The sequence below is a fragment of the Polyangiaceae bacterium genome, assembly GCA_016715885.1.
In the GTDB taxonomy this organism is placed as follows: domain Bacteria; phylum Myxococcota_A; class Polyangia; order Polyangiales; family Polyangiaceae; genus Polyangium.
Window position 1 is genome coordinate 173,015 of record JADJXL010000021.1, and the last position, 57,671, is coordinate 230,685.

Annotated in this window: 52 protein-coding genes, 1 tRNA gene and 3 pseudogenes (2 of these 56 running past the window's edge); 35 read left to right on the top strand and 21 right to left on the bottom strand. The window is 60.2% G+C overall.

What is annotated here, in order from left to right:
• On the top strand, positions 1-821 hold the 3' end of the coding sequence (locus IPM54_31675) for a proprotein convertase P-domain-containing protein (protein MBK9264349.1). Its footprint begins 892 nt before the window's first position; 821 of the gene's 1,713 nt are visible here — the last part of the coding sequence; its start codon lies beyond the left edge, outside the window; it ends in the stop codon at positions 819-821.
• Between the two features lie 15 nt (positions 822-836).
• Here IPM54_31675 and IPM54_31680 read toward each other — a convergent pair whose 3' ends face one another.
• Both IPM54_31680 and selB read right to left on the bottom strand, forming a co-directional pair.
• Positions 837-2,369, bottom strand: coding sequence for a hypothetical protein (locus IPM54_31680; protein MBK9264350.1), 1,533 nt, complete (start codon positions 2,367-2,369; stop codon positions 837-839).
• 107 nt (positions 2,370-2,476) lie between these two features.
• Positions 2,477-4,420, bottom strand: coding sequence for a selenocysteine-specific translation elongation factor (selB, locus tag IPM54_31685; protein ID MBK9264351.1), 1,944 nt, complete (start codon positions 4,418-4,420; stop codon positions 2,477-2,479).
• A 429-nt stretch (positions 4,421-4,849) separates the two neighbouring features.
• On the opposite strand from selB, the gene IPM54_31690 reads away from it, so the two are divergent.
• Together IPM54_31690 and IPM54_31695 are read left to right on the top strand one after the other, a co-directional pair.
• Positions 4,850-6,649: a hypothetical protein gene (locus IPM54_31690; protein MBK9264352.1), complete on the top strand. Its 1,800-nt coding sequence runs from the start codon at positions 4,850-4,852 to the stop codon at positions 6,647-6,649.
• 13 nt (positions 6,650-6,662) lie between these two features.
• Positions 6,663-7,427, top strand: a complete 765-nt coding sequence (locus IPM54_31695) for a hypothetical protein (GenBank protein ID MBK9264353.1) — start codon at positions 6,663-6,665, stop codon at positions 7,425-7,427.
• Positions 7,428-7,457: 30 nt separating this feature from the next.
• On the opposite strand, the gene IPM54_31700 is transcribed toward IPM54_31695, so the two are convergent.
• Together IPM54_31700 and IPM54_31705 are read right to left on the bottom strand one after the other, a co-directional pair.
• Positions 7,458-8,216 (bottom strand): hypothetical protein, encoded by a 759-nt coding sequence (locus IPM54_31700; GenBank protein ID MBK9264354.1) that lies wholly within the window; start codon positions 8,214-8,216, stop codon positions 7,458-7,460.
• Positions 8,217-8,262: 46 nt separating this feature from the next.
• A complete protein-coding gene (locus IPM54_31705) occupies positions 8,263-8,784 on the bottom strand; it encodes a hypothetical protein (GenBank protein ID MBK9264355.1) in 522 nt (173 codons plus the stop codon).
• A 165-nt stretch (positions 8,785-8,949) separates the two neighbouring features.
• Here IPM54_31705 and IPM54_31710 point away from each other — a divergent pair.
• Positions 8,950-10,012, top strand: a pseudogene (locus tag IPM54_31710) (phosphotransferase family protein).
• Between the two features lie 177 nt (positions 10,013-10,189).
• On the opposite strand, the pseudogene IPM54_31715 reads toward IPM54_31710, so the two are convergent.
• The 4 genes and pseudogenes from IPM54_31715 to arfB all read right to left on the bottom strand — a co-directional run bounded on the left by IPM54_31715 (position 10,190) and on the right by arfB (position 15,057).
• A pseudogene (locus tag IPM54_31715) lies at positions 10,190-11,714 on the bottom strand (aspartate aminotransferase family protein).
• Between the two features lie 140 nt (positions 11,715-11,854).
• Positions 11,855-12,457: a superoxide dismutase gene (locus tag IPM54_31720; protein ID MBK9264356.1), complete on the bottom strand. Its 603-nt coding sequence runs from the start codon at positions 12,455-12,457 to the stop codon at positions 11,855-11,857.
• 152 nt (positions 12,458-12,609) lie between these two features.
• Positions 12,610-14,566, bottom strand: a pseudogene (locus tag IPM54_31725) (SUMF1/EgtB/PvdO family nonheme iron enzyme).
• 38 nt (positions 14,567-14,604) lie between these two features.
• On the bottom strand, positions 14,605-15,057 hold the full coding sequence (gene arfB / locus IPM54_31730; GenBank protein ID MBK9264357.1) for an aminoacyl-tRNA hydrolase: 453 nt from the start codon (positions 15,055-15,057) through the stop codon (positions 14,605-14,607).
• A gap of 103 nt (positions 15,058-15,160) precedes the next feature.
• On the opposite strand from arfB, the gene IPM54_31735 reads away from it, so the two are divergent.
• Both IPM54_31735 and IPM54_31740 read left to right on the top strand, forming a co-directional pair.
• Positions 15,161-15,532 (top strand): hypothetical protein, encoded by a 372-nt coding sequence (locus IPM54_31735; GenBank protein ID MBK9264358.1) that lies wholly within the window; start codon positions 15,161-15,163, stop codon positions 15,530-15,532.
• A gap of 13 nt (positions 15,533-15,545) precedes the next feature.
• Positions 15,546-15,914, top strand: a complete 369-nt coding sequence (locus tag IPM54_31740; protein MBK9264359.1) for a hypothetical protein — start codon at positions 15,546-15,548, stop codon at positions 15,912-15,914.
• Positions 15,915-15,926: 12 nt separating this feature from the next.
• Here the strand turns inward: IPM54_31740 and IPM54_31745 are convergent, their stop codons facing one another.
• Complete coding sequence (locus IPM54_31745) at positions 15,927-16,688, bottom strand: TIGR02594 family protein (GenBank protein MBK9264360.1); 762 nt, start codon at positions 16,686-16,688, stop codon at positions 15,927-15,929.
• Positions 16,689-16,698: 10 nt separating this feature from the next.
• Positions 16,699-17,196 carry a GAF domain-containing protein gene (locus IPM54_31750; GenBank protein ID MBK9264361.1) on the bottom strand — a complete coding sequence of 166 codons (498 nt, stop codon included), beginning with the start codon at positions 17,194-17,196 and terminating at the stop codon, positions 16,699-16,701.
• Between the two features lie 154 nt (positions 17,197-17,350).
• Here IPM54_31750 and IPM54_31755 point away from each other — a divergent pair, with 154 nt between their 5' ends.
• Positions 17,351-17,857 (top strand): hypothetical protein, encoded by a 507-nt coding sequence (locus IPM54_31755; GenBank protein ID MBK9264362.1) that lies wholly within the window; start codon positions 17,351-17,353, stop codon positions 17,855-17,857.
• Between the two features lie 270 nt (positions 17,858-18,127).
• On the opposite strand, the gene IPM54_31760 is transcribed toward IPM54_31755, so the two are convergent.
• The 3 genes from IPM54_31760 to rpsU all read right to left on the bottom strand — a co-directional run bounded on the left by IPM54_31760 (position 18,128) and on the right by rpsU (position 19,700).
• Positions 18,128-18,202: transfer RNA gene (locus IPM54_31760), tRNA-Pro, on the bottom strand.
• A 70-nt stretch (positions 18,203-18,272) separates the two neighbouring features.
• Entirely contained in the window at positions 18,273-19,358 is a 1,086-nt protein-coding gene (locus IPM54_31765; GenBank protein MBK9264363.1) for a glycosyltransferase family 4 protein, read from the bottom strand.
• A 117-nt stretch (positions 19,359-19,475) separates the two neighbouring features.
• Entirely contained in the window at positions 19,476-19,700 is a 225-nt protein-coding gene (rpsU, locus tag IPM54_31770; GenBank protein ID MBK9264364.1) for a 30S ribosomal protein S21, read from the bottom strand.
• A gap of 460 nt (positions 19,701-20,160) precedes the next feature.
• Between rpsU and IPM54_31775 the strand changes: the two genes are divergently transcribed.
• From IPM54_31775 to IPM54_31820, 10 genes are all read left to right on the top strand, one after another.
• On the top strand, positions 20,161-20,607 hold the full coding sequence (locus IPM54_31775) for a transcriptional repressor (GenBank protein MBK9264365.1): 447 nt from the start codon (positions 20,161-20,163) through the stop codon (positions 20,605-20,607).
• 98 nt (positions 20,608-20,705) lie between these two features.
• Entirely contained in the window at positions 20,706-21,131 is a 426-nt protein-coding gene (locus IPM54_31780; GenBank protein MBK9264366.1) for a rubrerythrin, read from the top strand.
• A gap of 94 nt (positions 21,132-21,225) precedes the next feature.
• On the top strand, positions 21,226-22,608 hold the full coding sequence (locus IPM54_31785) for a hypothetical protein (protein ID MBK9264367.1): 1,383 nt from the start codon (positions 21,226-21,228) through the stop codon (positions 22,606-22,608).
• 22 nt (positions 22,609-22,630) lie between these two features.
• A complete protein-coding gene (locus tag IPM54_31790) occupies positions 22,631-23,206 on the top strand; it encodes a DUF3501 family protein (GenBank protein ID MBK9264368.1) in 576 nt (191 codons plus the stop codon).
• Between the two features lie 2 nt (positions 23,207-23,208).
• Entirely contained in the window at positions 23,209-23,634 is a 426-nt protein-coding gene (locus IPM54_31795; protein ID MBK9264369.1) for an acyl-CoA thioesterase, read from the top strand.
• A gap of 74 nt (positions 23,635-23,708) precedes the next feature.
• A complete protein-coding gene (locus IPM54_31800; protein MBK9264370.1) occupies positions 23,709-24,257 on the top strand; it encodes a phospholipase in 549 nt (182 codons plus the stop codon).
• Positions 24,258-24,505: 248 nt separating this feature from the next.
• Positions 24,506-25,471, top strand: coding sequence for a hypothetical protein (locus IPM54_31805; GenBank protein MBK9264371.1), 966 nt, complete (start codon positions 24,506-24,508; stop codon positions 25,469-25,471).
• Positions 25,447-25,839, top strand: coding sequence for a hypothetical protein (locus IPM54_31810; protein MBK9264372.1), 393 nt, complete (start codon positions 25,447-25,449; stop codon positions 25,837-25,839). Before IPM54_31805 ends, IPM54_31810 begins: the two co-directional genes overlap by 25 nt.
• Complete coding sequence (locus tag IPM54_31815) at positions 25,809-26,348, top strand: hypothetical protein (protein ID MBK9264373.1); 540 nt, start codon at positions 25,809-25,811, stop codon at positions 26,346-26,348. The genes IPM54_31810 and IPM54_31815 overlap by 31 nt, the downstream gene beginning before the upstream one ends.
• Before the next feature lie 11 nt (positions 26,349-26,359).
• Positions 26,360-26,815 (top strand): hypothetical protein, encoded by a 456-nt coding sequence (locus tag IPM54_31820; protein MBK9264374.1) that lies wholly within the window; start codon positions 26,360-26,362, stop codon positions 26,813-26,815.
• Positions 26,816-26,846: 31 nt separating this feature from the next.
• On the opposite strand, the gene IPM54_31825 is transcribed toward IPM54_31820, so the two are convergent.
• Positions 26,847-27,230 (bottom strand): hypothetical protein, encoded by a 384-nt coding sequence (locus tag IPM54_31825; GenBank protein ID MBK9264375.1) that lies wholly within the window; start codon positions 27,228-27,230, stop codon positions 26,847-26,849.
• 200 nt (positions 27,231-27,430) lie between these two features.
• On the opposite strand from IPM54_31825, the gene rpiA reads away from it, so the two are divergent.
• Positions 27,431-28,123: a ribose-5-phosphate isomerase RpiA gene (gene rpiA / locus IPM54_31830; GenBank protein ID MBK9264376.1), complete on the top strand. Its 693-nt coding sequence runs from the start codon at positions 27,431-27,433 to the stop codon at positions 28,121-28,123.
• Here rpiA and argH read toward each other — a convergent pair.
• Together argH and IPM54_31840 are read right to left on the bottom strand one after the other, a co-directional pair.
• On the bottom strand, positions 28,107-29,405 hold the full coding sequence (gene argH / locus IPM54_31835; protein MBK9264377.1) for an argininosuccinate lyase: 1,299 nt from the start codon (positions 29,403-29,405) through the stop codon (positions 28,107-28,109). The genes rpiA and argH overlap by 17 nt on opposite strands.
• A complete protein-coding gene (locus IPM54_31840) occupies positions 29,402-30,367 on the bottom strand; it encodes a hypothetical protein (protein ID MBK9264378.1) in 966 nt (321 codons plus the stop codon). The genes argH and IPM54_31840 overlap by 4 nt, the downstream gene beginning before the upstream one ends.
• Before the next feature lie 104 nt (positions 30,368-30,471).
• Here IPM54_31840 and IPM54_31845 point away from each other — a divergent pair, with 104 nt between their 5' ends.
• The 8 genes from IPM54_31845 (at position 30,472) to IPM54_31880 (ending at position 39,303) form a co-directional block, all read left to right on the top strand.
• A complete protein-coding gene (locus IPM54_31845; protein ID MBK9264379.1) occupies positions 30,472-31,569 on the top strand; it encodes a type 2 isopentenyl-diphosphate Delta-isomerase in 1,098 nt (365 codons plus the stop codon).
• An 84-nt stretch (positions 31,570-31,653) separates the two neighbouring features.
• Positions 31,654-32,511: a GAF domain-containing protein gene (locus tag IPM54_31850; protein MBK9264380.1), complete on the top strand. Its 858-nt coding sequence runs from the start codon at positions 31,654-31,656 to the stop codon at positions 32,509-32,511.
• A 3-nt stretch (positions 32,512-32,514) separates the two neighbouring features.
• On the top strand, positions 32,515-32,892 hold the full coding sequence (locus IPM54_31855) for a response regulator (protein MBK9264381.1): 378 nt from the start codon (positions 32,515-32,517) through the stop codon (positions 32,890-32,892).
• Positions 32,889-33,545 carry a phosphoribosylanthranilate isomerase gene (locus IPM54_31860; protein ID MBK9264382.1) on the top strand — a complete coding sequence of 219 codons (657 nt, stop codon included), beginning with the start codon at positions 32,889-32,891 and terminating at the stop codon, positions 33,543-33,545. The genes IPM54_31855 and IPM54_31860 overlap by 4 nt, the downstream gene beginning before the upstream one ends.
• Positions 33,546-33,560: 15 nt before the next feature.
• Entirely contained in the window at positions 33,561-35,000 is a 1,440-nt protein-coding gene (locus IPM54_31865) for a hypothetical protein (GenBank protein MBK9264383.1), read from the top strand.
• A gap of 108 nt (positions 35,001-35,108) precedes the next feature.
• Positions 35,109-37,208 (top strand): M13 family metallopeptidase, encoded by a 2,100-nt coding sequence (locus tag IPM54_31870; GenBank protein ID MBK9264384.1) that lies wholly within the window; start codon positions 35,109-35,111, stop codon positions 37,206-37,208.
• Positions 37,209-37,252: 44 nt separating this feature from the next.
• Positions 37,253-38,473: a tryptophan synthase subunit beta gene (gene trpB / locus IPM54_31875; protein MBK9264385.1), complete on the top strand. Its 1,221-nt coding sequence runs from the start codon at positions 37,253-37,255 to the stop codon at positions 38,471-38,473.
• An 8-nt stretch (positions 38,474-38,481) separates the two neighbouring features.
• Positions 38,482-39,303, top strand: coding sequence for a tryptophan synthase subunit alpha (locus IPM54_31880; GenBank protein MBK9264386.1), 822 nt, complete (start codon positions 38,482-38,484; stop codon positions 39,301-39,303).
• On the opposite strand, the gene IPM54_31885 is transcribed toward IPM54_31880, so the two are convergent.
• Both IPM54_31885 and IPM54_31890 read right to left on the bottom strand, forming a co-directional pair.
• Complete coding sequence (locus tag IPM54_31885) at positions 39,300-40,226, bottom strand: diguanylate cyclase (protein ID MBK9264387.1); 927 nt, start codon at positions 40,224-40,226, stop codon at positions 39,300-39,302. The two genes, IPM54_31880 and IPM54_31885, sit on opposite strands and share 4 nt — an antisense overlap.
• 76 nt (positions 40,227-40,302) lie before the next feature.
• Positions 40,303-40,956: a metallophosphoesterase family protein gene (locus IPM54_31890; GenBank protein MBK9264388.1), complete on the bottom strand. Its 654-nt coding sequence runs from the start codon at positions 40,954-40,956 to the stop codon at positions 40,303-40,305.
• A gap of 149 nt (positions 40,957-41,105) precedes the next feature.
• Between IPM54_31890 and glnE the strand changes: the two genes are divergently transcribed.
• The 4 genes from glnE to IPM54_31910 all read left to right on the top strand — a co-directional run bounded on the left by glnE (position 41,106) and on the right by IPM54_31910 (position 47,505).
• Positions 41,106-44,096: a bifunctional [glutamate--ammonia ligase]-adenylyl-L-tyrosine phosphorylase/[glutamate--ammonia-ligase] adenylyltransferase gene (glnE, locus tag IPM54_31895; GenBank protein MBK9264389.1), complete on the top strand. Its 2,991-nt coding sequence runs from the start codon at positions 41,106-41,108 to the stop codon at positions 44,094-44,096.
• A 29-nt stretch (positions 44,097-44,125) separates the two neighbouring features.
• A complete protein-coding gene (locus IPM54_31900) occupies positions 44,126-44,710 on the top strand; it encodes an NfeD family protein (protein ID MBK9264390.1) in 585 nt (194 codons plus the stop codon).
• Positions 44,711-45,136: 426 nt separating this feature from the next.
• Positions 45,137-46,180, top strand: coding sequence for a flotillin family protein (locus tag IPM54_31905; protein MBK9264391.1), 1,044 nt, complete (start codon positions 45,137-45,139; stop codon positions 46,178-46,180).
• Positions 46,177-47,505, top strand: coding sequence for a flotillin family protein (locus IPM54_31910; protein ID MBK9264392.1), 1,329 nt, complete (start codon positions 46,177-46,179; stop codon positions 47,503-47,505). Before IPM54_31905 ends, IPM54_31910 begins: the two co-directional genes overlap by 4 nt.
• 85 nt (positions 47,506-47,590) lie before the next feature.
• Here IPM54_31910 and IPM54_31915 read toward each other — a convergent pair whose 3' ends face one another.
• The gene (locus IPM54_31915) at positions 47,591-49,705 is read right to left on the bottom strand and encodes a hypothetical protein (protein MBK9264393.1); all 2,115 of its coding nucleotides are present in this window, start codon (positions 49,703-49,705) and stop codon (positions 47,591-47,593) included.
• 242 nt (positions 49,706-49,947) lie between these two features.
• Here IPM54_31915 and IPM54_31920 point away from each other — a divergent pair, with 242 nt between their 5' ends.
• From IPM54_31920 to IPM54_31935, 4 genes are all read left to right on the top strand, one after another.
• The gene (locus IPM54_31920) at positions 49,948-51,054 is read left to right on the top strand and encodes a DUF444 family protein (GenBank protein MBK9264394.1); all 1,107 of its coding nucleotides are present in this window, start codon (positions 49,948-49,950) and stop codon (positions 51,052-51,054) included.
• Between the two features lie 7 nt (positions 51,055-51,061).
• Positions 51,062-52,624: a SpoVR family protein gene (locus tag IPM54_31925; protein MBK9264395.1), complete on the top strand. Its 1,563-nt coding sequence runs from the start codon at positions 51,062-51,064 to the stop codon at positions 52,622-52,624.
• The gene (locus tag IPM54_31930) at positions 52,624-53,832 is read left to right on the top strand and encodes a tetratricopeptide repeat protein (GenBank protein MBK9264396.1); all 1,209 of its coding nucleotides are present in this window, start codon (positions 52,624-52,626) and stop codon (positions 53,830-53,832) included. Before IPM54_31925 ends, IPM54_31930 begins: the two co-directional genes overlap by 1 nt.
• 74 nt (positions 53,833-53,906) lie before the next feature.
• Positions 53,907-54,542 (top strand): leucyl/phenylalanyl-tRNA--protein transferase, encoded by a 636-nt coding sequence (locus tag IPM54_31935; protein MBK9264397.1) that lies wholly within the window; start codon positions 53,907-53,909, stop codon positions 54,540-54,542.
• On the opposite strand, the gene IPM54_31940 is transcribed toward IPM54_31935, so the two are convergent.
• A complete protein-coding gene (locus IPM54_31940) occupies positions 54,543-55,211 on the bottom strand; it encodes a hypothetical protein (protein ID MBK9264398.1) in 669 nt (222 codons plus the stop codon). It lies immediately after the preceding gene.
• A 16-nt stretch (positions 55,212-55,227) separates the two neighbouring features.
• On the bottom strand, positions 55,228-57,222 hold the full coding sequence (locus IPM54_31945; protein MBK9264399.1) for a CHAT domain-containing protein: 1,995 nt from the start codon (positions 57,220-57,222) through the stop codon (positions 55,228-55,230).
• Positions 57,223-57,558: 336 nt separating this feature from the next.
• Here IPM54_31945 and IPM54_31950 point away from each other — a divergent pair, with 336 nt between their 5' ends.
• A protein-coding gene (locus tag IPM54_31950) for a MarR family transcriptional regulator (protein ID MBK9264400.1) crosses the window boundary here: on the top strand, positions 57,559-57,671 show its 5' portion. It continues 535 nt past the right edge of the window; only the first 113 of its 648 coding nucleotides appear in the window; its start codon is at positions 57,559-57,561; its stop codon lies beyond the right edge, outside the window.

Genomic DNA, 57,671 nt, shown 5'->3' on the forward strand with positions numbered 1-57,671 from the left:
ACAATGATTGCGATGGCACGACCGACGAAGGCAATCCTGGTGGAGGCGGGTCGTGCAATACGGGGCTCATGGGCGCTTGTGCTCAAGGCACGAATAATTGCGTGGGGGGCATGCTCGTTTGTCAGCCCAATTCACAAGGGCAGAGCGAAACATGCAATGGTACCGATGACAATTGCAATGGGCAGGTCGACGAGGGCAATCCGGGATCGGGGCAAGTGTGCTCTTGTGGAGGAACGTCGAATTGCACGAATGGTCAAATCGCTTGTACGGGGTGCACCAAGGAGGTCCATTGCAACAATGGGCTCAATGACGACGGAGACGGCCAGACCGACTGCCAGGATTCGGATTGCGCGCTTGGTTGCGTGGCGAGTGTTGGGCCCTGCGCAGCCGGCGAAACGCTGCTCGTCCTCGCGTCGACCAACGTGCCCAAAGCCATTCCGGATTTTTCCAGCACGGATAGCACAGTCGTTTTCTCCGAAACGGCGACGGTCAAGCGCGTGGTGCTGCAAGTCAACGTGACGCACACGTGGATATCGGATGTATCGATATCGTTGACGTCACCGAGCGGCACGACGCTGAACATGACGAGCGGCAATGGCGGGTCGGGAACCGCTTACAACAACACGATTTTTCACAGCGGTTGTGCGACGTTGATCTCGTCGGGCTCGTCGCCTTTCAATGGGTGTTATGGACCCGAACAGGCACTCACGGGATTCAACAATCAGCCGCTCAAGGGCACGTGGGCACTGACTCTGGCGGACGAAGCTTTCTTCGACACCGGTACGCTGAATTCGTGGACGCTGGCGATGTGCGTGCAGTAGTGCGGCTCGTCGAGGCTACGAGCCTGGCATTTTGAAGGCTTCAATGGCCTTTTGGAAATCGGCCTCGAGTTTGCCGAACGATTCGGCGTGCGAAAACGCTATCACTTGAAACGCGCGAGGGCCTTCGGCAAAGAGTCCATATAGGTACTCGAACTGCGCTCCCTCGACCGTTGCCTTGGCATGCAAAATCCGACCCGTTTTCGGCTGTGAGGTCGAGGCACTTCGAGACAACACTTCACCGCGAAGGTTGGTTTTGATGTTGTCGGCAATGGCGTCGGCATACTTGTCCGGATCGATGACGGCACCGGGAGCTTCCTCGGCAATGACGAGAATATGCGCGCCCTTGTCGGGACGAACGATCCACCGGTCGGCAAGCTCGTTGTCTTGTTTCGCCGCCTGAGCGGTCCGCAAAAACCAACCTTCACCGGGAGGCGTGAGGACGTATTTTTGGGCAGCGCCGTCGACGCGCGTGACAGGATTCGGCTCGCAATCGTCTGGAGCGCCTGGTTTTTCGTCCGTGGGGGGCTTGAAAGATTCGACGATGCTTCGCAGTTCCGCTTCGACGGAGGCAAACGACGTGCGCGGGGCAAATGCGACGATTTGGAAACCATGTTCGTAATACCCGACGACGCCGACGAGCGATTCGATGGCGAGGCCGTTGACGGTCGATTGCGTGTGAAGCATGCGGCCGTCGTCCGGTCGGGTTCTCAGGGGCTTTCGATCGATGATGGCGAATTGCGTCGAAGCTTTTTTCGCGTTGTCGATGACGGCATCGGTAAGCGCGTCCGGCATTACCATACCGCCGGCGACCTTTTCGGCAATGACGATGACGTGAGCGTCGACGTCGGGCCTCGTGAGCCACCTGTCGGCGAGCGGGTTGTCCTTCTTGGCGGACTCACGTGTACGAAGACGCCACTTGTCCGAAGGGGTCGTGAGCTGATAATGCGACTCTTCCCCGGTCACGACGCCGGCGGGTTCGCTTTCGAGTTGCCCTGACGCGCTTTGAATGACCGACGCCAATGGGTTTTTCCCAGTCACCGTGGCCCCGATACCGACGAGACTGAGCAGCCCATAGATGCCGAAGAGTGCGCTGCCGACCGCAATGCGAGGTTTGCTCGCGTCACCAATGAGCAAAAGCAAGAGCGAACCGCTCACGGCCATTTGCATGACCGCAAGGAACATGTCGCCTTGCACGAGGCGGAGGGCGACGAACACCACGAGCCCGAGGGCTGCGCGAAAAATTGCCCAGGGCAGAACGCTCTTGCTCTTCGAGAGGAGCGCGATGCCAATGCCAACGTCGATGAGTGCGGGTAGAACCGATCGTCCGGGGGAGTCGAATGGGTTTTTGGAGGTCGGGTCGGCGGGTATGATGGCAAGCTCGAGCCCGACGATGATGGCGTTGGCGATGAGCAAGGCGCCGGCAATGCGCTGTCCAAGGGTCGCCTCGTAAGGGACGACCGGGGGCGGCGCGGGCTGCATCGGCGCGGTGGGCGGCGCGTATGCGTTGGTGTTGAATGGTTGCTCAGGGGTCGGATCGGGGTTCGTCATGGCACGCGCAAGGGATGGTACGCGATCGCGCGAAGGCGATGGAGAAAAACTTGCGACGTGGTGCACTTTGCCACGTTGCCCATGATGCAGGGCCGATACGTGGTGCGTCACTTCCCCGCGACGCGACTATCGTCCGCTTCGCGCTTCGTCACGCCTTCCCGATCGAATAGTTCGAGCAGCGGAATTGCCTGGCGCCGACCAAGGCCCGACAAATCCTTGAAATCCGCTATGGTCATCCGCCCTTGCTTCTCGAGGTGCGCTTTTACTTTGTCACGCAAACCATCAATGTCTTTCCGGAAAAACCAAAGCTCTCCTGCGTGAATGGATTGTCCTTCTCGAACGAGTTTCGCCAGGATGGCCTTGACTTCTTTGGGCACGGCTCCCGTTGCTTCTTTCACCATGAACTCGGTCAAACCCTTCAAGCCGGCTTTTTCGAGCGCATCGAGTGCTCGGCCCACGGGTCCTTCGGCACCACTACGTGCCGGAGCTGCCGCCGCCGACGGCGACCGCACGATATCGCCATCAATCACGAGTGGTTCTCCCGCCACCGTGCTGCTCGACGAAGCCGCCATTTTAATGATTTCGTCCGCCGCTTCGGCTCCCGCAATATCCGAAAGTCGCGTGCGCAACGTTTCCTTCACCATGCCTCGATCGAGCGGCGCCTTGCGATGATGCTCCACGACCCACACGCGTGCTTTCGCCGCCAGTTCAATGAGCGCCGTGCGCAACATGAATCCGTATTTTTTCACTCGAACGAGCTCGCCCTTGTCCCCGAGCTTGTCTCCTGCCCGTTCGAGATCGACGGCGGACATCGAAAAGCGCGACGGCAATTCATGGCGTGGAAACGGATGCGGCGACGATTCATTTGCCAATGCACGCATCACGTCCTGCGGTTCACGGGCCTCTACCAAATTCTCCAAAACCGCTCGCCGCAGCCCTCGAGGACGCTTACGCGGAGGTCGCGCATCGAGAACGATTCCTCCACCCAAGACAGCACCTGACGGACCATCGATATCGGAACCTCGAATGACGAACCGATCGCCTCCAACGACCGCCAATGCATCGGCCAATCGAAGTCGTGCGAGATACCGCCCATCTTCGAGCGGATCACCCAGAATATCGAGTTTCCCAGAAGAGCGCGCGGTACCGACATAAACAGAAATGGTCATGCCATGACGAACGGGGGCAACGGCACGCAATGAAACATCGAGGCGCCTCGTGGGCAAGGCCGTCGCATCATCCGTGACGAGATCGCCGCGATGTACCGATTCCAGTGGCAGTCCTGCGATATTCAATGCAAGGCGCGTTGGGGCTTCGGCAAGGTTGACGGGTTTGTCGTGTACGTGAAGGCCGCGCGCCGCAGTTTTGTGCACTTCGCCTTCGGCGCTACGCTGGCCAGCTCGGCCCGTACCGACGACGAAGAGCGGCGCGCCTGCAGCGATCTGCCCGGCAACGAGAGTGCCCGTGACGACCGTGCCGGCACCTCGAACGGAAAACACGCGGTCCACGCTGAGACGAGCTCGAGGCGCGGCGGCAGGAGGCGGAAGCTCGAGCAGCGCGCGCTTGACCATCGCGCGAACGTTGTCGAGGCCTTCGCCGGTGCGTGCAGAGCAAAGAACGACATCGGTTTGCATGCGCCCCGAGAGCAGCTCGACGGCTTCGTCACCCGCAAGCTGCGCGAGCTCTTCGCCGACGCGATCCATTTTGGTGACGACGACGATGGCCCGGCGAATTCCGAGCAGCTCGCACGCCGCGATGTGTTCGCGCGTCTGGGGCATGACGCCTTCGTCGGCTGCAACGACGAGCAAGACGAGCTCCATGCCGACGGCGCCCGCGATCATCGTGTGCACGAAGCGGCGATGACCGGGCACGTCGATGATGCTGACGTCGATGGATTCGTCGAGATGCCAGGGGGCGAAGCCTAGTTCGATGGTGATGCCACGGCGCTTTTCTTCAGGGAGACGATCGGTGTCGATGCCCGTGAGCGCTCGGACGAGGGTGGTTTTTCCATGGTCGACATGGCCGGCAGTGCCGAGAACGAAGCGGCGCACGGGGCGAGGTTAGCGCGGATTCGACGAGCGACACAGGAAGGATGGCGCGTTAGGGGGAACACTCGCAGGTAATGTATGGAAACGCACGGTTGAACCAAGGTGCCGACCGACCAAGGTGCCGCCACTTTTGGGACGACCAAGGTGCCAGCCACTTTTGGGCGCAGGGCGCGTCCGCCGTCGCCGTCCAAAGGTGCCGCCACTTTTGGGCGCAGGGCGCGTCGGCGCCGTCGTCCAAAGGTGCCAATCACTTTTTGGGACCAGGACCAAGGTGCCAACCACTTTTTGGACCAAGGTGCCAACCACCTTTTTACTTGAGAGCGGCATCACCGCTGTTCCCGAAAGCATGTCTCGGCACCTTCCACGACTGTTTCTTGTCCAAACCGCTTCCGTCCACTATCCTGCGCACTTGGCAGCGGAGATCGTTTCTGAATGCGCGGCTCTTCGGACGAAAACAAGTATTTGGACTTTGGTCACGAGACAGCCTCGAACGACCTCGCCTGGACCAACGATGTCGTCGACGAGTTTTTCATTCAGACCGATGCGATCCGCGACTTCTTGACCCGCACCCCAACGCGCCCGTTCATCGCTGGCCCCAAGGGCAGCGGCAAGAGCTTGCTGCTTTTCAAGCGCCTGCTGCATGCCAAGACGCAACCGGGTGTCATCGTCCTGCCGCATCATCCTGTCAAAGCTTACAGCCCCGCGCTCGATTTCTCCACCGCCCCGTTTTGGCACCTGTTCAAGGATGACAAACCCGTCATGCACTTGTGGGGAAGCCTCTGGTCGTGGGCTCTTTGCCGCACCATCATCGCCGGATGGTACGAGCACGAACGAATGACGCACCATGACAAAACGCTCCGCATGGCGACGATGGCCGAGCTCATGGTCGATCGTCGGCACGATCCTTTCGAGCTCGTGTTCGATTACTTGCACGAAGTCGACACCGGGCTCAATCGGCGGCGCGGCCGGGCGCTCGTCCCCGATGTTTCGGATTTGCGCAATTTCATCGTGCGTAATGCCGACGAATATCCGCCGACGTACGTATTCATCGACAACCACGATGATGCTTTCGAGGAGCAACCGCAGTATTGGATAGCATCGGCGTACGGCGCATTTTTGGCCATCGAAGAATTGCATGCGCTCACCAATCGCCGCCTCCATTGCATGCTCACATTGCGTCCCGAAGTCATTTGGCGCCTACGTGAAAGCCAGCATTTTCCCAAATGGTCCAGGGACATTTTTCAAATCACGTGGGAAGACCACGAGCTCATGGCGCTTTTTCGAAAGCGCGCTTCATATCTGCACCGTAGTTTGCTCGCGCGACCCGATCTTGCTCAATCCGATCCCATGCACGCCTTTTTCGGCGACGAGCTCGTCGATCCGGCCACCGGTAAAGTCACCATTCGCACGGTGAACCTCGAAACGGACGAGCCCATTCACGAGCGTGTCGAGAGCTATCTTTTGCGTCACACGCTGCGGCGTCCGCGCGACCTCATCGTGGTCGGCAATGAAATTTTGGAAAAGGTGCGCACTCCGGTCGTCGCTGGGGAAAGCCGCGCGCGTCGCATTCGTGATGGAGTCAATGCTGCGAGCCGCGTGATTCGCGACGGTTATCTCGCGGAATGCGAAAGTCGCTGGCCGTGGCATGGCGACGATGCATCATTGAAATCGTTCATCAAGCGTTACATTCGGTACAACATCATCCCTCAGACGGAACACGCGCGCATCAATCGTGAATTCGCCGAACGTATTGGCCAGGACCCGACGGTGACCGATCCGCTGAGTGCGCTGGTGACGTTCGGCCTATTGGGCTTTCCCGTCCCCGATGCCAATCAACCCGTAGCAGTGCAGCGATTTCTCCGGCCGGATGAAAGCACGTCGGCGCAAATTCCTTTGAGTGCCGATTATTACCTCGTGCACCCCGTCTTGTATGGCGATCCGTTTCATATTCAGCCCGTCAAAGGACAAGCCGTCGGGCCGAATCTGCCATTCGACCCAATGAAGGTCAATTGGGATGCCCGCATTTCCCAAGGAGCGCGCAGGTCTTCCATTCCGGATTTCCAGAATGTCACGGTGTTTTCCTGGATCCACCTCTCCGACTTGCATTTCGGTGCAGGAAATATCTCGCATCGATTCGATCAAAAAGCAGTGGCCAGGTCCATTCTTCGAGACATCGAGACGAATGCTCCGAAGCATCCCAATTACGTTTTCATCACGGTTGCTCGTAAGTGACGTCCACGCTCGCGTGCGCTCGAACCCCGAAGACCTCGACGAACGCCTACATGACGACGACGCGCGCAAAGCTTTGACCCAAAAGCTCGAAGCGTACGCCGCATTTGCGAAAAAATACGGCGTATCGAGCAGGCGTCGAGGCCCCGTTGAAATCGATTGGTCGGACGCTCAGCGCATCGATCCATATGGTTATCCAATTCGTCTCGTGGGACTCTCCACCGTTTGGGTCAGTGACGCGTCGGACGGTCGAGAAGCTCCGCACGCGACCGATCCATTCGTGCCCAACATGGTGCTCGGTCCGGCGCAAATTCGCAGCAAGGTCGATGGTACCCCCGACGACGAATTGCTTTTCTTGCTTACGCACCACCCGCCCGAGTGGTACCACCGAATTTCAGTGGATACTTTATCGAGTGCCTTGTCGCGTAAAACGCATATTCACCTGTGCGGGCACGTGCACGATGCATCCGCACGCGCCGTCAAACGTTTTGGTGCGTCGTTGCGCGCGGTTCGTTGTGTGGCGGGCGCAGCGCACGGTTCGCCCTCCGAGGGTGATCATGGTTATGCATGGGGAGCATTGCGTTGGAATGCGCAACGAGCTCGCTGGGAAGTCGGTTGGGCTCCAAGGGTTTATCGCCCCGATCCCGAAGGGATGTATCCAATGGCATACCCGCTCGATCCGTCCGGGTATGCGTGGGAAGAAATCGACCTCGCGTGGACCCCGCCGCCCGTCCCGAATTCCCTGCCGAATCCACCATCGAGCTCAATGCGGTGGGGGTGAGCGCTGCGCGAGCCCGGCGCTGACGGGCCTCTATTTTTCGCCACACGGTCGTCGCAAAATCATCGCGAATGCGTCGCCTTGCGTATCGCCTCGAGGCGCGACGAGTACTGCGGCACCATCCGGTGCAGCCATTGCATAACCTGCAAAACCACCTTGACCAGGACCGTGCGCGTTGTCCACGAGCGTCACGACATCGGACGCATTTGGCGTTTGTCCGAAAGGTACGAACAGCGCACGCACACTGCTGTACCAGGCATTACCGCCTCGTTCTTCGTCTTGACCCGCCGAATGAATGGACGCCACGATGCCGTCGTCCGTCGCACCTGCCGATAAAAACGACCCCTCCGCTGGCAGCGTGAACACGTCGTTCACGCCGAGCCCGTCTTCGGATAGTTTTCCAATTCGCCAACCCACGCGAGCTGCTTGCCATGCGAGCAGCGGACCTTCGCGCGTCATGAACGCTTGCGGATCCTGCAAATCCTGCTCGACGCCGCTCATCGTATACGGCACGCCATCGAATTCGCCCTTCATTGGATTGATTTTGCGTGCCCAGAGCCCTTTGGCATCGAAACGCGACCATGCCGTGAGAATTCGATCGCCCCACGTAAGACTCATTGATTCCGCCACGACACCCGGGCCGATTTCTTCTTGCTTGTGATTGCCTGCTCGATCGAACCACCGCAGCACCATATGCCGCTTGGCCTCTTCACCCTCGGGCATGATCGACAAACAGCCGGATGCACTACAATGAAGCCATGGCGATTCGGATGCCTTTGCGTCCGGACGCACACGCGAGCCTATGAGGGCGCTATTTTCGAGGTTCCACGGCACGAGCTCACCCGGCGACCCCAGGAAAAACAACGCACGGTCCGACCATAATGCAAATCGGTTTGGCTCGTCCAAAGGCAGCTTTTTCGAGCAGCTCGATGCGCCCGATCCGCGGCTCTTTGGGATCACGAACGTCGACCAGCACCCATGCGGGATCGGATATTGGTTTGTCCGAGCCAGTTCGCAGCACCCAAATGAAATGCTCGCGTGCATGCGCTGAGACAAACCCTGTGTCGAACGCCTCGGGTAATACTACATTTTCGACTTTACCGCTGACGAGCCGCAGCAGCACGCGATGTCCACCCGATTTGCCCAGGACCCACGTATGATTCGCCGCTCGGCCGAGCCACTGCACGTCGCGCAGATCGATGGGCTGACGTTCGAGCGGATTCGCAGGGCAGCTCGCAACCGCCGGCGCGACCGGCATTGCAGTTGGCACCGGCGCAGGACGAACGCGCACGGGCCCACAAGCGACGAGAGATGCTGCGAGAATGAGTCCGACGGTGGAAAAAGTCTTCTGAACGGTCATGGGCAGTCGACGCGACGTAGGGTCCTACAACTTCGTACGAACGCGCTCGCGCGTCAAGCGGTACGTGGTGGCATCGTCAAATGCTGCGGACGCCATCGACTTTCCCGATGCAGAGCGAAATTCCTCGTGCACGAATCGCGACGAGCTGTGATATACGACAGCGCCATGGTTCTCACTGCGCCGCCCGCCGCTCGTCCGCCTCGTGATGCCCACCGGATCGACGAAACCAAGCTTGCAAGATGGTTCGAGCAGCACGTGCAGCGTTGCCGAAGCGGAGGTCGCGTCACGGCGCTTCAATTCAAAGGTGGTCAGTCGAATCCGACGTATTGGGTGGGTTTTACCGGGAACGATGGGGCCGGAAATGCAATTCGTTCTCCGCAAGAAACCGCCGGGGCAACTCTTGCCTTCCGCGCATGCCGTGGAACGCGAATACCGCATCATCCGAGCGCTCGGCGAAGCGAACGTGCCCGTGCCTCGTGCGATTGCACTTTGCGAGGATCCAGGCGTCATTGGAACGCCGTTTTTTGTGATGAACTATGTTCCTGGGCGGATTTTTTGGGATCCAAGGCTCCCGGATGTGGCGACTTCGGACGAGCGGCGGGCCATTTACGATGATCTCGTGCGGGCACTGGCTGCGCTGCATCGAGTGGATTACGTTGCTGCAGGGCTCGAAGATTACGGCAAAATTGGGGGCGCGCGTTGGTCGAAGCAATACGAAGCGTCGCGTACGTCGGAAGTGCCCTCGATGGAGGCGCTGATGGCGCATTTGAGCGCCCATGTTCCGCCCGATGACGAAACGACATTGGTCCATGGCGATTATCGTCTGGATAATGTCATCATTGCGCAAGATGGTCCAAAAGCGCTGGCGATCATCGATTGGGAATTATCGACGCTCGGGCATCCCATCAGTGATTTGGCCTATTTTTGTATGGGGTATCATTTGGCATTGCCCGGCCGCGGGAGCCTCGTGGGGGTCGATTTGAAAGAGCTGGGAATTCCTAATGAAACCGAGGTCGTGGAGACGTATTGCCGGCTCACGGGGCGCGAAAGCATCGAGAATTGGCCCTACTTCATGGCATTTGGCATTTTCCGGCTGGCGGCCATCGCGCAAGGCGTTTACAAGCGCAGCTTGCAAGGAAATGCAAGCTCCGATCAGGCGAGCATGTACGGCGCAGCCGTGGGCGTTTTGGCCGATTTGGGATGCGGGATTTTGGGGATTCGAGCCTGAGAGCCTGCCATTAACGAAAGACGCAAATCGGGGGGGTATGGGGGGCGTCCGCGCCTCGCCGTGCTTTTGCGAAGCAAAAGCACCGGGAGGCGAGCCGCGGACCCCCCCATCGTAAACTGGCCTCGCGAAGCGGGCGTCCCACGCCCGCGGAGCGAGCGCACAAATCCAGGCCCGCATTCAAACTGCATAGCTCTCTGTCAGAATGTGGTCCCAGCATGCTCGTACGTGCTGCTCTTCCGTGTGCGTTCCGCCGATTGCAATGCGAAGCACGTACCGAGCGGGTTCGCCATGTACGCCCGGAAGAACCGTATGCGTCAAAAACGTTTTTCCTGTTGCATTGACGCGATCGAGCAGCAACGCGTTTCGCTTGTCAATCGATGCCGGCTGCTCGCCTTCGCGCGGGCGGAGCCGCAAACACACGAGCGACAGCGATCGCGCAACGACCTCGAAACGCGCGTCGGCATTGACCCATTGTTCCAATTTATCTGCTAGCGCTACGTGACGCCTGATGTGCTCGCGCAAGCCAGTTGCACCGTAATGGCGCATGACGAACCATAGTTTCAGCGCGCGAAAACGACGACCGAGCGGAATTTGCCAATCTCGATAATCGATGACACTGCCGCTACCACTGGCCGCGTTGCGCAGGTATTCCGGCGTCACCGAGAGAGCCGACAACAGCGCCTGCTTGTCGCGTGTGTAAAATGCATTGCAGTCGAAATTCGTCAGAAGCCATTTGTGCGGGTTCCACGCGAGCGAATCTGCGCGCTCGATGCCCTCGAGAGGCGCGCGCAATTCAGGACAAACAAAAGATGCGCCGGCCCACGCTGCATCGACGTGAAGCCATCCACCCATCCGAGAAAAATCCGACCGCGACAAGACGTCAAAGATGGCAGAAAGATCGTCGAATGCGCCCGAGGATGTCGTTCCAAGCGTTGCACAGACGAAGAACGGTTGCCGCCCACGCGCAATGTCCTCGGCAATGGCTTTTTCGAGCAAGTCGGGACGCATGCGAAAACGATCATCGGTCGCAATGGTGCGCAAGTGGTCGTCAGCCGTGAGGTCACTCGTCACGTCCGCAATGAGCGCGGCTTTTTGAATGGCAGAATGCGCTTGCGTCGATGCGTACGCGACGAGCGGCCCGTGGTTTGGATTTCGCGCGCGTACGCGCTGCCTCGCGGCAACCATCGCAACGAGCTCCGCTTCACTCGCGGTTCCTTGCACGACACCACCGCCTGTCGGGGATGTCGAGAAAAACTCCGCGGGCAAACCTGAAAGTTCGCCGAGCCAATCGAGCATCCGCGTTTCGATTTCCGTGCACGCGGGGCTCGTGGACCAAAGCATGCCCTGAACACCGAGACCTGCGGAGAGCATTTCGCCGAGCACCACGGGGCCCGATATGTTCGCGGGAAAATAGGCGAAAAAAATTGGGTGATTGCCAGTGGGTAATGCCAGGAAGGACGATTCTTTCGAGGTCATCGAAGACCGCATTCCAATCACCCTCCATGCCAAACCCATGCTCGGGCGGATGAATCGGCAATTTCGATGCAGTCTCACCGGGCCGAACGGGCGAACGCACGGGGAACGATTCGACGCGTTTCCAATAGTCGACGATGAAATCGACCATTCGATACCCAAGGCGTCGGAACGTTTCGGGATCAATATGACCAAGCGCAGGGTTGTTCTCGTTTTCTTGCGTTGTCATGTTCGTCCTGGCGAATGCGGCATTGCGTGTTCATGGAAACGAAGAGCCGTCGCGATGGTCAAGATCGCGACGGCTCTCGAGCAGCCTGCGGAGTCTCTACTACGAGTTTCTACGCGCTGCAAACGGACGCAGAGATGTGTTCAGATGTTGCCGAGCCGGCCGTCGATCGCTTTCCAAGAAACGTTGGCGAAGAAGTCATCGAGGTACTTGGCGCGCTCGGTCGGCTTCAAATAGGCGCTCCAAGCATGCTCCCAAAGGTCGAGCACGACGATGGGCGAGTGGCCGGCGGGGTGCCCTACGTCGTGCCGGTCAATCCAGTAATTGTCGAATTGCTTGCGAGCGGGATCGAAATAGGTGACCGCCCAACCAACGCCCGGCATTTTCGCAACGCCCAGCATGTCCTTCTTCCAGTCGTCGAAGCTGCCGAATTGCCGCGCAATCGCTTCGGCAAACTTGCTCTCTTTGCTGTCGGTTCCGCCCGGCGTGAGATTGTCGAAATAGTACTCGTGAAGCAAAACGCCGTTGATTTCCCAGCCGGCACGACGCTTCAACTCGTTGTACTCGAAGCTGCTCGCCTTGCCGTCCGCAACCATGGACGCAAGCGTTTCATTGAGCTTGTTCGAGCGCGTGACGTACCCATTGTAGAGCGTCAGGTGAACGGCAACTTGGTCGTTCGTAATGCCTTGAAGGTCTTTCAGTGACGAATAATCTTTCGCGACATATTTTGCAGGGGTCCAGGCCATGGTCGTCTCCTCTCCGCGTTCCGTGCCGCGGGCGATGTCGCTCAGTAAACGCGAATGGAGCGGATTGCAAGCAATTTGTCAACCTATCGGCAACTCTCCAAAAGATTGGCACCAGGACGGACGAGCGCGCCAGGGACGATTCTCGCGGGCCATCAGTTTGCGTGTTTGGCACAGCGGACGCCTGTGCTGACGTGGCCGGTGCGGTGATCGTATGCGTATCGGAACGTGGACTTGGCAACGGAGGAAGCGAAATCCCACGAACCTCCGCGTAAAACGCCTTTCTCGGCAGGTTTGTCCACGAGCGGATCGCGGCGTGCGTCTTGGGTATAAGCCTTTTGATCGAATGAATCGGCGACCCATTCCCAGACATTGCCTGCCATATCGAGCGCCCCGAACGGGCTCGCATGCTGCGGGAACGAGCCCACGTCGATGGGTCCGCGAGGGCGGCCAGTACATTCCCCGGCATTACGTCCGTGCCCATGGCGCATGTGGGATTGTCGTTGCCCCAGGGGTAGACGCGTTCGTCCGACCCGCGAGCAGCATATTCCCATTCCGCTTCGGTGGGCAATCGTTTGCCAACGAATGCGCAATAAACGCCGGCTTGCGCTCGGTCGATGCAATTGATGGGCTTTCGTTCGCTGCTCGCATCGGCCGTCGTGCAGAATGATGAAAACTTGGCGACGACGGCATCGTCCACGAATGGCCCGTGCACGCCGCTTGGCGTGCATTTTTTTGCAGCCACGCATTTGTTGTAATCACCCGCCGTAACTTCCGTGCGATCGATGTAAAATGGCCGCGATATGACGACCGTGTGCGGCGGCTTTTCCGTTTCACCCGCTTTCGCGTGTCCCATGATGAAACTGCCTGCAGGGACGAGAACCATATCGGACGGCACAGCGGGAACTTCGACCGAAGGTAACCACTCCACGCCAATGCGATTCGCCGTGTTCACCGATTTTGCCATCGCACGTTCTCGAATGAAAAGCGACGCGCCCACGAAAGCCGCGACGATGGCAACCGATCCTGCCATGGCCATCAGTGATCGCCGTGAAGACGAAGCCGTCTGCGAAGGGCGCTGGCTATTGACATGCGCGGCCGTCGTGCGATTGACGGTTGCAGGAGAGTCGAGCGTGGGGGGCAATGGTGCGTCCGGACGAACGGCAGCATCCTCGATCGGCTGAGCAAGTGCGTCCCGCAGAGCGCTCCAAAAAGCGCGTGCGGAGGTGTATCGCGCCCGAGGTTCGACCGCGAGCGCCTTTAGAAATACCGATTCCATCGCATCGCTCGTGCGCACGCCGCGGCTGCGCGGAGTCGGACGAATGGAAATGTCGGTCGTGGCAATGTAAAGCTGCGTCGCATCGTCTCCATCGAGCGCGCTATGGCCGGTGACCATTTCAACGAGCACCAGCGCGAGCGCATAGACGTCGGTCCAGGGCCGGTTGCACCGAAACGTCGATTGAATTGCTCGGGAGCTCCATAATAGGGCGTGAACATCGACGGAGCCTGCCCGGTTTGCTCGAATGCGCGCGTGATCGACGCATTTTCGGCAATCACCTTGGCAATGCCGAAATCGAGCACTTTCATCGTCGGTACGCCGTCGACGTCGGTCGTGAAAAAGTTCGCGGGCTTGATGTCGCGGTGGGCAATGCCCTCGTCATGCGCGGTGGCTACAGCCATGGCCGCTGGCTCGAGCAGCTCGATGGCGTCCTCGATAGCCATTGGGCCGCTCCCATTGCGACGACGTTTGGCGAGGTGATCTTCGAGCGATTCGCCTCGAAGCCATTCCAATACGAGGTACGGCGTCCACGTACCGTTCGGCGCGACGGCGGCGCCAATATCCAACGCTTGCACCACGGCAGCCGTCGAGCGCGACAACTTGCGCAGGATTCGTCCTTCTTCGAGAAAACTCTGATGAAAACGTTCGCGCTCGCCAGCCGGCAACGCCGCGGGAATCTTCAAACATTTGATCGCGACGGGTTCCCCGAGACCCAGGTGCTGCGCGCGATAAACGACACCAAAACCCCCCTCGCCAACGACTTCGTCGACACGGAACTTGCCATCGATGGTTTGGCCCACCCAGGCAAAAGGATCACTGTGCGACGCGGACATGCGAGGGCCTCATTCTAACGCACTACGCGGCCCGAAGGTCAATCCTCGACACGGCCCGCTCGCCGCTTTTTCCGGAGCGAGGTTTGCTTTTTTTCGTCGAGGCGTTTTTCCACGGCACGTTTGGACGGACGCGTGGGCTTTCGAGGCTTTGGACTTACCAAGGATGCCGCGACGAGGGCCCGGATCTTTTCGTATGCATCCGCAATATTTTTGACTTGATCTCGAGTTTTTTGGCTTGTAACTCGCAATTTGCCATCGGCGTCGAGCCGTGATTGCGCCTTCGCGGCAAGACGAGCTCGTGCAGCCTCGTCGAGACCCGTGATGGCCGAAAGATCGACCCGCACGTCCACCTTGGAAGCCACCTTGTTGACATTCTGTCCGCCAGGCCCCGACGCACGCGTGGCCGTTACGGTCAGCGCGCTCTCGGGAATGTAAACGTCCTTCGTAACGACGATTGTGATGCTTGGCGGGAGCGAAGGCTGGGCATTCATGACACTTGCGGCGTGGCAGCGTACTTCGGCCGAACGCGATGTACAACGTATTCCTTGCATTCCTGTCGGAAATGGCCCTACGATGTCACGAAGGAACCTCAACATGAATCGGCATTGGTCCTTTTTGTTGCTCGGGCTTGCGGCTTTCACGCCTGGATGTGGGCCGGATATCGCCGCGCTTTGCGAAGCGCAGGAAGCCTGTCTTGGTGGTAATGACGCAGACATCGACGCGTGCGAGGTAGCCTTCGATGGGGCGCGGGGTAACGCGTACGATATCGGATGCGGTGAGGAGTACGATCTATTGATTGAATGCTTCACGCCGCAATACGAATGCATGACCGCGGGTGCTTGTTCGACGAGCGACGAGTGCAACGGTAGCGCATGCATCAATGGCGAATGCAAACGCTACGGTGTGGACGGCGCGAATGCAGATGCATGCGAAGCGCAACTGAATGCATATTCGCGGTGTGATTGAGGAGGCGGATACCATGAAGCGATCCATCATTGCTAGATCCATTCTTTTGCTCGGGCTCTCCGCTTCGATCACCGGGTGCACGCAGGCCGCCAAAGTCTGCGACCTCATTTGTACCTGCGAACATTGCAATGATCAGGACAAGGTCGAATATTGCAATGACCTCGAAACGGCATACGACGTCGCGGATGCCTATGCTTGCGGTGACGCGTGGAATGCGTACATGGTCTGCTTCGAAGAACGCGGCACGTGCGACGAGACCGAGGCGAGGTTTTCGGTGCGAAATGACGCCGGTGAAAACCGGTGCCAAAAGGAAGAAGATGCATACCTGGATTGCGTCACCGATGCATCCGCACACGATGGCTCGGACGGCAACTTCAATTGACGCCTCTGACGCTCAACTCGACGGCCATCGCATCGCGAGAAGCTTCCACTTGGCCTTCGAATACTGCGATACCTTCACCGAATTGCTCTGATTGCCCCCGAGCAACACCCAATGCGTTTTCGTCTCTTCGACGAGAAATGCAACGTGGTTTCCCGTCGCCGTGAGGCTGGAATTCGCCATGCCAGCGTTGTACACGACCGCGATGGCGCCATAACGTGACGTCGACGAGCTGCCCCACTTCTTCCAGCTCGCCGCTGCTGCGGAATCAGTCCCCCGTATTCCGCACTGCTTCATGCACCAATTCACGAATGACGAACACCACGCCACTTCATCCGAACGCGCACGCAAGCCGGTGGTCGCATGGTACGCAATGATGCGCGGATTGGCCGCTCTTCCGCGCACTTCGCGCGTCCCTTCCTCCTTTTTGGCGACCTTCATCCACGCCGGACCATCACCCGAAGCCGGCTTCGCATTCACTGCTGGATCAGTATCCGGTGTGTCCGCGTGTCGATCGACGAAGCTGCTGCCGATGTTTTTCGCGTCGGCCGCGAGCACTGCGTCCCACGTGCCCGGACCAACGATGCCGTCGACTTTCAGCCCTCGCTTGCGCTGAAAATCGCGCACGATGGCATCCGTACGCGGACCAAACTGACCGTCGGCCGGCACGTTGTATCCCCATCGCCGTAGCTGCTGCTGCAACTGTCGCACTTCGTCACGCAAGTGCGGTCCAGCATCGCCATATCCACAAGGCATGCGCAACGTCGGGCGTAGCATGCACGCTATTTTACTCCTCGAGCGGCTTCTCTGCGAACCATCTCATGAGTCGCTCGAGATTTTCTCGATCTTCGTCGTCGAACGCGTTCGGCCGATCCGAATCGATGTCGAGCACCGCGATGAGCGCGCCGGAAACGTCGAATACCGGCACGACGATTTCGGAACGGGAACGAGCATCGCAGGTGATGTGACCCGGAAACACATGCACATCCGCGACGATGACCGTGCGTCGCTCTTGCGCCGCAGTGCCGCATACCCCTTTGCCGAAAGGGATTTCGAGGCACCCGAGCGTCCCTTGATAAGGTCCGACGCGCAGGAGATTCGGCCGGACCACGCGGTAAAAACCCGTCCACAAATGGCCGAATCCATGATGCAAAAGTGCGCTCGCAGTCGCCATGGCAGCAGTGGGATCCGTGATCCCCTCGAGACAAGCTCGGAATGCGCTGCCCAATTCGTCGTATGCGACGGGCTTTGCCAGGTTACGCACGTCAGGTGTCGACTCGGCCATGGTTCATTCGCCTCGCGCGAAGTGTGCGGAAAGGATTTGCATTTGGAAAGAGTCGATCTCGACAGATGCCTCGATGATGTGCGTCAATGGCAGCAGTTACCGCACCCGCGTCAAGGGCGGGAGAATCTGAAAGCTCGCTACGGAGGCGCTTATCATGACAAAGCAGGATGCCACTACGGCGCAAAGTGAGGATCGTTCCATGGTCTCGAATGGCAAACGTGCTGCAACGTTCGGTCTCGTCGCGCTCGCTCTTTCGGGCTGTATCGTCGTGAGGGTACCTCCGCCTGCGCGCAACGATCCCTTCCAGCCGCCCAGCGCGTCGGCGATCACCATCGCAAAAGGAAACACGCACCGCATGCGTCTCGACTGCGGCGCGCAGCAAGTCTTCAAGTCGCCCATGGCACCCATCGAGAACCTGGTCATCGAGTACAACGCGGAAAACCTGAGCCCCCTCAAACAGGTCCCCTCGGCCCCCATTCGGCTGACCTGGCGAGGACCAGGCGCTGCGATGGACGTTCCGTTCAACGTGGGCAGCCAAAGCACGCGCACGGCGATGGGCAGCGTCACGATGAACGTGAGCGCGGGCGCGCATGAGTTTGTCGTGGCCATGCCGAACGGACCCGACTGCGGCCCGACGAATTTCAAGGTTGTCTTCCGCTGATCGCCGCCGCGCCTTGATTTGAACGCTCGCTCCGCGCGCGTGAGACGCGGCATAGAGGGAGAGGGCGAATCGGTTACAGTTGATCCGGGGGGGGGCCGAGCTCGCCTGCTTTTGCAAGCGCAAACCCCCGGGAGCAAGCCTCGACCCAACGAGAACTAAGCCTCGCGAAGCGCGCGTCCCACGCGCGCGAAGCGAGCCACCAACTCCAGTCCCGGCTTCAAGACGACAAAAAACCGAAAGGTCCGAAGGACTTGCATCCTTCGGACCTTGTCGGGGCGAGTGGATTTGAACCACCGACCCCTTGACCCCCAGTCAAGTGCGCTAACCAGGCTGCGCTACGCCCCGAACTGCTCTGTGAAGTCATGCCCCGCAGAGCGACCGGCACGCTAGCCGAATCGCGACGGAATGCAAGCACTTACCGAAACTCGTGCTGCGCCACCGGCGTTCCGTCCCGCATCACCGCGCGAATAGCCGCTGCGATTGCTTCTCGCGAAGCATCCGCAAGCAAAATTCCCGGATCAGTTCGGGCCCACGTTGCCAGATCCCCCGACGCAGTTGCCACGACCGGCACGCCAAGCGCTCGCGCTTCCCGCACGACCGTAGGAGCTGCTTCGGCTCGCGACGCGTGCACGAGCACGCTCGACGCCGCAATCCACGCAAGCGCCTCGGTTCGCGATACGAGCCCCACGAACGTCGCCCGCGCTCGAGCCGTGCGCGCGACATGTTCGAGCTCCGCGCGCGATGGCCCATCACCCACCAAGACGATGGGAGCTCCGATCAAAGCAGCAGCTTCGATCGCCAAATCGTGTTGTTTGGGCTCGATCAATCGACCAACGGCCACGACAAACCCAAGCCGATTCGCACGCATCGATGCGCGAATTTCGTTCACTCTCGTTGTCACGTCGGGCAGCTCGATGGCCGCAGGTTCGACATACGACGCCTCGGCCAAACGCCCTTGCAGTTTGAAAGGGAGCGCGCGACAGAGCGTTTCGAGCGACGCTCGTGCAACGAAACGGAAACGCGTTTCTCGTTCGACGAGAGCCGTCACGACAGCCGAACGCAGTGGCGCCGCAAGTGCACACAGAAGCCGCACGTCCCCGCCATGCGCGACGACTTCGAGCGGCGCCGAGTGATCGATGAGGAGCGGCACACCCGAAGGAACGATCCAGTGCCCGATGACGCGATCGACACGTCCAATCGATGCGATTCGCGCACGCGCAGCCGAGCCGAACGAGAAGGCATGAAGCAAACGCAGCGGGTTTGTCCGGGCGCGCGTCGCCACGCCGGGCCAGCCAAACAGCGATCCTCCACCAGCTCGATGAACGAACAGCGACGGCGCAGCCGGATCCTGTTCGATCGGATCCGTGGCCGCTCCGAGCGGCGCCACGACGTGCACTTCATGCCCGCCTCGAGCCAGCATTCGAGCCTCCGCACGAACGAAGTGTCCCGAAGGATCTTCGTCATGCGCGGGGTACGATGTCGTGACGAGAAGGAGTTTCAACGGCGGACAAAGGCGCTCTTCGACACGCGAGCGGTGATGCGTGGACCGAGACAAAATGAAAAACGCCGAATCGCTCGTGCGAAAATCGGCGTTTCAAGGAACCGGATGAGCGTCGATCTATTGCACGACGTCCATCTTCGACCGCTTGCGACGACGGCGAGCAGCCTCCGATGCCTTCTTGCGACGCTTGACCGAGGGCTTCATGTAGTGCCGGCGCCTCTTGAGCTCGCGGAGAATTCCCTCAGCGGCCATCTTCCGCTTGAGGTGCTTGATCGCGCGCTCGATTCCTTTGTCACCCACGGCGACTTCGAGCGGTTTGCACTGAATGGCGTCGGTCGGCATTTCTGAACGCGTCCTCTCGGTTCTCTCGTTGTCTGTAAAGTCTGTGTTGGGGTTCGGCCCGGTCATCGGACCGTGCACTGGAGATGCCAGCACCCTTGGTTTCACCGAAGCGAGCACGATCTCGCGCACGCATGGGTAACCTTGCGGGGGGCGGAGTATGTCAAAGGGGTTTTCACATGGCAAGTCGGGTCTTGCATGTTTTTTGCGCGTCAGATCCGCGCAAATCCGAAACACCCGCAGCCATCTGTCGTTAGCTGCCCTTCAATCATCCCTCAGTCAAAGTATTTCTGTACACAAATGAGATTTTTCTTTCCTTTATAGATCTTGCAATTGAGAAAGATTCTAACTACTGCCGGTTCTGCGAACCACGAGGTCGCGTGGCCGGTGGATGTTGTCGGGACTGAGCGGCATGGGCGTGACGGCAAGGGCAGTGATGGATGGCGATGCTCGCGTGACCGAGATGTTTGCGCGTGTTCGAGCGTCGGGCCTCAAGCTCACCCCGCAACGCATGGCCATCGTGCGTGAAATCGCGCTCGATCCAACGCATCCAACAGCCCAGGAGCTCTTCGAACGGCTGCGCGTGTCGATGCCGACGATGAGTTTTGCCACCGTCTACAACACGCTCGATGCGCTCTCGTCGGCGGGGCTCTGTGCGGCTTTGAGTTTGTCCCCGGGAGCCGCTCGGTTCGACGCCAACATGCGACCGCACAATCACGCCGTCTGCGATCGCTGCGGGCTCGTTCGCGACGTGCCTCGAAGTGAACAGCACGAGCCAACCGAAACCGATGACGACGTCTCGGCGGGCGTCGTGCCGGGTTTTTCATTGCGGACGGTCGAACGAATTTACCGCGGAATTTGCGCTTCTTGTTCTGAGGAAAAACCCTCGGGACATTCGGACAAACCCTGACGTTTTCGCGAGATCTTTTCAGCCGACTGGGACATCGTTCGCAGTCGGTAGCGCAGGTGGATGTTCATCACCTGCAGGCAGTGCAAGGAGGAACAACCATGTCGAAGCAACTTGCAGGAACCAAGACACACCAGAACCTCAAGGATGCGTTTGCCGGCGAGTCGCAGGCAAACCGTCGCTACCTGTATTTCGCAAAGGTCGCGGACGTCGAAGGTCGTCCCGACGTGGCGGGTCTGTTCAAGGACACGGCCGATGGTGAAACGGGCCATGCGCACGGACACCTCGACTACTTGAAGCAAGTGGGCGATCCGGCGACGGGTTTGCCCATCGGCACCACCGAGAAAAACCTCAAGGCATCCGTCGCTGGCGAGACGCACGAGTACGAAACGATGTACCCGGGCATGGCCAAGGAAGCTCGCGAGGAAGGCTTCGACGACGTCGCCGAGTGGTTCGAGACGCTCGCGAGGGCCGAGAAGTCGCACGCGGGGCGCTTCAAGAAGGCGCTCGACAACCTCGACTTCTGATCACGCATGGCAAAGTGCGAGCGATGGACGAAAAACCGTCGCTCGCACTCGTCGACTCGTTGCAGCTCAAACGTTCTACCCGACGAGAAAATCCGTGAGCGTCATCCCGCGTAAGCCGCCCGCACCTCCGGCCGTGAGCCCTCACGACCCGCGTTATTACGACCCGCGCGACCTCGAAGCCGAACTGCGTCGAGCATTCCAGATCTGCCACGAATGCCGCATGTGCGTGAACTACTGCGGCTCGTTCCCCGTCTTGTTCAAGCACGTCGATGCAGCCATCGAAAGCGGCCGCGCCGAAGGTGCCGAGACCATCGACGACGCAGCGATCGAAGCGGTCAGTGACGAGTGTTGGCAGTGCAAACTTTGCTACATCAAGTGCCCGTACACGCCGGATGAAGACGCGTCCGAGATGCTCGACTTTCCGCGTCTCATGGCGCGTGAAAAGGCCAATCGCGCCGCGCGTAAAGGCATCGCTTTCGTCGACCGTATCCTCGGCGAACCGCAACTGATCGGAGCGCTCGGTGGCGGCGTGATGGCGCCGATGTCCAACTTCGTCCTCGCAAGTCGCTTGGTGCGCAAAGCGCAAGAAAAAGTGACGGGCATCTCGGCAGAATTTCCGCTTCCGCCGATGGCGCGCGAATCATTCTCTGCGTGGTTGTCCGGACATACCCGCAACGAAAAGGCCGGACAGAGTGGCGAAGTCGTGCTCTTCGCGACGTGCTACGGCGAGTACAACGTGCCGAATGTCGCGCGCGCTGCGACGCTGGTGCTCGAGCACAACGGCGTGCGCGTGCGCTTCCCGGGCGTCGGTGATGACGCTGGCCAAAGTTTGACGTGTTGCGGAATGCCAAACCTCGACGGCGGCGACGTTGGTGCCGCGGTTGAAAAAATTCGTCACAACGTGAGCCTCATGTTGCCTCACGTGCGCGCAGGTCGGCAGATCGTGGTGCTTGGACCGACGTGTGGCTACACGATGAAGAAAGAGTGGGTCGAGTACGTGCCCACGGACGAGACGCGAGCCGTTGCTGCTGCGACGGTCGACCTCATGGAGTTCATGGTCAAACTCGGTCGCGAAAAGAAGCTCGTACGGGACTTCCCATCGAGTCTCGGAAAGGTCTCGTATCACGCGGCATGTCACCTGCGCGCGCAGAAGATCGGCATTCCCGGAGCGCGCGTGCTCGGCATCGTACCGGACACCGACGTGACCGTCGTCGAGCAATGTTCGGCTGTTGATGGCACGTGGGGCATGAAGGAAAAACATTACGAGACCGGACGAAAGTACGCGCAGAAGTTGGTGCGTGAGGTTTCGAATAACGAACCGGATCTCGTCGTGAGTGATTGCACGCTTGCGGGACTTCGCGTCGTCAAAGAGACGGGGCATCACGTGATGCATCCCATCGAAGCCCTCGCGCAGGCATACGGGCTCTTGTCCAAGAATGAGCTAGCAGCACCGTCGACGAACGCGGAGCAAGCCTGAGAGGATCGAAGAGGAGAAGACGATGCGGCCGATCGATCGAAGCGAGGTTCTGCCGATTGGCGAATACGAACAGGTGAGGGCGCGTTTTCGTGCGCGGGTCATCGACGAGAAGCGTCATCGTCGCGTCACCGTGGGACCGCACATGTCGGTGGTGTTCGAGAATCGCGACACGGCGCTCTTGCAGATTCAGGAGATGCTGCGCGCTGAGCGGATCACCAAAGAGAGCAGCATCCAGCACGAGATCGACACATACAACGATCTGATTCCGGGCGACGACGAGCTCAGCATGACGCTCTTCATCGAGATCGTGGACGCCGTGCTTCGCGAAAAGACGTTGATCGACCTGAGGGGACTCGAAGAAAAGGTCGGCCTCGAGGTGAACGGCGTGCTGTTTGGCGCGACGCACCCGCCGCATGGAGTCATGCCGGATCGCACGACGGCGGTGCATTACTTCAAGGTGAAACTATCGACGGAAGCTCGTCAGGCGATCCACTCGAAGTCGGCTACCCTTGCCGTGCGCGTCGATCATCCGCAGTATGCGGTGCGCGTGGAGCTCCCTCGAGCTGTCGTTGCGAGCCTTTCGGAAGACTTTTCCTGACGATGATCACCCTCGTAAGACCCATCAAGTTCGAGGACGTCGATGCTGCGAGCATCGTCTTTTTCGGTCGATTTCTCGGGTTTGCCCACGAAGCGATGGAGCATTTTTTCAGCGGGCTCGACGGTGGATACGCGCATCTCATCGTAGGTCGGCGCGTGGGTTTGCCCGCGGTCAAGGTCAACATGCAGTTTCATGCGCCGGCCAAGTACGGCGACGTGCTCCGCATCGAGACGACGACGGCGCACTTGGGCAATCGCAGTGCAACGCTGCGCTATCGCATGTTTCGCGAACGTGATGGTGTTCAGGTGGCCGAGGTCGAGCACACGGTTGTCACGACGAACCTCGAGACGCTCTCGTCGTGTCCGATGCCCGATGACGTGCGAGCCATCTTTTCGGCGCATCTTCTGGTAGATTCGCCAGCCGTGTGAGCACTCCGGGCCGGCGTGTCGAGCTGAAGCTCATTCGCGATCGCGAGCACTACGACGTGCTCGTGTTGCGCGTGATGGCCAAAGCGCGCGTCAGTTTGTGGATTGCAACGGCGAACGTGAAGGAGCTGCGGATCGAGGCGCCTTTGGGGTCACGTGCGCGTGCGCGAGGTCGTTACGTCTCGCTGCTCGAACTGCTCGGCGACTTGGCTTCGCGCGGAGTCGAGCTGCGGCTTTTGCATGCGGGGGTGCCTTCGCGGGCGTTTCGATCGGAGCTCGAGCGTCATGACAAACTCCGGTCCGGGGCGCTCGAGATGCGTTGTTGTCCGCGGGTGCATTTGAAGATGATCGCGGTGGACGGTACGTCGTTGTATTTGGGTTCGGCGAATTTGACGGGGGCGGGGCTTGGGGCGAAGGGGGAGGGGCGGCGCAATTTCGAGGCGGGTGTGTTGCTCGACGACGACGTGCTTCTCGACGAAATGCAGGGGGTATTCGATCGCATATGGACGGGGAAGGAATGCAAGGGTTGTCGGTTGCGCGAGGTTTGTCCGCGGCCGCTCGATATGCCCGTGGCGCCTTCAAAGACGGTCGTGCGTCCTGTGCGATTGAGTCGGAAACGCGGCTAGCCGAATTGGCTGGCTCATGAGCGCGTTACGGAACATCATTTGTGGCGCGTTAAAATGAACACCGTGAATTGCTATGTGTATGAATTGCTATTGTTGCATGCATTTTGTGGAGTACGTACGATTGCATTGAGTGGTAGCTAAAATAATCGCCCGAGACGACAAAATTCGATTTGGACAATACTTGATTACTTGCAATTCGGGTAATGGATGTCTTGACCTCGATGGAGCATGCATGTAATGCTGTGAGGATGATTGCAATAGATCGAATCACAGCAATGGGAGTGGTTTTTGGCGCGTTGGCATTCTTGCCGGGTTGCGGCTCGGGATCGACGGGGCCCGAGCAGAATGCGCCGACGACCGTGGACGAGTTTGCCGCCGTTCCGGCGCCGCCGACAGGTGCCGTGCGATATGATTTTCCGGAACAAGTTGTCGCGCCGGGGGCTGATGTACAGACCTGTTACTTCATGGAGCCGGTGGCCGAAGACGTGTTCATTCGGGCGCTGGATAGCTATCAAAGCAGATTTGGTCACCACCTCATTCTATTTCGAGCTGAAAAGCCAGAGCCTGTAGGATCGGTGCGTGATTGCACGTCGATCCAGGACATGATCAATTTGATGCCCGTGATTTCTTCGGTGAATTTCGGATTGCAAGAGTTCCCCGAAGGAATGGCGGTTCGCGTGCCAGCCGGGACGCAACTCGTTCTGCAGCAGCATATTGTGAATACGAGTGAAAATTCGATTCGTCTCCGTGATGCGGTGCATGTTCGGTACGCGCCGAAAGCGGAGGTGCAAATCATGGCTGGGTTCTATGGACTGTCGGACGTGAACTTCATTTTGCCGCCTCATAACCAGCACACGACGAATTGGGAGTGTGTCGTTCCCCGTGACATGAGTGTGTTGCTCATGGGGCCGCACATGCATGAGTGGGGCAAGAGTTTCGTTGCGCAAGCAGGCCCCGTGGACAACCTGCAGACGATCATCGACATTCCAGAATGGCGAGCCGAAATGCGCGACACACCTCCAGTGACCGAATATTCAAAGGATGCGCCGCTACTTCTCAAGCAAGGAGATGTGATTCGCACGAAATGCACCTGGATGAATACGACGGCGGAAGAGCTAATCTTCCCGTACGAGATGTGCGCGACGTACGGATACTATTTCCCCGCGCCTGAAGGGTCGGAGGTATGGACATGCGGAGGATCGCAAGTGTTCTGATATTGGCGTTCGTCGCGGGCTGTGGAGATCCGGATGCCGAACCGGAGGCCCCGGCGACATTGCAGGAAATCGAGGCCGAGGTATTCGCAAAGAGCTGCGCATTCAGCACGTGCCACAAGGGCGCGTCACCAGCCGGCGGAATCGCGCTCGACGGGCCGACGTACGATGTTCTCGTAGGCAAGGAATCCGTAGGCGCACCTGGGCGAATCCTCGTCGTTCCCGGCGATCCAGCGGCGTCGTACGTGTATGAAAAACTCACGCAGGAAAAACCCGCCAATGGCACCCAAATGCCGCCGACCGCTCCGCTCGGCGCGGCTCGACTCGAAATGATCAAATCATGGATAGAAGCAGGCGCGAAAAACGATTGAACCGGCAGCGGGCTTGGTTGATGCTCACGACGCTCGTCATGGGCGCAATGGTCGCATGCACCACCGAGTCACAGAATGGAACGACGGCGGCTTCGAGCAGCGGCGATCCCGTCCTGAAGCCGCCGGCGGGGGCTTGTATACAACCGGGCGACACGGGCAATGAAGTCGGCGTGGGTACGCCGTGTACGCCCAATGGAAAAGAATGCATTCATCTGCAGCCAAAACCACTGAGCTGCACGGCCGATTTCGGTCAAGATGAATGGTTCTGCACGGTCGCATTTTGCATGTCCGACGAGCAATGCGGCAGCGGCGCAATTTGCCATAAAACCGACCTTGGTTCGGGATGCGTCCTGAAACGTTGCTTCAGCGACGGCACGGGCGGCAATGGCGGTTCGGGCGGCGCTGGCGGTTCGGGCGGCTCAGGTGGTGCTGGTGGTACTGCCGGTGCTGCTGGCATGGGTGGCACTGCCGGTGCCGGTGGCGCTGGCGGTTCGGGCGGCGGTACGTAACACTTCGCTTCATGTCCATTGCTCGCCGCGATTACATTCTCAGGCTCATCGAGCAGTTCGCCGAAGCGCTCGCGCGAATCATGGGCCTGAGAAAAGCCGGTAAACTCGACGACGCCCAAAAGCTCGCAAGCGAAACGGCCGACGGCATCTTCGGCGCGCTTCGCGTCATGATCGATCAGGTCGACGCGAGCAGTGCGGCGGCGCTTTTGGGATCGCGCGAAAAGATCTCGGTGTACGCGGCATTGACCGCGGAAAATGCAGAGATCGCCGCGGCAAAAGGCGATGCTCGCAAGGCGCAGGCTCACCGCCGGCGTGCGCTCGAGTTGTTCCTCGAAGCTTCGCGTGTGGGGACATTGGATACGCAATCACGGGCGACGGTCGAATCACTCCGACAAACCATCGACGTGGAGCGTCTCGGCGATCGTTATCGCGAATTGATCGCTCGATTGCCTACACTGACGACCTGAATGGCTGCCGTGCGGTGTGGTAGGTGAAAACCTAGAACCAGTCCTCGTCCACGCCTACGTCTTCACCGGCCAGCAATACCTGGCCTTGCTGGCTGACGAGCACTTCGAGGTTTTTCCCCTCTCGCTCAATTTCCGCCATGTATTGAATGCGCGATCCTTGACGGACTTCGTGCACCTCCTTGATGGTCGCACCCTGCGCCCACTTTTCGATGGCCTGCCGTACGGCCGGCGGAGTTTGCGCAAGTGCAATTTCGGTCGTGTCGACGTCGCCTCGCAGCGGCTCCTCCTGAATGGGTTGCGGCGCCTGCGGCTGCGCCTGCCCCTGCTGCTGCTGGGCTTGGTCATCTGCGAATGCCGGTATTGCTACGAGACCCGCGGCGAGCGAGCCGATGATGCCCCACCTTACGTGCTTCATCTTCGGTTTCTCCTTCCAAACGGTCGACCTGCACCGTGCAGATCGAAACGTCCGAAGTGAATGCGACAGCGATGCCGCTTCGAGCCTGTTCCCCGAGTGCTCATTTACGCAATTGGCTGCGTGCGTCGGCTCGCGAGTATTCGCGATTTTCTTGTACATTGCGGTTGCCGCACGCGTCGTGATCGACCAAGGGGCTCGGCATGAGCACGTCGCAAAGTCCCGATCCAGCCGCGCTCGACCGCGTGGCTCTTGCCGCATTGTCGCGCGTGGCCGATGGCATGACGCTGGGCCTTGGCACCGGCCGCGCCGCCGAAGCTTTCATCCAGCGTCTTGGCGAGCGCGTTCGTCGCGGCTTGCGCGTGCGCGGCGTGCCAACGTCGAAGCGTTCCGAGGAGCTCGCGCAGCGCGTGCAAATCGAATGCGTGTCGCTCGATGCGATCGATGGGATCGACATTGCGTTCGATGGCGCTGACGAAGTTGCTCCCGACTTGGCGCTGACGAAAGGGCTTGGTGGAGCGCTGCTTCGTGAACGCGTCGTCGCCTACGAGGCCGAGCGGCTCGTCATTCTGGTGACGCCGGAGAAGATCGTCCCGAAGCTCGGCACGCGCACCGCGATTCCTATCGAGGTCGTTCCGTTTGCAGTTCCTACGGCTTCGAAACATTTGCGCGCGCTTGGAGGCAACCCGCAGGTGCGCAAGAAGCCGGACGGTTTTCCCTTCGTGACCGACAACATGAATTGGATCCTCGATACGAAGTTCGAGCCGATCGATGACTCCGCAAAGCTCCATGACGAAGCGCGACGCATTCCAGGCGTCGTCGACACGGGCCTGTTCATCAACATGGCCGACGTCGTGCTCGTGGGCGGTGACGACGCCGTTACCGAGATGCGCTGAGCGCCTTCATTCGCGCCTCGATCCGATCCAATCGCAAGTCCCCCGGTGCACCCGGTGAAACCCGCGCGTCGAGGCTCTTCGCTGCGTCGCCTTGGACGAGCTGCTCGAGCTCCAGCGCGACGCGCCGGTACGCATCACGAAACGGCATGCCCGAAGCCGTGAGCTCAACCGCGCGATCGGTCGCAAAACATTCCGGCGTAATCGCAGAAAGCATCCGCTCGCGATCGAACCGCAGCCCCGCAATGAGCCGCGGGACGAGACGCACCGTCGTCAGCGTTTCATCGATGCCTCGCAAAAGCGGCGCCTTGGTCAATTGCAAGTCGCGGTGATAACCCGAAGGCAACGCGACGATCGTTTGTACTTCAACCATTGCACCTTGCACGACCGAACACGCAGCGCGCATCAGCTCCACCACGTCCGGGTTGCGCTTCTGCGGCATGATCGACGAACCCGTCGTGAACGCATCGGGGAGTTTGACGAAACCAAACTCGCTCGTCGTGAAGAGGCTCAAGTCCCACGCGAGCCGTCGAATCGTCGCCATGACATGCCAAGCCGCCGCCAGGATCGTCGCTTCCACGATGCCGCGCGACGTTTGCGAGCCAAGCGGATTCCATGCGACGTCGGCAAAACCGAGGTCCCGTGCAACGCCCTCGCGATCGAGCGGCAAGTTCACGCCATAACCCGCCGCAGCACCAAGCGGCGAACGATCGACCAGCGCACGCGCCGCTCGCACGGGGATCACTCCATCGAGAAAACCGTCTGCAAAGGCCGCGGCCCAAAGGCCCACGGAGCTCGGCACGGCACGTTGCAAATGCGTGTAGCCCGGCAGCGGCGTCCTCGATTCACGTGCTGCAAGCTCGAGCAGCGCTGCAGCGGTTTCGAGACAGAGTTTGTCGAGGTCATCCAGCGCGTCACGCTCGTAGAGGCGCAGCGCGACGAGGACCTGGTCGTTGCGACTTCGGCCCGTGTGCACCTTTTTGCCAACGTCGCCGAGCTTTTCGACGAGCGCTGCTTCGATGGCCGTGTGCCCATCTTCGTCTGCTTCGGTCAGGACGAGCTCACCCGCGTCGTTTTTCTGAACCAACTCGGCGAGCGCGTTTGTCAAAGCGGAACGTTCGTCCGCGGACAGGATCCCGATTCGATGGAGCCCTTCGACGTGAGCTCGCGTCGCGACGAGGTCGTATGCGAGCAGGCGTTGATCGAGTTTCCAGTCGTCGCGTGAGGTGTATCGGAGCATGGCGGCGTCGGGGGCGCCGCCCTTGTCCCAGAGGCGTTTTGTCACGGGCTATCGAGGCTCTCGTCGACGAGCGCGCGCAGCTCGGCGAGCTTCTTCGCGCGTTCGGGATCGATGGGTTTACGGGCAGTGGGTGCGGGCATGGATCGTTCGAGCTCTGCGAGGGTTTCTTCCGCCGTCAGGCCGCGCTTGCTTCGACCGAAGCTGAACACGCGCGAAAACCAACTCTCGGCTTGATCGAGGACGAACGCGTCGCTGCGAATCCCTTTTGGATCTTCGCGCAATCGCCGCACGACCGCCGCATTGGCGCGGACCCACATTTCGGATCGATCGAAGTGTTGGCGCGGAATTGGATCGAGGTGCTTGTGCGCGAGGCGCATGTCCACGCCGAAGCTCTTGCAGAAAATGGCGAGCGCGAGCGTGAGCTCTTCGGTCGTGAGGCGCGTGGCCGAATGCACTTTGGCGCCGCCGCAACCTTTGACGACGACGTGCGAACCGTTTGCGACGAGCACGCCGAAGCCGAGCATCGTTGCAGCGAGATCCGTCACGGGCTCCCGATCTTGGGGATCCACGTCGTCGTACGCGCCAGCCTCGGTCATGAACACGCTCGCGACCGAGCGCACGAGCGCCGTCGTCAAGACGACCGGATGGCCGACTTCACCCGTGCCGACGGAGACGACGTACGAACCATCCTTGCGTCGCCCTACGCGATCGAGTCGCGTTTCAATTTTTCCACCTGGCCCACACGCGCCCGATCCGCAACCCCCGGCGCTCGCGGTTTCACCTTCCGGCGTCACGAACATCAGCTCGACATCGACGTCGGACAAACCTGCATGCGCTTGCATGCGCTTCATCAGCGCAACGACGGCTTTGGGCGAAGCGTCGAAGACATCCGGGAAAAACTCTTCCGTGGGCAGGATGATTCCGCTCACGGGTTCCGCGCCTTGTTCGAACAGCGCTGCGGTGCGGTGAAGCATCCAGCGAATGCGAGGTTCTGCCGGCAGGTTCATTCCTCGAGTCTATGCTGTGAAGGTCGCGGCGTCGAAACTCGAAAAGCGAATTGGCTTTTGCTTGCTTGCGAGTGACGACAGGCGCATGAGGAACCCACGAAAACATGACTGCCGTCGAAGCATCAAATCCAACGGATCCGGAAATTTCGTCGCGCAAGGCAGACCATATCGATCTCTGCGTGTCGGGTGATGTCGGGTTTCACGCGAAGACGACTTTGTTCGATGCAGTCGAGCTCGTTCACGATGCGCTGCCGGAGCTGTCGCTCGATGACGTCGACACGTCCGTCACGCTTTTCGGTAAGCGCTTGCGAGCACCGATCATCATCGCGGCGATGACGGGTGGCACCGAGCGTGCGCGCGGGATCAACCGCGAGCTTGCGCAGATCGCGGAAGAGCGCGGGTATGGTTTTGGTCTTGGGAGCCAACGAGCGATTTTGAAGGGGCAACCTCGCGACACGTACGAAGTGCGTGACGTTGCGCCAACAGCGCTCGTGCTGGGCAACATCGGAGGCGTGCAAGCTCGAACGCTCGCAACCGATGCCGTTCGAGGGCTCGTCGACGACGTTGGTGCCGATGCGCTTTGCGTGCATTTGAACCCGGCGATGGAGATCGTGCAGCCCGAAGGCGACCGCGATTTCGTCGGTGTCGTGGATGCGCTCGAGCGGCTCGTGGCAGAGCTCGGTGTGCCTGTCATCGCGAAAGAAACGGGTTGTGGTCTTGGTGCGCAGGCCGTGAAAAAGCTGGCGAAAGCAGGCGTACGGCATGTGGATGTATCGGGTGCGGGGGGAACGAGCTGGGTGGCGGTCGAAGCTGCTCGAGCGGCGGGGAATGCGCGATCGCTGGGCGATGCGCTGCGCGAGTGGGGTGTTCCGACAGCGGCGTCGGTGATGATCGCGCATCGAGTGAGGCCGCGGTTCAAGACGATCATTGCGACGGGAGGTGTGGCGAGCGGCATGGATGCGGCGAAAGCGATCGCGCTCGGTGCACACGCGGCTGGGATGGCGCGGCCCGTGTTGCAAGCGCTCGTTGCGGGAGGACGGGACGGCGCCGTTGCGTTCTTGAATCAAGCGGAGGCCGAGCTTCGGGCGGTCATGTTGCTCGTGGGCGCGCGTAACGTGCGCGACTTGCAAAACGCGCCGATCGTGCTTGGCCCGGCACTCGAGCGGTGGACGGCTGCGTCTCGACGTCGCCGAAAACGGTGATGTGAGCGTGTTGCGATCGAGAGGTCTTCCTGCCGGCGAGCGGAGCGTGCTACCGTCCGGGGCGCTGGAGATCGCTGGGAGACGATGAGCGTCAACGAAGAGCAATCTACGCCGTCGAGCGAAGAGCCCCCGGAAGACCTGAAGAAGGAGCGGGATCAGTTCATCCAGCAGTTCTTCCGCAAGGGTGCGCAACTGACGGAAGAGCTTCTGAAGGAGAACGAGCGCCTTCAGGACCGCATCGCTGCGCTCGAAGCCGAAAACGGGCGCTTGCGTGCGCACGTTGCGAGCGACACGGCGATGCGCGATCTGCTCCACAAGATCGAAGAGCTCGAAGCCGAAAAACGGGCGTTGCTGCAACGTTCGGCGGCCCTGCAAAACGTCGACGAAGACCGCTTCTCGTCGCGTCATGCGGAGGTCGAGGCGGAGCTTGCGAGCCTGGCCAATTTGTACGTGGCTACTTCACAGCTTCACAGCTCCGCGAACGTGCGCAACGTGCTCAGAAACATCAAGGAGCTCTTGGCACAGCTCCTTGGTGCTGCGAAATTCGGGGTTTACATCGCCTCGAGCGATCGAAAAGAACTCGTAGCCGTGGCAAGCGAAGGTCAGAACTTTGCAGACATTGCTACGTTGGTGGTGGACGACGGGGTGGTTGGTCGTGCGTTCACTTCGGGTAAGTTGTTTTATGACACGGACAATGACGTATCGAAGGGCAACGTCGAGCAGCCCGCAGCAGCGGTTCCACTGCTCATCGACGGTGATCCCATCGGCGTCATTGCGGTCTTCGGCACGCTCCCTCAGAAGACGGCCTTCGACGACCAGGATGGAGAGCTTTTCCGACTCCTGGGCACGCAGGCTGCCCTCGCGCTCGTCAGCGCGCGGCTTTTCACCGATGCAGGTCGCAAGGTGCCTGGCGTCCAGGCATTTCTCGACCTGGAGGACTGATTCATGGCCGAGTACTCCTGCCTGATTGTCGAAGATTCGCCCATGATGCGGCAGCTCTTGGTGTTCGCTCTCGCGCGACTCAAGAACCTGCGTGTCACCGAGGCGGACGACGGCGTGGATGGTCTGCGCAAACTCGCGTCGACGAAGTACGACGTCATCATCACCGACATCAACATGCCGATCATGGATGGTCTGAAGCTCGTCAAACGCGTCAGATCCGATCCGGTACACAAAGACACGCCGATCATCATCATCACCACCGAAGGGTCGCAGGAAGACCGTCAACGCGCCCTGCAGCTCGGCGCAAACGCGTACATCACCAAGCCCATCCAAGCGCCTCAGGTGATCGCGAAAGTCAAAGAGCTCCTCGGCATCGAGTGACTCCTCCGCTCGATTCGTTTCACGTCAAAATTTGCGGCATCACCCGCCCCGTCGACGCCGAGCTCGCCATCGCAGCCGGTGCCGACATGCTCGGCCTGAACTTCGTTCCATCGTCACCTCGCTGCATCGACGTCGCATGTGCGCAGGCGATCGCTCGTGTCGTGCTCGGACGCGCACGGATCGTCGGCGTGTTTGCCGATGCCGACGAAGCGCGCATACGCAGCATCGCGGATGACGTCCCGCTCGATCTCGTGCAGCTACATGGAGATGAGCCGCCCGAGCTCGTCGCGACGTTAGGGCCCCGCGCATTCAAGGCGGTTGCCGTTGGTTCTGCGGACGACGTCGAGTTTGCCAAGACGTACCCTGGTGACTTGCTCCTCGTGGATGCTCGCGTCGTGGGTCAGCGAGGGGGCACGGGCGTGCGTATCGATCCGGCGCTCGTCGCGCCGCTGGCTCGCGAGCGGCCCATCTTGCTCGCAGGTGGGCTCAAGCCGGACAACGTGGCCGAGGCGATACGTCACGTTGCTCCACGAGGCGTCGATGTGGCCAGTGGTGTCGAGAGCGCGCCGGGCATCAAAGATGAAGGCATGATGCGAAGGTTCGTTGCGGAAGCGCGGCGTGCTGCGCGCGAAGTATTCGATTTGCTTACTTGAACGAGCGAGGTTTCGATGAAGCGTTCTTCAGCTTTCCTGGTCGTCGCCGGATTGTTCAGTACGTCGTTTGCGTCCGCTGCGACGCTCGAGGTTGGTCCTGGAAAACCGTACGCCAGTCCTTGTCAGGCCGTTGCGGCGGCGAGCGATGGAGACGTGATCGAAATCGACGCGTCGGTTGGTTATGGCGGTGATGTTTGTGGCTGGAGCAAAAATGGTCTGACGCTGCGTGGTGTCGGCGGCCTCGCGAAGATCGACGCTGCAGGAAAAAACGCGCAAGGCAAAGCGATTTGGGTCATCGCTGGGAACGACACGATCGTCGAGAACATCGAGTTCACCGGTGCCACGGTGCCTGATCAAAACGGCGCGGGGATTCGACAAGAAGGCGCCAACCTCACGGTTCGTGGCTGCTACTTCCACGACAACGAGAACGGCATTCTCGCCGGCAACAACGCAAACAGCACGATCACGATCGAGTACACCGAGTTCGCAAACAACGGTTTTGGCGACGGACAAACCCACAACCTCTACATCAACCACGTCGGCAAACTCGTCTTCCAATACAACTATTCACACCACGCGAAGATCGGACATCTCCTGAAGTCGCGCGCTACGGAGAACTGGGTTCTCTACAATCGCCTAACGGGAGAAGACGGCACGGGCAGCTATGAGATCGACCTTCCGAACGGAGGGCGCTCGTTCATCATCGGCAACCTGATCCACCAGGGGCCGAACACCGACAACGGTTCGATCGTGTCGTATCGGCGCGAAGGACCGCACGCGGACAATCCCAGCACGGAACTGTTCGTCGTGAACAACTCGTTCGTGAATGAACGACCGAATGGCGGAACATTTCTCAACATTGATTCCGGCGTCACCGAACCCGTGATTGTCCGGAACAACATTTTCGTGGGTCCAGGAACCCTCACCAACCAGGCAAACGCCGTGCTTGCGTCGAACTTTCAAGGTGATCCGAAGTTCGTGAATCAAGCGGCTTTCGACTACCACCTCGATGCCTCGTCTCCATGTGCCGACATGGGCGAAGAGCCTGGCACAGGGGGCGGAATCGATTTGACCCCCAAGTTTCATTACGTGCATCCGGCGGATGCAACGGGCCGAGTGACGAAGGGCGTGATCGACATTGGCGCCTACGAGCTCGGGGGTGATGGAGGCGCTGGCGGCGCCGGTGGTGGCGGTGTTGGTGGTGCAGCAGGCGCCGGTGGTTCTGGCGCTGCGGGCGGTGCTGGAGGCGCTGGCGGAGGTGCTGGAGGCGTCGGAGGAAACGGCGGCGATGCGGGTGGTGCAGGTGGTTCGGGTGGGGGCGCGACGAGCGATGGCGGAAGTTGTGGTTGCACAGTCGTTGGCTCACAGAAGTTGCCCTCGCACGCGCTGCTTGGAGGGCTTTTCTTCGCTGCGTTCCTCGCTCGTCGTCGAACGATCAAACGCGCTCGATCTTGATTGATCATCGCCGTTTCGCGGTCACACCTCGCTTGGACCAGCGTCCAACGGCAAGCCGCACCGTAGGTGCTCGGTATCGTCCGACATGTCGCGTGATGGGAGATTCGTATGCGTTCGCGTTCCGTCGTTCTCGCTTCGGTAGGCCTTTCGTTCGCGCTCGGGTGTGCATCGTCTTCGCCCGAGCCCATCTCGTCGGCGGGCCCCGTACCGCTCGTGATTCCGCCGCCGAATCAAGGCCCGCCGCCCGTGCATACGACGCTTGCAGCCGTGGGGCTCGATGGAGCGGCCATCGATCGCACCGCTGATCCTTGCAAGGACTTCTATCAATTTGCGTGCGGTGGATGGATCGCGTCTACCGAGATTCCGAGCGACGCCGCGATGTGGGTGCGCAGCTTCAGCGAGATCAACAAGCGTAACGAAACAGCGCTGAAGGCCATCCTCGAGGACGCAGCATCCGCGAAAAACCCCGACCCCGCGACGCAGAAGATCGGCGACTACTTTGCAGCATGCATGGACGAGGCTGCGGTTGATGCGGCTGGAGCCGAACCGATCAAAGACCTCATTTCACGCGCGCGAAGCGTGAGCTCGGGCAAGGACGCTGCTGCGTTCGTGGCCGATCTGCACCGGAGGATGATCTTCCCCATCTTCACGATTTCGGGCGAACAAGACTTTGGCGATGCGACGCGCGTCATCGCGTACCTCGATCAGGGAGGTCTCGGCTTGCCTGATCGCGACTACTACACGAAGGACGACGACGAGAAGAAGCGTATCCGCAAGGCGTACGTGGAGCACGTCGAGCGGATGCTCGTGCTTGCGGGGTTCAACAAGAAGACTGCGCCGCGGGCCGCGGAGCAGGTGCTCGAGACCGAAACGGAGATCGCCAAGGTCTCGAAGACCAACGTCGAGCGTCGCGATCCCAAGAAGCAGTACAATCTTTTGAGCCGCAACGATCTTGCCAAGAAGGCCCCGCAGTTTCCCTGGGACGGCTACTTCAAGACGCTTGGAATCGGGGACGTGAAGCAGGTGAACGTCACATCGGTCGCGTTCTTCGAGGGGCTCGACAAGCTGCTCACGACGGTCAAACCGGACGCTTGGCAGAGTTACCTCGCCTATCACGTGGCGAAGTCCACCGCGAAGTATCTCTCCAAAGCGTTTGTCGAGGAAGACTTCGTGATGCGCAAGCTGCTTACGGGGCAGAAGGAGAACAAGCCACGCTGGAAGCGATGCGTTGCGTATACGGATCATGCGCTGGGTGAGCTGCTTGCACAGCCGTTCGTCTCGAAATACTTCGGCGGCGAATCGAAACGCGCCGCTGAACAGATGGTGCAAGAGATCTCGAAAGCGTTCGCTGTCGAGGTGAAGTCGCTCGACTGGATGGACGACAAAACGCGCGAAAAGGCGATCGCGAAGCTCGAGGCGATGGAGTACCTGATTGGGTATCCGGCGAAGTGGCGTTCGTATGATTTCAAAGTAGATCGCAAGAAGTTCGCGACGAATGCACTGACCTCGAACGAGCACGAGCAGAAGAGAGTTCTCACGAAGATCGACAAGCCCGTGGACCGTGGCGAATGGCTCATGAGTCCGGCGATGGTGAATGCCTATTACGATTGGTCGCGAAACCAGATGGTTTTTCCTGCCGGCATTCTTCAGCCTCCGTTCTATGACGTGAAGGCTGCCACGTACGTAAACCTCGGGGCCATCGGCATGGTTGTCGGGCACGAGCTGACGCATGGCTTCGACGATGAAGGATCGCAATTTGCCGCGAACGGGAACCTCGAAAACTGGTGGCAGCCCGAGGTGGCCAAAAAGTTTGAAGACAAAACATCGTGCGTTGCGCAGCAGTACTCGAGCTACGAAGCGATTCCGGGACGCAAGGTCAACGGTGAGCTCACGCTCGGGGAAAACATCGCCGACCTTGGAGGCATGAAGCTCGCCTTCATGGCGTATCGGCAATTGCGCAAGGGCGCTGCAAACATGACGGTTGCCGATGGTTTTACCGAGGACCAGCAGTTTTTCCTGGCCGCTGGGCAAGCATGGTGCGCGAAGGGGCGCGACGAATACCTGAGCATGCTCGTGCAGACGGATCCGCACTCGCCGCCGAAGTTTCGCGTAAACGGATCGGTGTCCAGCACGCCCGAGTTCGCCCAGGCCTTCTCGTGCAGCGAAGGTTCGCCCATGCGCCCCGCAAAGGCGTGCTCCGTCTGGTAGCGTTATCAGGCGCGCCCTGATGCCCGTCCTGCCCGCTCGCACGCATGCTCGAGCGTGTGGAGAGCTTGGATCGTAAAGGAACTTTCGGGCGGTTCGGCGGAAGGTTCGTCGCCGAAACGCTCGTGCCCGCCCTGGAAGAGCTCGAACGCGCCGTCGCCGAGGTCCTTCCGTCGCAAACGTTTCGTCGCGAGCTTTCGGAGCTCTTCGACAACTACGTCGGTAGGCCGACGCCGCTTTTCGAAGCTCGTAGGTTTGCCCGAAGCGTCGATCCCGACGGTGCGTCAATCCAAACGTTGTGGCTGAAGCGCGAAGACCTTTGTCATACGGGCGCGCACAAGATCAACAACGCGCTCGGACAGGTGCTGCTCGCCAAGGCGATGGGCAAAACGCGGATCATTGCGGAAACCGGCGCGGGGCAACACGGCGTCGCTACGGCAACGGCTGCCGCACTTTTGGGGCTTCCGTGTGACGTGTACCAGGGCGAAGTGGACATGCAGCGACAAGCGCCAAACGTCGCTCGCATGGAGCTGCTCGGGGCGCGGGTTCGACCGGTTCGCACAGGCTCGCGAACGCTCGTCGATGCGATGAACGAAGCGATGCGTGATTGGGTGACGAACGTTCGAACGACGTACTACTGCGTTGGAAGTGCCGCGGGACCGCATCCGTATCCAACGCTCGTGGCAACGCTTCAGCGCGTCATCGGAGACGAAGCTCGCGCGCAATGTTTGGCCCGTGGAACGCTACCCGATGTGGTCGTGGCGTGTGTCGGTGGAGGGTCGAATGCGATCGGCATGTGGAAAGCGTTTCTCGACGATGCCGACGTGAAGCTCGTTGGTGTCGAAGCTGCTGGCCGAGGACTCGATACGAACGAACACGCGGCGACGATCCATCGGGGAAGAGTAGGGGTGCTGCATGGGGCGAAGACGTACGTTCTTTGCGATGAATTCGGGCAGATTGTCCCGACGCACTCCATCAGCGCCGGACTCGATTATCCGGGCGTCGGGCCCGAACACGCGGCGCTGCGCGACTCGAATCGCGCGACGTACATGGCGGTGACCGACGATGAAGCGCTTTCGGCGGCGCACGACATGGCTCGTACCGAAGGCATCATCGTGGCGCTCGAATCCGCGCACGCGCTCGGCGCCGTTGCGGAAATTGCGCGGCGTGATGCTCTCGCTCGAGGTCGTCCGGTGCGGATCGCCGTGTGTCTTTCCGGCCGTGGAGACAAGGACCTGTCGACGCTCGCTTCACACGGGAGGTGCTGATGCATCGCATGGATCGCTGCTTCGCTGATCTCGAACGAGCTGGGAAAAAGGCGCTGTGCGTGTACCTCTGCGTCGGCGATCCATCGCTCGACGAGTCAGTCGCCTTGGCGCTTGCGGCGCTCGATGCAGGCGCCGATATGCTCGAGCTGGGTGTGCCGTTCAGTGATCCGACGGCGGATGGTCCCGTGCTCGCGCAAGCATCGAGGCGCGCGATAGCGTCGGGTTCGACGATCGAACGTGTCGTGGACGCGGCCCGCGACATCCGCCGGCAAACGAATGCGCCTCTCGTGCTGTTCACCTATTACAACCCCGTTTTCGTCGTGGGTGAGGCGCGTGTTGCAAGCTTGGCGAAAGATGCGGGAATCGATGCGATGCTGGTCGTGGACTTGCCGCCCGAGGAAGCGTCGGGGTTGCGCAATGCGTGCGCTGCGCGCGGCATGGGCCTCTTGCCGCTCGTTACGCCCACGAGCGATGCGGCACGCATGGAAGCGATCCTGCGCTTGTCGGTCGCACCTTTCGGAGCACCTCGAGGATTCGTTTACGCCGTGTCGATGACGGGTGTCACGGGAAGCTCGGCTGCGGATGTGGCGGCGATGGGTCGATCGGCGGAGACGATTCGCGCGATGTTCGGCATGCCGGTGCTCGTTGGATTCGGTATCGACGGTGGGGAGAGTGCAAGGGGTGCAGCGGGACCACGCGGCGCCGGGCCCGATGGTGTCGTCGTGGGGACGGCGGTTGCACGTCGCATCGAACAAGGTGTTTCGCAGGACGAACGAGTTCGTCTTGTACGAACGTTTGTCCAGGAACTGCGCCAGGCGCTCGATGCTTAGGTGGTGCCGTGCTTGAGAAGCACGCGGTTTCTGCCTGTGCGTTTGGCTTGGTAAAGCGCTTCGTCGGCGGCCCCGATGAGCTGCTCGGGCGTATCCATTTGCAGCTCTGGAAATGCCGCGACGCCGACGCTGATCGTAATGGGCATGCGCGTACCTTCGTGCTCGAAGATGGCGCCTTCGATGGCCGAACGGAGTCGTTCTCCGAGAATCCCCGCGTTGCTGAGGTTCACGCCGCGGCATAGAACCGCGAACTCTTCACCACCGTACCTGGCGAACACGTCTTCGGTGCGCACCGTGTGCTGCGTGATCTTGGAGATCTTCATGAGCACGTAGTCACCGGCGAGATGACCGTACGTGTCGTTCACGCGCTTGAAGTGGTCGACGTCGAACATGACGAGCGACAGCGCGGACATGTGCCGCTTCGCGTACGCGAGCTCGGTTTCGATACGGCCGAGGAAGTAGCGCTTGTTGAACGCTTTGGTGAGACCGTCGCGAAGCGCCGCGTCGATCATCTGCTGCTGGAAGCTGACGTCGAGGTGATCGTGGTAGGTGAATTTGAGGACCGTGATGGATCCGAGGCGGATTTTGTCGCCGTCTTCGAGGATTCGTTGCGTGACGCTCTCGCCGTTGACCAGGGTGCCGTTCGAGCTGTTCAGGTCTTCGATGATGTACTTGTCACCCGAGCGAATGAGGCGCGCGTGTCGTCGCGAAACACCGTCGTCGTTCAGGCGGAGGTTGGCGTTTGCGCCACGTCCGAGGACCATTTCAGCGCTCTCGATTTCGTGCATCTCGCCGACGTTGGAGCCTTGCAGCACGATGATGTACGCGCGATCGCGCTGAGAACGCGCCCGAAGCTCGTCTTGGAGCTCCTTGATATGGGCGACTCGTGTGGCTTCGCCGTCGTCTTCATGCAGCCGACTCATACTGCCAAACCCATCATAGCTGTGCGACGTACTCGTTGGGAACGCCAAAGCCATGGAATCGCGCGCATGAGGTGTTCTATGCCGCTTTTCCCAGTGGCACGACGATCTGCTCGACCTCGATTCCCGCTTTGTGGGTGTCGATGATCGTCAAGTCGGCGTGTTGTCCACCGCTGCCTGTGCCGCTCGGGGCTTCGCCAACGCTGCCAACGTTGATGATGCGCACGCCCTGCACCATGCGGTCGAATGGCACGTGCGAGCCGCCGCAAACGATGATGTCGGCGGGATCGTCAGCGAGCAGCGCTGCCATCTCCTCGTCGGTCATGTCGTGCGAGAACGGTTCGAACGGATCGGCTGGAGAACCGTGGATGAGAAGCAATTCGCTTCCATCCTCCAAATTGATTCGGTGGGTCGCCGGAAGCCTGCGCAAACGAGTGAGAATGAGGTCTCCAAGCTCTCCACGCGTCGCGGCGAGTCTTTCGAGACGTGCACGTTCGTGCGGGTTTTTCGGCACCACGTTGGCGGTATCGAGCGTCGCAAGGGCTCGATCACCGACACCTTGAACCACGACGGCGCGGATTTGCGTCAGGCGTCGCCATGTTTCGAGCGCGCCAGAACCTGGAAAACAGACGTCTCCGGCCACGAGGACTTGCGCATAACCACGCTGTTCGGCTGCGGCGAGGACGGCCGAAAGCGCATCGGCATGGCCATGAATGTCCGAAATGCAGAGCAGGCGCACACGATGAGCATAGGAGCTGGACGGAGCATCGCCAAGGCGATCGGTCGACGCGGATGTGCCATCGTCGCGATCGCTGGCTCGGGCGGAAAGCGTGGCATACGCGCCCGCCAGGTCCTCCATCGAGTGCTAGTTTGCCGGCCCCGATGGTCGGCTGCTCTCGGCTCTTGACGCTCGCGCGACGGATCGATCCGCATCGTGCCGATGTGTATGCCACTCGATTTTCAGAGCGGATCGCGCCTGGTTCCCAAGCCTTTGCGTACGCCGTGCTCCTTGCGAGCGCGTACCCGGCTCTCTCCGCAACGATCGAAGCTGCCCCGGAAATTGTCGAGACAATCTCGGCCGAGGGGCACCAAGTCGCGCGCGATCATGCAAACCTCGCGGCGCGTCTTCGATCGCGCATGGGCGACGACAGGGACTCCGATCACGTTCTGCGCGAGCTGCGACGCTTTGCGGCCGAAGAACGCGTGCGCGTCGCGTTGCGTGAACTGCTTCCACCCTCGCTCGGCGGTGCCGATGTCGACGTGACCTCGCAGGAGATCACGGCCCTCGCCGAAGTGACCATCGATTGTGCACTCCGGGAGGCAAAGGCGCAGCTTGCCGCACGTTTTGGCTTGCCCCAAAGGGACAACGGAACGTCCGCTAGGTTTGTCGTCATTGGTATGGGCAAACTCGGGGGCAACGAGCTGAACGTCGGATCCGACGTCGACCTGGTGTTCTTTTACGACACCGATGAAGGCGCGTGTTTGCAAGAGGGCGTCGTCACGTTGACCCTCCACGATTTCTGGTCACGTGTCGCTCGACGGATGACCGCGATGATCGAAGACGTGACCGAAGATGGTTGGGTTTGGCGCGTCGATCTTCGTTTACGCCCCGAGGGCCGCAGCGGACCGCTCGTCAATTCTCTCGCAGCAGCCGAGCGTTATTACGAATCGTTCGGGCGTACGTGGGAGCGCGCAGCGCTCGTGCGCGCAAGGCCCATCGCAGGAGACCTCGATTTGGGCGATGAAGTGCTCGCCGCGCTCGATCCATTCGTGTGGCGACGGCGTGTCGATCCTTCGATCGCTCTCGAGATGACCAAGCTCGTGCAGCTCGCTCGCACGGAGTTGTCGAGTGGCTCAGGGCGTGATCTGAAGCTCGGCACGGGAGGCATTCGCGAGGCAGAGTTCTTCGTGCAGACGCTCGAGCTCGTGTGGGGAGGTCGTGAAGCGCGCTTGCGAGCGCGCGGGACGCTCGACGGTTTGCGACGTTTGCGCAGCGCGGGGCTCGTGACCGATCGCGAAGCACGCGAGATCGCAGAGGCATACTTGACGTTCCGGCGAGCCGAGCACGCGGTGCAATTCGCAACGGGACAGCAGACGCATTCGTGGCCAGCCGACGAAGAAGCGGCGGGAAGGCTTGCTCGGGCACTTGGTTTTTCCGGGACCGAGGCATTCGATGCCGATCTCGAACGGCACATCGGTCGCGTTTCGGCACGTTTTCGATCGCTCGTTCCCGATGGTGCTCCGGCTCCATCTCGCTGGACGGAAGCCATCGCCGCGCTCGATGACGACAATGCGGCGGCGTTCGAGGCAGCGTGGCGACGCGTTTCGGCGCACGTCGATCACGCCTTCGCTCCCGATGCGTCGGAGCGTTGGGCTGATGTCGCGCGCGATCTTTTCGTGATGTCGCGGCGGCCCGATGCACTGCTCGGCGCTCGCAGTCGTGAAACGTATCCACTGCTCGCCGATGCTCTTCTCGATGCCGTTGCCGATGCGGCCGACCCAGAGCTCGCCGCGCGAACGCTGCGCATGCTCTTCATGCGACTGCGTCATCCGAGCGTGTATTTGCGGTTTGTCGGGGATGAACCGCGAGCCGTGCGCCGGCTCGTCGAAGCCATCGGGGGAAGCGCATTTCTCGGCGAAGCGCTCGTACGCAATCCGGACTTGGGTGATCGCATCTGGTTCTCGCGTGGCGTGCCAACCATTCGGTCGGTTCACGTCGAGCTCGAGGAAGCCGAGCGAGAACCATCGACCGACGAAGACCCCGACGAGCAGCTCGTGGGGGCGCTGAGGCGAACGAAAGCTCGTGTCGTCGTCGACGTGGGTCTGGCCGATCTCGCCAGTGAAATTGGTCCGCGCGAAGTGGGCGATGTCCTCTCGGAGCTTGCAGACGTGTCGCTTCAATCAGCTACGCGTCATGCGCTCGGAACGCCCAAGGGTGAGCCTGTGCGCGGGCTGTGCGTGCTCGCGGTGGGCACGCTGGGTGGCCGAGAAATTGGCTACGGCTCGGATCTCGACGTGCTCTTTCTTTTCGATCCAGCCAAAGCCCCATCGGGCGTCGATCCACACACGTTTTTCGCGCGCTCGGCTCGACGAGTCATCAAGCTGATCTCGGTGCTTCATCCCGCAGGGCCGGGTTACGAGCTGGATACGCGGCTGCGCCCTTCTGGGAACCAAGGGTTGCTCGTGACATCGATCGACGCGTTTGCGCGTTATCACGGAAAGGCTCATCGAACCGATGGTCGAAGTGGATCGGCATCCGATACGGAGGCGCCGCGTATAGAAGCGGCGGTATGGGAGCGCTTGGCGCTGCTTCGAGCTCGCGTGGCCGCGGGTGACGTGGACCTTGGTGTTCGTGCGATGGAGATCGCGCATGCGGCTGCGTACACGATGGTTGGTGATCCAACGAATGTTGCAGATGAGCTACGGCGCATCAGGCGCCGGATGAAGCTCGAGTTGTCGCAAGAGCGGCACGGCCGTTTCGACTTGAAGTTCGGTCATGGAGGGCTCGTCGAGATCGACTTTTGCGTCCAATTCCTTCAGATGCTGCATGGTAGCGATCTGCGCGTGCGAACGACGGAGACCGCGGTGGCGATCGACGCACTTGAAAGTGCGGGGCATCTCGCGCCCGAACGCGCGGCCGCGCTGCGTGAAGGTCATGCGTTTTTACGCAAGCTCCAAGGTCGAATTCGCATCGTGCATGCGGATGCCTCTTCGCTCGTGGAAGAGACCGCCCCGGGGCTTCTGCCGCTTGCTCGACGCATGGGCATACGCGATCGACCTGGAGCGGAGGCAACCGTCGAGCTGCTTGCTCGTTACCGTGAAGTAACGACACGCGTGAGGCAGGTGTACGAATCGACGTTGAAGGGTTCGTGATCGTCGCGGTAGGGGTATCCTAAGCGTCGATGGGTCTCGTTTATCTGTTCGCGTTCGTCGTGGGGCTTGGAATCCTGGGTCTTCAAGCCGCCATGGGTGGCAAGGGAGGCGGCGATGATGTTGGGGGCCAGGGCGACGCGGCCGGCAAGCCTCTGGCAGTCGACGACGCCATTGGCAAAGGGGTCGGTGGATCGTTTGACTTCGTAGCGTTTTTTCTGTCGCTGCGATTTTGGATCTTCGCGTCGCTCGGCTTTGGAATGTCGGGTTCGTTGCTTCACTTCTTGGCGCTCGCGACGCCGCTCGTCGTCTTCGCGCTGGCCGTGGCATCGGGCCTCGGGGCGGGGCTCTTTGCGAGTCTTGCGTTCAGGTATGTGATGCGTTCATCGGTTTCCACGACGGCGGACGTGACGCAGGCGACGGGCACGGTCGGTCGAGTGCTCGTTCCAGTGGGCAAGCAAAAGACAGGTCAGATCCGCGTTGTCCTTCAAGGTCAAAGCGTGGACTTGATTGCGAAAACCGACGGCGAAGACATTGCGCGAGGCGAGCAGGTCATCGTGGAAGAGATCGATGGCAACACGGCTCGGGTGTCGAAGTCTCCGACCGAGCTTCTGTAACGAGTTGGCGTCGCTTGGGGACGAGGTGCAACTGCATCGCGTCGCGCACGAAACTTTCCCAGGACTGATCCGCTGGTTGCCCCATTGCCTGGTAGTCTCGGCGCATGTCGTACACACTTCTCGGCAGCGTCCTCTTTGCGTCGATCGACGCGCAGCGGCGCCCACGATCGTCGGCAGCATTGCCGATCGAAGGGGCGCCCGACATGGATCAGGCCATCCTCGTGCTCTTTGCCGCAGGCGGCGTCATTGTCCTCTTCGGCATCATCGTCCTGATCTTGCGGCAATTTCTCTTCATTTGTCGCCCCAACGAGATCCTCGTTTTTAGCGGTCGCAAGCATGTTTTGCCGGATGGAACCGTGAGTGGATACAAGATCCTTCACGGTGGTCGAGGCGTACGCTTGCCGTTCCTCGGAGACCGTCAGTCGCATGGACATGCGGCTGTTCCCGGTCGAGGTGCAGGTGCACAACGCGTACTCGAAGGGTGGAATCCCGCTCAGCGTGCATGCGATTGCGAACGTGAAAGTCGCCAGCAGCGACACCGGTGTGCGTAACGCCGTCGAACGATTTCTTGGGATTTCCAACGAGCAGATCGCGATTGCTGCGCAGCAGACGCTCGAAGGCGTATTGCGCGAGGTCATCTCGCAGCTCACGCCGGAAGAGGTGAACGAGGATCGCTTGAAGTTTGCCGAGACGCTCGTGGACAATGCGCGAGACGACTTCGACAAACTCGGCCTCGAGCTCGACGTGCTGAAGGTGCAGCACGTGGCAGACGATCAGCATTACTTGGCAAATCTCGGTCGTGGGCGGATCGCGACGATGTTGCGTGACGCGGCGAATGCCGAGAACGCGGCGAATCAGGCTGTCGCGGAAGCGCAAGCGGCGGCGCGACAAACCGCTGAGACCGCGACGAAACAGGCAGAGACGGTCATTGCGCAGGTACGCAACAACTACCGCGGAGAAATCGCCAAGCTCGAAGCCGAGGCCAAGCAGCTCGAAAACGAGGCCGAGATCGCAGCGGAAACAGAGCGCGCGATGGCCGAACAGGAGTTGCAGTCGTTACGCGGCGACCTCGAGAAGTTGCGTTTGCATTGCGACGTCATTCTTCCTGCCGAAGCAAACCGCAAAGCGCAAGAGCTCAAGGCGCGCGGCGAAGCTGCTCCTACGGTCGAAAACGGCAAAGCGACGGCGGAAGCACTGCGCCTCGTTGCGCAGGAGTGGGCTGGGGCCGGGCCTTTGGCAAAAGACGCGTACGTATTGCAGCAGCTAAGGCAGCTCATCACGGCGGCTGCGTCGCGCGTTGCGCAAACGCAGATCGGTCAAGTCAACGTCGTCGCCGGGTCCGACGTCGAAGCGTACAACGCGCTCATTGCCAGTTATCCCGCCGCCGTAGCTCGCGTGCTCGATGAAACGACGCGCGCCATGGGCATCGACATTCAAAACATTCTCAGCGGGGAAGGGAGGTCCGCATGATCGGCATCGTCATGGTGCTTGCGCTGACGGCGACCGTCGTAGTCGGTTTCGTCGTCTACACGCTCAAGAACCTTCTCCTCGTCAGCTCACCCAACGAAGTGCTCGTCTTGTCAGGCGGTACGCATCCGACGGCGAATCGCGATGTTGGTTATCGATCGGTGCGCGGTGGCCGTGCGGTTCGCATTCCGCTGCTCGAACGCGTCGATCGGATGGATCTCAGCAACATTCCTGTCGAGATCGCGGTCAAAGGCGCCTACTCGAAGGGCGGCATTCCGCTCAACGTTCAAGGGGTTGCGCACGTAAAGCTTCCTGGCGAAGAGCCTCGGCTTTCGAATGCCGTCGAGCGTTTTCTCGGCAAGTCACGTGCTGAAATCGCAGACATTGCGCGCGAAACGCTCGAAGGAAACGTGCGTGGCGTTCTCGCCCAGCTCACGCCCGAGCAAGTCAATCAGGACAAAACTGCGTTCGCGGACAAACTTCTCGAAGAAGCCGAGCACGACATGCAACGCATGGGTTTGGTGCTCGATACGTTGAAGATTCAGAACGTCACCGACGATGCCAACTACTTGAACTCCATTGGTCGCATTCGAGGTGCCAAGGTCCGCATGGAAGCGAGCATCGTGGAGGCGCGGACGCAGGCCGAGGCGGCGAAGCAGAAGGCGGAAAACTGGGCGAAGAGCGAGGTGGCGAAGATCGATGCTGATCTTGCGATTGCTCGCCAGGAAACCGAACGTCGCAAGCAGGATGCTCTGTCGCGTCGCGAAGCCATGATCCAGGAATCGCGCGGTCAGGTGCTCGCGCAAATCGCGCAGGTCAAAGCCGAGATCAACCGACAGAAAGCACGTGCATTGCAGGTCGAGCGTCAGCTTCAGGCCGACGTCATCCAGCCTCATGATGCCGAGCGTCGTAACCTCGAAGAACAGGCGCGAGGTGAAGCGGCGAAGATCGTCGAGCTTGGCAAGGCGGAAGCCGAAGCATTGCATCGCCTCGTCGAAGAGATTCGCAAGGCAGGTCCGGGTGCGCTCGATCTGTTGGCGCTTCAGCAAATGATGCCGCTGCTTCCGCACATTGCCGGGGCGCGTGTTCCGATGAAGATCGGTACGTTCTCGGTGTTGCCCTCGGGAGACGGATCGTTTGCACAGAAAGCGATTGCGTTGAACGAGCAGCTTCGCGCGGCGACGGGTGTCGACCTCACCGAGATCGTGGGCCGTTTTGGCACGACACCTGCGGTGACCGCGCTTCCTGCAACGTCGGGCGCCCCTCCTGCGCCGCCAATCGTTGCTGTTCCAACGAAGCCAAAGTCTGCTCCGCGTCGATCTTCCTGAAACCTAGCCACAGCTTGGACGCTCGCTTCACGCGCGTCTTACGCGCGCGAAGCGGACGTCCAAGCCATGGACCGGTATCAAACCGTTACGGGCAATTCCCCGAGCAGTTCTGGCCAGCGCAGAGCAAGAGGCTCGTGGCGGCGTTCGTCAATGCGCACTGACCGAAGCACAGAGGTAGGCTGCCGCCGCCGGCGACGCAGTTGAGGAAGCAGTCGACCTTTTGCATGCAGTTTGCTTGCGCTTGGCACGCTGCGAATTGCTGGCAGCAGCTCTGCTGCAGGCAGTTTTGGCAGGACGAACCGTCGGACGGGCAGTTTGCCGTGCCGCAGATGCCCGTCGTGCACGCGCCGGTGCAGCATTCGGACGCCGTCATGCACGGCTGACCGTTCGGCTTGCACGCCGTGCCGCAGATGCCGTTGTTGCATACGCCCGTGCAGCAGTCGGCGAATCCAACGCACGTCGCACCATTCGGTTTGCAGCCGCAAATGCCATCGACGCACTTGTTCGAGCAGCAATCACTTGCGGCCATGCATGCATTGCCGTCCGGTTGGCACATCGGCGGGCCGCAGATCCCACCGTTGCACTGAGCCGTGCAGCATTCGCTTGCCGTGTTGCATGTTTGCCCGTCGGGCTTGCACACCGGCGGGCCGCAGATGCCGCCGTTGCACTGAGCCGTGCAGCATTCGCTCGCCGTGTTGCACGTTTGCCCGTCGGGCTTGCACATCACGGGTCCGCACTTGCCAGCGTTGCACTGCGCCGAACAGCATTCGCCCGCGAGCATGCATGCCTGCCCGTCGGGCTTGCACATGGGCGGTCCGCACACGTTGCCGTTGCACTGGCCCGAGCAGCAATCGCTCGCGACCTTGCACGCGTTGCCATCGGGCAAACAAACAGGACCGTCGCAGATGTTGCCGTTGCACTGACCCGAGCAGCAATCGGCGCCCGTGCTGCACATCGATCCGCTCGGCAAGCACTGCGCGCCACACGTGCCTCCCGCGTTGCAGACCTGCGAGCAGCATTGGTCGTCGCCTGAGCACATGGCTCCATCAGGCGAGCACATGCCGCAGGTTTGTCCGCAGATCGTGCTCACTTCGTTGACACACAAACCATCCCACGACGTGTTGCAGCAGAACGGATCCGTCATGCAGATCGACGCAGCACATGGGCCGCAGCTCGGTGACAGCGGTCCACCGATGTCGCAAACATCGTGCGAGCACGGATCGATGCACGCTCCGTTCGAGCACTTTTGCGAACAACATTGCGTATTGTCCGAGCAAGACGAACCAGTTGGGTTGCACGAGCCCGGGCCGCAGATGTTGTTGGTGCACAAACCACTGCAACATTGGAATGGCGCCATGCAGGGCTGTCCGTCGAGCTGACACATGCCGCCGCCGCAGATGCCGTTGTTGCAACTGCCGCTGCAACAGTCGACCGGCGAGCCGCACATGGCCCCATCCGGGAAGCACATGCCGCCGCCGCAGATGTTGTTGTTGCAGATCCCGCTGCAACACTCGAACGGCGCGCCGCACTTGAAGCCGTCCGGGAAACACATCCCGAAGCCGCAAACGCCGTTGTTGCAAGCGCCGCTGCAACACTGGAAGGGTTGACTGCACTCGAATCCATCCGGCAGACACGGCCCAATTCCGCACGTGAAGTCGTTACAGATGCCGCTACAGCATTCGATGGAATCCATGCACGGAAGGCCATCGGGCTGGCACATTCCGAATCCGCAGATGCCATTCACACAAGACGCGCTGCAACACTGCGACGCGTCCGTGCAGCCGAAGCCATCGGGCTGGCACTGACCGACGCCGCAAACTCCGTCGTTGCATACGGCGCTGCAACATTGCCCGTTCGACACGCATGTCGTGCCGTCGGGCTGACACTCGCCGGTTTCGCAGACGCCATCGATGCACGAATTGCTGCAGCAGTCCGAGTTTGCGGTGCAGAAATCTCCGCCCGGATTGCACGCGCCGGGCCGGCACACACCGTCTTCGCAAGCCGTTCCCGCGCAGCACTGCGCGTCGGTTACGCATGCTGTTCCAGCAGGCAAACACGAAGGACCGCCACCTTGGCCCCCAGCGCCCCCGCTCCCCAGGCTGTCATCGAACCCAAGCAGTTCGGCACGTCCGCCACATGCGGCGAGCGCCATGCCCAGGACAAACCATAGAAAAGAAGCCCGATAAGCGGGTTGTTGCATGACCCGAACGTAACACGGAAGTCGTCCCGATCGTCCAATTCCGGGAGATCCGCCATCCGCCTGCGACACTCGAGGCCGCCCCGCCCGATCTGCGCCCGATTTTTCAGCGTCGCGCATTTGTCGTGCCGGCCATCATGTCCGATTGCTCTGCCGTTTGCTGCCGGCCAAGTCCGTGCGCAGTGCAAGAACTCGTTATTGACCTATGCAGCGGGCGCAAGGGACGAATCTGCTACACTTCACGCGTGTCGCTGAAGATCGACCAAGACCACGGCCGCTTTCGCCAAATCGTGCGCGGCAGGATTCGTCAGAATCTCCGCAAGTACATTTCGCAAGGCGAGCTCATCGGGCGCAAGGGCAAAGACCTCGTTTCGATTCCCATCCCCCAAATCGACATTCCTCGCTTCCGCTTCGGGGACAAACAGCGAGGCGGCGTAGGGCAGGGGGATGGCAATCCGGGCGATCCGCTGCAGCCCGACGAATCGCAGGCCGGTGAAGGACGCGCGGGCAGCGACGCCGGTGAACACATTCTCGAAGTCGACGTCACGCTCGACGAGCTTGCTGCCATCTTGGGTGAAGAACTCGAGCTTCCCGACATTCAGGACAAGGGCAAAAGCAAAATTTCGAATGCCCATGATCGATATTCCGGAATTCGTCGCGTCGGTCCGGAGTCGCTCAGGCATTTCCGCCGCACCTATCGCGAAGCGCTGAAGCGCATGATCGCCAGCGGGACGTTCGAGCACGACAAACCGGTCGTCGTTCCCGTTCCGGACGACAAGCGATATCGGTCGTGGAAAACCGTCACCGAACCCGTCGCCAATGCCGTCATCATTTACATGATGGACGTTTCGGGCTCGATGGGGGACGAGCAAAAGGAAATCGTCCGTATCGAATCATTTTGGATCGATGCGTGGCTCACCAAGCAATACAAAGGGCTCGAATCGCGCTTCATCATTCACGATGCCGTCGCGCGCGAGGTCGATCGCGAGACGTTTTTCCATACGCGCGAATCCGGCGGCACGATGATTTCGAGTGCTTACAAGCTTTGTGCTCAAATCATCGATGCCGACTATCCCTTCGAAGAATGGAATATCTATCCATTCCACTTCTCCGACGGCGACAATTGGTCCATGGACGACACGCTTTCCTGTGTCGACATTTTGCGCAATCGCCTTTTGCCGCGGTCGAACATGTTCGCCTACGGCCAAGTCGAAAGTCCTTATGGCTCGGGGCAATTCATCAAGGACTTGCGTGAGCATTTTCCCAAGGACGAACGCGTCGTGACCAGCGAAATTCGCGACAAAGATGCCATCGTGGGCAGCATCAAAGACTTCCTCGGAAAGGGCAAGTGACGGGCATATGAGCAAATTCGCCCTCAATACCGCATTGCCACGTTACCTCCGAGAAACGCAGGAGCGCGTCGAAGCGGCTGCACGCGAGTACGGCCTCGATTTTTTTCCCGTCGTGTTCGAAATCCTGAATTACGACCAAATGAACGAAGTCGCTGCGTATGGCGGTTTCCCGAGCCGGTATCCCCATTGGCGGTTCGGTATGGAATACGAGCAACTCTCGAAGAGTTACGAATATGGCCTCTCGAAAATTTACGAGATGGTCATCAACAACAATCCCTCCTACGCGTACCTGCTCGAAGGTAATTCGCTCACCGACCAAAAATTGGTCATGGCCCACGTGTATGGGCACGTGGACTTTTTCAAAAACAATTTCTGTTTTCGCTCCACCGACCTCGACCAGCGTGGCAACATCATCGATCCGGTCCGTCGCGTCGGTTCTTACGATCCCGACAGGAAATGGATCGACAAGATGGCCAATCATGGAGCTCGCATTGCCAGACACATCGAACGGCACGGCATCAATCGCGTCGAAGAATTCATCGACAAATGCCTGTCGCTCGAAAACCTCGTCGATCCCTGGCAGCCCTTCAGCGGCAAAACCTCGGCGCGGAAGGTTGGCGAAGACGACGCCGAAACACCCGTCGAAGTTCCGCGGCTGCGCGCCAAAGAGTACATGGAGTCGTTCATCAATCCCGAGGAATACATCGAGGCGAAAAAGAAGCAGCTCGCGAAAGACCGGCCCGAACGACGTGTTCCGGAACAGCCCAAGCGCGACGTGCTCGAATTCCTCTTGGATCATGCGCCGCTCGATAGGTGGGAGCGTGATGTTCTCGAGGTTCTCCGGGACGAAGCATATTACTTTGTTCCGCAAAGACAAACCAAGATCATGAACGAGGGTTGGGCTGCCTATTGGCATTCCAAAATCCTCACCGAAAAGATCCTCGATGCGTCGGAAATCATCGATTACGCCGACAACAACGCCGGCGTCATGGCCACCGCTCCGGGCAGGCTGAATCCGTACAAGCTCGGTGTGGAGCTTTTCCGATACATCGAAGAACGTTGGGACAAGGGGCGCTTCGGGCGCGAATGGGAAGAATGCAGCGACCTCGATGCGAAACGCGATTGGGACATGCGCCTCGGGCTTGGCCGCAAGAAAATCTTTCAAGTTCGTGCGCTCTACAATGACGTCACGTTCATCGACGAATTTCTCACGCCCGAATTCGTTCGAGATCAAAAGCTTTATACGTTCGGATATTCCGGCCGAAATGATCGCCTCGAAATCGAGAGCCGCGCCTTCAAGGAAGTCAAGGAAAAGCTTCTGTTTTCATTGACGAACTTCGGCGACCCCTACATTCGCGTCGTCGATGCCAACTACGGCAATCGCGGTGAGCTGCTGCTCGAGCACCAGCACAGCGGAATGGATTTGCGCGCCGATTACGCACGTGAAACGCTTGCAGCCATCGTTCGCTGCTGGAAACGCCCCGCGCTCGTCGCGACGAAGATGGACGGCAAACACGTCGTGCTTCGTTACGACGGCAAGGAACATTCCGTGTCCCCTCATAAACCCTGATGCTCCCGTCACATCTATCCCCCCCGCTGCTCGTGAGCCTCCTTGCGCTCGCCAGCGCATGCTCGGGTACATCAGGACAAACCGCTCCGTTTCCGCCACCAAACGCCTCCGTTTCAGCCGCGCCAAACCCTCTGGTCACAGCGCCGCTTCCACTCCCAGCTTCGGATCCGCCACCGTCCGTTGGGTCGGGCGTGCCTCTCGATGCGCCAGTGACCGACGTCAAAGCATCGGATCCCGCGCCTTTTCAGGCGCTCGCGCGAGGTTCCGGGCAAGCGGCCGATCGTGCGCTCGTCGAAGGAGACGATGCCTATCGCCGCGCGGATTTCGTTGCTGCTCAAAAGGCTTATCAAAAAGCCGCGACGTTGGCCCCGAAGGATGCAGCGCCGATCGTCGGGCTCGTTCGAGCTCGTTTGTCCGCCGAACGCGCTCCGGTCGACATCGCTGCAGCGCCGGGTCATCCGGGGCTCGAACAAGCCGTGAAGGACCTCGAGCGCGCCGTGCGTCTCGATGGAAAGTTTGCCCCCGCGCGTGTCGAGCTCGGGCGAACGCTGCTCGTTTTGGGGCGTGTGGACGAGGCTTCGGCCGTGCTTCGCAAGGCTATCGAACTAGCTCCGAGCGATACCGAGGCGCATTCGGCGTTTGGCGTAGCGCTGCTCGGGACGGGCAACATCGAGCCGGCGGCGCGTGAATTCGAAGTCGCGGCGGGGCTCGAATCCACCTCGGCCGTGCGCTTCAAAAACCTCGGAACCGCGCTTCTCACGGCGGGCAAGAGTGCCGAGGCTGCGCGGGCATTCGAGCGGGCGGCCGAGCTTGCTCCGGGGGATGCACGCATTCAAAACGACCTTGGAACGGCGCTCTTGACGCTTGGTGAAACGGATCGAGCCGTCGTGTGTTTGCTCGATGCGGTGAGGCGTGATCCGCGGCGAGCGACGTATCGATCGAACTTGGGGTACGCTTTTGCGCAGAAGGGGGAGCTCGATCGGGCGATGGTGATCTACCGCGAAGCGTTGGCGCTCGACGAGCGTCTCGTGAGCGCGTGGATCAACCTGGGAAATGTGTTTGCGAAGCAGCGCAAGTTTGCTTCTGCGCGCGAAGCGTACGACAAGGCGCTCGCGATTGATCCTGCCGATCCGCGCGTGAAGGCGGTGATCGACGAGCTTTTGGCGATCGAGCAATCGGAAGGGGCGGGTCGGAAGGACAAACCGTGAAGGTTGCAATGAGTTCTCCTTGACCTTTTGCTCGAACGGCGCTTGATTGCGGTGACTTTGCTGGGGCTGAATCCATGACCATCGACATCGACGACATCGTTGGTGTAGGCGGCGAGCTCGATCCGCATGTGCTCGTCGAAGCCTACCGGCGTGGTGTTTTTCCTTGGCCGATAGATGGATTGTCCGTTCTTCCCTGGTTTTGCCCGCGGGAGCGCGCGATTCTCGATTTCAAGCTCATTCATGTACCGCGCAGTTTGCGCCGAGCGCTCCGACAAACCTCGTTCGTATGTACCGTCGATACCCAATTCGATCGCATCATCGATCTTTGCGGCGAAGTGCCTCGGCCGGGGCAAGACGGGACGTGGATCACGCCGGAGCTGCTCATGGCGTACAAGGAATTGCATCGAATGGGTTACGCGCATTCGGTGGAAGTGTGGAATGTCGAAAAGCGATTGGTGGGCGGCATTTACGGCGTGTGTGTCGATGGGGTGTTTTCTGCGGAGAGCATGTTTCACCTCGAACCGAATGCATCGAAGGTTGCGCTATTTCATTTGGTTTCGCTGCTCGAAAAGGCGGGTTGTGAATGGATGGACATTCAAGTCATGACGCCGCACATGGAAGCGCTCGGAGCCATTACGCTGTCTCGGAAGCGTTTTCTCGACAAGCTCGCGAAGGCTCGAGCGCGTGGGCTGAAGCCTTTTCCAACGTAATCAGGTGCTGCTCTTGGGCCCCATTCGTCGACTCGAAACCGGAGGCGGCACGATGGTCATGACGAGCGAGTCGTCGATTCCCATGCCGCGAAGATGCCGGCGCAGCGTGCCAAGTTCGAGGAGTCCGATGCGAGCCACCGACGCTTCGAATGCATCGAGCGCGCTTTTTTTGAATTGGTGCTTCGATAATAGATAGATGCGCTCCTGATAATCCTCGACGATGGTTTGAAATTCCAAATTCGCACTCGTCGCGTACGCGCGATCGATTTTGGGATGAACGTGATTGGACAAAAGATCGGCGATCAGTGATAGTCGTTCGATTTTCGCTCGCGCTTCGGCCTCGACGGTCGCAGCGGACGGGAAGAGAATATTGTAAATGGGGTCGTAATCGGGACAGCCCAAAAGGCGCCAGATTTCTTCACCATGGCTTTGCACGAGTGCTTCCGCTTGGCGATCGAGGTTTTCGAGCGCCTTTTCTTCGCGCGCCAAGGCCCTTTCGACGTCCTTTTTGTCTCGGGCGATTCGCTGAAGGATCGCTTCGATCGGCGCAAGGTGCTCTTCGGCTTTGCATTTGCACGGATCTCCTTCGAAGCGCGCATTGGCGAGCGCCATCGTGATGGCTTCTATCATTTCGGCCGTCGTAATGCGTTCGCTTGTAGGATCATCCATCGCGCGACCTCGAGCGTCAGGACGTCAATATGGGTTCGAATGCTTCGATGAGCCCTGCAAGCTCCACCGGATCTTCGATGATTGCAGCGATACGACCGGTTCCCGGAAGCCCCCCACCTGATTCCCAGATTTCTGGCTCGGTGGGATCCGTACCCGGTTCGAGTACTGCGAGGCTGTCTTTCGGCGCTGGACGTTGATCGTACAGCCACCGCAAAAGCATGCGATGACGCCAATCGAGCACCGACAAACCCACGAACAAGCCGGGGTGAATACGCGGCCTGGCGAGCAGTTCTTCCATCCAAGTGGGCAATTGCGGTCCGGTCGATCCGAGCAGCCCGTGAATGTGATCGTCTTCGGTGAGCATCGGTTGCGAAAAAATGGGCCGAGGTTCTGCGGAATATCCGCCATATAGCCGCATGATCACGATGTCGTTTTCCGTATCGAATCGTTTTGGAACGATGGGCTCCATTTTCCACGTGGTCGTTCCCGCAGTACGTTTCACGATTCGAGGTTTTGCATTCGATCCGCCGAGGGATGGTTGAATGGCCCAAATCGTGCGATTCGGTTGTTTTTCCGCAACGGCTCGCTCGAGGTGCGGGCGCCATAGGAGCGTCACGTGCACGCCTGGGGGAAGAATTTTCGCCATGGCATCGACGAGTGGCGGTACGGGCACCGTTTGCGTCGTCGCCAGTGTTTGCTGAAAAAGAGAGTGTAAAACTTCTTGTCCGAAGCGCAAAAGGCATCGCTGCGTGAGGGCGCTCAAAGACAAACCGTCTTCGGGTTTGTCGCCGTTCTCCATCATGAATTGCGATAACTCGCGCTGAAGCGTGTCGCGCGCTTCGTCGTGATCGCCCAGCACCATGCAATAAGGCCGTTCGAGAATGCCCGCGAGCGCCGGCGCAAGCCCTCGTCCACGACGTTTGCCGCTTGGTTTTGTCGTGCGACGTCCCTCGAAATCGAAGATGGCTGAATCCGTGCCACGCAAAAATAAAATGGGTGAAAACGCCTCGGCGCTCGTCGCCAAGAGCGTGCGCCTGGCGGCCGCAACGCTTCGCCCAATGTCACCCAAAGCTTGCGCGGAGCCCGTGAGCGATCGGTAGAGCTCGATCGAACACGTTTGAGCCGCCGATGCTCGGACGGGCCACAAATGCGCCACGACTGCGTCGGCTCCGGCTTTTGCGAAGAGCTCTGCGGCACTTCCGAAAGCTCCGGCCTTGGCGCCTTCACATGCTTCGAGGATCACGAGGCGGAGGTCCTCGGTAAAACTCACTTCGAGCTCTCGGGCAAACGCTTCTGCCGAAAGCCACACTTCTTCGCCTTCGTCGTCATCGGCGAGGCGCAAGACGGGGCGCCCTGCGACATCCACGCTGCCATGGCCGAGAAAATGGATCACGTGCGGGGTTTTACCGCGTCTGAGTTTGTCGAACAAAACGCGCGCGTTGATGGTGGGGCCCGAGATGGGGTCGAGCCATTCGATTTCGCCGGCGTCGATGGATGGAGCGAGCGCTTCGCGGAGCACGTTCATGGCGGTCGTTTCGGCACCGGGCGCAATGGCGAGCACGCGGACCGCGCCACGAACTTCGCGAGGTTGCCACGGTTCCGAAGAGCTCACGCCGCGAGCAACGACTAGCTTGGGGTCTGTCCCGAGAAACCCTTCCATCGTGCCGGGTTTGCAGAGTGCTTCCCAAGGCGTGGCGGCGAGCGTGCGGTCTTGTAGGAAGAGTCGAACGAGCAAGCGATCGTCCTTCGCGGCTTCGACCGAGCGTGCTAGGAGGTCGCGCAGCTCGCCCTGAAAAACGTCGCCGTAAAGGGCCTGCGCGACTTCGAGGGCGGGGGCGTCGAGGGGCTTGCCGGCTCGTATTGCGCGCCACACTTTGTTGCCGAGCGATTGGAGGGCGTCGAAGCCGCGTTCGGCGGCGAGCGTGTGAGCCGGGGGGCGCTCGCCGCGTCCGCCGCGTCCTCGGATGCGTACGTCCTCTCCGGATGTTTCGACGTCGATCTCGATCCACACAGGCTGGCCTCTGGTTCGAGCAGTTCACGCGTGTGGGCGGGCGAAGGCAAGCGTTTCTCGTCCAAAAGTGGTTGGCACCTTTTGAAGGGGCGGGGCGGTCGCAAAGGTGGTTGGCACCTTTTGGAGGGGGAGGGGCGGGGCGTTCCAAAAGTGGTTGGCACCTTTTGGAGGGGGAGGGGCGGGGCGTTCCAAAAGTGGCTGGCACCTTAGTTGTGTGAGATAGTTCACTTCATCAAAAGTGGTTGGCACCTTTTGAAGGGGCGCCCGTCCCAAAAGTGGTTGGCACCTTTTGAAGGGGCGCCCTCCCAAAAGTGGCTGGCACCTTGGTTGTGTGCGATGGCTCGCAACCTCAGTGGTTGGCACCTTCTGAACGCAGGCCCGGCGTCAACCTTGGCCCTTGACACCGCTCGCGTTTTCCGCAAATGCTTCGCACACGAAACATCCGTGGG

Excerpts from the sequence above, each read along its gene's own strand:
- IPM54_31925 (MBK9264395.1), top strand. The coding sequence starts at position 51,062 with ATGAGCAAATTCGCCCTCAATACCGCATTGCCACGTTACCTCCGAGAA.
- IPM54_31800 (MBK9264370.1), top strand. The coding sequence starts at position 23,709 with ATGGCCAAAGCGCGCGTCAGTTTGTGGATTGCAACGGCGAACGTGAAG.
- IPM54_31935 (MBK9264397.1), top strand. The coding sequence starts at position 53,907 with ATGACCATCGACATCGACGACATCGTTGGTGTAGGCGGCGAGCTCGAT.
- IPM54_31870 (MBK9264384.1), top strand. The coding sequence starts at position 35,109 with ATGCGTTCGCGTTCCGTCGTTCTCGCTTCGGTAGGCCTTTCGTTCGCG.
- IPM54_31910 (MBK9264392.1), top strand. The coding sequence starts at position 46,177 with ATGATCGGCATCGTCATGGTGCTTGCGCTGACGGCGACCGTCGTAGTC.
- IPM54_31780 (MBK9264366.1), top strand. The coding sequence starts at position 20,706 with ATGTCGAAGCAACTTGCAGGAACCAAGACACACCAGAACCTCAAGGAT.
- IPM54_31775 (MBK9264365.1), top strand. The coding sequence starts at position 20,161 with ATGTTTGCGCGTGTTCGAGCGTCGGGCCTCAAGCTCACCCCGCAACGC.
- IPM54_31885 (MBK9264387.1), bottom strand. The coding sequence starts at position 40,226 with ATGAGTCGGCTGCATGAAGACGACGGCGAAGCCACACGAGTCGCCCAT.
- rpiA (MBK9264376.1), top strand. The coding sequence starts at position 27,431 with ATGAGCACGTCGCAAAGTCCCGATCCAGCCGCGCTCGACCGCGTGGCT.
- IPM54_31810 (MBK9264372.1), top strand. The coding sequence starts at position 25,447 with ATGCGGAGGATCGCAAGTGTTCTGATATTGGCGTTCGTCGCGGGCTGT.
- IPM54_31795 (MBK9264369.1), top strand. The coding sequence starts at position 23,209 with ATGATCACCCTCGTAAGACCCATCAAGTTCGAGGACGTCGATGCTGCG.
- IPM54_31915 (MBK9264393.1), bottom strand. The coding sequence starts at position 49,705 with ATGCAACAACCCGCTTATCGGGCTTCTTTTCTATGGTTTGTCCTGGGC.
- IPM54_31900 (MBK9264390.1), top strand. The coding sequence starts at position 44,126 with ATGGGTCTCGTTTATCTGTTCGCGTTCGTCGTGGGGCTTGGAATCCTG.
- IPM54_31740 (MBK9264359.1), top strand. The coding sequence starts at position 15,546 with ATGAAGCGATCCATCATTGCTAGATCCATTCTTTTGCTCGGGCTCTCC.
- IPM54_31840 (MBK9264378.1), bottom strand. The coding sequence starts at position 30,367 with ATGAACCTGCCGGCAGAACCTCGCATTCGCTGGATGCTTCACCGCACC.
- IPM54_31720 (MBK9264356.1), bottom strand. The coding sequence starts at position 12,457 with ATGGCCTGGACCCCTGCAAAATATGTCGCGAAAGATTATTCGTCACTG.
- IPM54_31750 (MBK9264361.1), bottom strand. The coding sequence starts at position 17,196 with ATGGCCGAGTCGACACCTGACGTGCGTAACCTGGCAAAGCCCGTCGCA.
- rpsU (MBK9264364.1), bottom strand. The coding sequence starts at position 19,700 with ATGCCGACCGACGCCATTCAGTGCAAACCGCTCGAAGTCGCCGTGGGT.
- IPM54_31680 (MBK9264350.1), bottom strand. The coding sequence starts at position 2,369 with ATGACGAACCCCGATCCGACCCCTGAGCAACCATTCAACACCAACGCA.
- IPM54_31745 (MBK9264360.1), bottom strand. The coding sequence starts at position 16,688 with ATGCTACGCCCGACGTTGCGCATGCCTTGTGGATATGGCGATGCTGGA.
- IPM54_31850 (MBK9264380.1), top strand. The coding sequence starts at position 31,654 with ATGAGCGTCAACGAAGAGCAATCTACGCCGTCGAGCGAAGAGCCCCCG.
- IPM54_31755 (MBK9264362.1), top strand. The coding sequence starts at position 17,351 with ATGACAAAGCAGGATGCCACTACGGCGCAAAGTGAGGATCGTTCCATG.
- trpB (MBK9264385.1), top strand. The coding sequence starts at position 37,253 with ATGCTCGAGCGTGTGGAGAGCTTGGATCGTAAAGGAACTTTCGGGCGG.
- IPM54_31940 (MBK9264398.1), bottom strand. The coding sequence starts at position 55,211 with ATGGATGATCCTACAAGCGAACGCATTACGACGGCCGAAATGATAGAA.
- IPM54_31705 (MBK9264355.1), bottom strand. The coding sequence starts at position 8,784 with ATGACCGTTCAGAAGACTTTTTCCACCGTCGGACTCATTCTCGCAGCA.
- IPM54_31790 (MBK9264368.1), top strand. The coding sequence starts at position 22,631 with ATGCGGCCGATCGATCGAAGCGAGGTTCTGCCGATTGGCGAATACGAA.
- arfB (MBK9264357.1), bottom strand. The coding sequence starts at position 15,057 with ATGAATGCCCAGCCTTCGCTCCCGCCAAGCATCACAATCGTCGTTACG.
- IPM54_31735 (MBK9264358.1), top strand. The coding sequence starts at position 15,161 with ATGAATCGGCATTGGTCCTTTTTGTTGCTCGGGCTTGCGGCTTTCACG.
- IPM54_31805 (MBK9264371.1), top strand. The coding sequence starts at position 24,506 with ATGATTGCAATAGATCGAATCACAGCAATGGGAGTGGTTTTTGGCGCG.
- IPM54_31855 (MBK9264381.1), top strand. The coding sequence starts at position 32,515 with ATGGCCGAGTACTCCTGCCTGATTGTCGAAGATTCGCCCATGATGCGG.
- IPM54_31865 (MBK9264383.1), top strand. The coding sequence starts at position 33,561 with ATGAAGCGTTCTTCAGCTTTCCTGGTCGTCGCCGGATTGTTCAGTACG.
- IPM54_31820 (MBK9264374.1), top strand. The coding sequence starts at position 26,360 with ATGTCCATTGCTCGCCGCGATTACATTCTCAGGCTCATCGAGCAGTTC.
- IPM54_31845 (MBK9264379.1), top strand. The coding sequence starts at position 30,472 with ATGACTGCCGTCGAAGCATCAAATCCAACGGATCCGGAAATTTCGTCG.
- IPM54_31825 (MBK9264375.1), bottom strand. The coding sequence starts at position 27,230 with ATGAAGCACGTAAGGTGGGGCATCATCGGCTCGCTCGCCGCGGGTCTC.
- IPM54_31690 (MBK9264352.1), top strand. The coding sequence starts at position 4,850 with ATGCGCGGCTCTTCGGACGAAAACAAGTATTTGGACTTTGGTCACGAG.
- IPM54_31880 (MBK9264386.1), top strand. The coding sequence starts at position 38,482 with ATGGATCGCTGCTTCGCTGATCTCGAACGAGCTGGGAAAAAGGCGCTG.
- IPM54_31930 (MBK9264396.1), top strand. The coding sequence starts at position 52,624 with ATGCTCCCGTCACATCTATCCCCCCCGCTGCTCGTGAGCCTCCTTGCG.
- glnE (MBK9264389.1), top strand. The coding sequence starts at position 41,106 with ATGGTCGGCTGCTCTCGGCTCTTGACGCTCGCGCGACGGATCGATCCG.
- IPM54_31815 (MBK9264373.1), top strand. The coding sequence starts at position 25,809 with ATGGATAGAAGCAGGCGCGAAAAACGATTGAACCGGCAGCGGGCTTGG.
- IPM54_31905 (MBK9264391.1), top strand. The coding sequence starts at position 45,137 with ATGGACATGCGGCTGTTCCCGGTCGAGGTGCAGGTGCACAACGCGTAC.